A 57,671-nucleotide genomic window follows, 5' to 3' on the forward strand; every position below is an offset into this window, starting at 1 on the left:
TGGCTTAGTGGCTGGTGATATTGTCATGGCTAATGCCAGCATTGATATGCAACCGGGCCAGGCGGTGCGTATTGTTGGCTGGAGGGGCTGAGTATGGCATCTGCCCGCAGCGGCATTACCGGCTGGGCCATTGGCCGGCCGGTGGGTACCCTGGCATTAAGCTCGGTGGTATTAATCATTGGCTTGTTTTTTATTCAGCGTTTAGCCGTCGACTTACTTCCTCATATTGAATACCCGCAAATCCGGGTGTCGGTGAATTACCCGGGGGTGGCACCTGAGGTGATGGAAGAACAGGTTACCCGGGTGCTGGAGCGCAACCTGGCGGCAGTTGAAAACTTAACCCATATTGACAGCCGCGCATCGGAGGGGCGTACTAACGTTAATTTACATTTTGAGTTTGGTACTAATCTGGATATCGCCCTGCAGGATACCTCGCGCTCACTGGAGCGGGCGAAAACCCAGTTGCCACTGGATATTGACCCGCCGCGTTTATATAAATTTGACCCATCTGAAGCCCCGGTATGGCAGGCAGGTTTCAGCTCGGCGGTACGCACCGAAGTGGAGGTGCGTGATTGGATTGAAAACCGCCTTACCCCGCATTTAATTGCTATTGCCGGGGTGTCGTCGGTTGAAGCTGCCGGCGGCTTAGAGCGTGAGCTGGAAATTATTGTTGATCAGCACCGGCTGGCGGCGTATCAGCTGACGCTGGATAATGTGGTGCAGATGCTGGCGCGGGAGAATCTGGATATCGCCGGCGGTTGGGTTACCTCCAGCCGGTTTGATGTGATGGCCAAAACCGAAGGGCGCTTTCGCTCGGTAGCTGAGCTGGAGCAGCTGCTGCTGCCGTTGCCTGACAGCCGACAGCAAGTGCGGCTAAGCGAAGTTGCTCAGGTCAGGGATGGTTACCGGGAGCAGCGGGTATTTTCGCGTTTAAATGGTGTGCCAGCGGTACAGGTGTCTATTTTTAAATTGCCGCAGGCCAATACCGTCGAGGTGGTGGAGCAACTGCAGCAGGTGCTGGCCAATTTGCAGCGCAGTCAATTTATTCCGGCAGACATTGAACTACAGGCCATTGATAACCCGGCCTATTTTATCCGTGGTGCTATTGCCAGTGTCAGCAGTGCGGCCTTGCTGGGCGGTGCGCTGGCAATGCTGATGGTACTACTGTTTTTAGGTAGTATCCGCAAAAGTTTTGTGATTGGTTTATCCATACCGATAGCGCTGATGGCGACCTTTGCGATGATGGGCCAGGGTGGCTTAACCATTAATATCATCAGCCTGGGTGGGCTGGCGCTGGGTATTGGTTTGCTGTTAGACAACGCCATAGTCATGCTGGAAAATATTTTCCGCCATGTTGAGCAAGACAATACCTCGCCAGAACAAGCTGCCCGCAAGGGCGCGGCCGAAGTGGCCTCTGCTATTGCTGCCGGAACCCTGACAAATTTGGCCGCTGTAGTGCCTTTTTTACTGATCAGTGGCATGGCAGCGCTGATCTTCCGTGAAATGATCCTGACGATTTCCTTCGCTATTCTGGCAACCTTGGTCGCTGCGCTAACCCTGGTACCGATGCTGGCCGCCTTGCTGGGTAAAGTTCGTTGGCAAAGTGGCCTCTATTATAGCTGGCCAGTCAGGCGTTTTAACCGGCTGATTGATGCCTTGCGCCGCGGTTATGCGGCAATAGTGCCAACCCTGTTACAGGGGCGCTGGTGGGTATTGCTAGTAGTAAGCTTGTTGTTTTACGCCAGCCTGAAGTTGTCAGAGCAACTGGGTGCTGAGTTCTTGCCGCCGGTGGATGATGGTTCAGTCAGTGTGCGGATGGTATTGCCACCTGGTACGCCGCCTCAGGAAACGGATGCTGCAGCGCGCAAAGTAGAGCAGGCTATATTGCAACTGCCATACGTGCAGTCACGTTTTATTTTAGTCGGTGGCCATCTAAGCGGTGGTGTAATTAACGAACGTCCCGGTGTGGCGAATTTCAGGTTGCAACTGGCGCCGGCCAGCGAACGGCCTGACATGACGGCTGGGCAGTGGGTTACTCAGGCACAGCGGGTTTTAAGAGCATTAGATATTCCCGGCGCCAGGATCAGCGTGCGCCCACCCAGTATTCGCGGCTTGCGTTTCGGCAGAGGCGGAGCCGATTTTTCGGTGTCTATCGTTGGGGAAGATCTGGCGTTATTGCAGCAACTGAGCGTGGATGTGGCCAATCGCTTGCAGGGTATACCAGGCCTGCAGGGTATTGAAACCGCCAGGGAAGAGCAAAGCCCGTTGCTGCAGGTGAGGGTAGACCGGGAGCGGGCGGCTGACTTTGGTCTTAGGGTATCCGATGTCGGCAGAGCGATTCGTCAGGCGGTTAATGGTGCGGTGCCTACCCGCTATATCGATGGTACCCAGGAATATGATGTGCGGGTGCGCTTACCCCGTGCGCAGGTGCAGGATGCAGAGCAGCTGGGCAACTTGCTGTTGTTTCGCCAGGATGGCCAGACCGTGCTGCTGCGCGACCTGGCTTATTTTGAGCTGAGCGAAGGGCCAGCCCATATTGAACGGGAAAACCAGAGCCGGATTATACGGCTGACCGGTGATATTAATACCGCCGAATCGGATGTGGCCACTGTGATCAGTCAGGTGGAGCAACGGTTAGCCGATTTAGCACTACCACCGCAATTCAGCCTGGTGTTAGGTGGCCAATGGCAAACCATGCAAGAGAGTCAGACAGAGCTGTATACCGTGATAGCCCTGGCTATTTTTCTGGTATTTGTGGTGCTGGCGGTGCAATACGAAAAGCTAAGTAATCCGCTGGTAATTATTTTAACCGCGCCGCTGGCACTGATTGGTGTAGTAATAGCGTTGTGGCTGACCAATAGCTTGTTGTCGGCACCGGTGCTGATTGGCGTGGTACTGCTTATTGGCATAGTGGTAAACAATGCCATTTTACTGGTGGAGTATATTGAAATTGAGCGCCGGGCAGGGGTAGCCGTTGAGGTCGCTATTGCTCATGCCGCCAGCCTGCGGTTGCGTCCCATTTTAATGACTACCCTGACCACGGTAATGGGTATGCTACCACTGGCGCTGGGCTTGGGCGAAGGCGCTGAAATTATGCGGCCGCTGGCTATCTCTGTGGTCGGAGGCCTGCTCGGTTCTACGCTGTTAACGCTACTGGTAGTGCCCGCTTTGTATTCAATTATCAGCCAGTACGCCGATAGCTTGAGTCGGCGGCTAACCGGCAAGATAAATACGATCGCTAAGTAGCAGTTCTTCAGAGGCCCGCCTGGATATGTGATATTGTTCTTTTTTATGAAACATATGGTTATTTCAAAAACGATAGCTATCTTTAGTTAAAGATTAACATAAGGATGGTTAATAGTATGCGACGTAACTCACCGGTTACCAATAATGAACGGACATTTGGCCAGGACGTAAAGTTAATTTCCACTACCGATTTAAACAGTAATATTTTGCACTGCAACGATGCTTTTATTGAGATCAGTGGCTTTAAAAAAGAAGAGCTGATTGGTCAGCCGCATAATATTGTGCGCCACCCTGATATGCCGCCACTGGCGTATCAGATAATGTGGCAACATTTAAAAGCCGGCAAGCCCTGGATGGGGCTGGTAAAAAACCGCAGTAAAAATGGTGATTACTATTGGGTTGATGCCTATATTACGCCGGTAACCGAGCATGGCAAAGTGGTCGGGTATGAATCGGTGCGCTCTTGTCCGGAGCGGGTAGACATTAAGCGTGCTGAAAAGCTGTATCAGGCAATAAATGCCGGCAAGGTTAAAAAGCAGCACTGGCAATTAACTGCACACAACTGGTTTTTGCTGGCGGGCCTTATTTTGTCTGGCTTACTGTACACTTTTACGTCGGCTAACTGGGTTATGTTGGGGCTGCTGGTTACCCTGCTGGGTTATGTGGTGATCAGCAATATGAGTCGCGGGCGGGCGTTAAACGGTGTGAAAGAGTTGTTGAGCACTGCTTTTAAACATGAACTGGCGGTGATGACATTTACCGATGATCAACCAGAGATTGGTGAGCTCAAGGTTGCTATTAAGAGCTCAAAAGCGCACCTTGGCGCAATCTTAACCCGGATTGAAGATTCGGCTATTAATGTCGCGCGCCAGGCCAAGCAGGGGCTGGCCCAAGCTGAAGCCACCTCAACAAAAATTAAGCAGCAGCAAACCGAAACCGAACAAGCTGCCACTGCCATGCATCAGATGACCGCCACTATTGCTGATGTGTCATCTCATGTGCAGGAAACTGCCGAGCGGGCAGAGCAATCAAACGAGCTGGCAGGGCGTAGCCGGCAAACCGCTGCCACCACCCGTAAATCGATTGAAACGCTGCGCGATACAGTCAGTAATATCAGCCATTCGGTTACCGAAGTGGCCGAACAAACCCAGAAAATTGCCAAAGTCGCGCAAATTATTGCCCAGATTGCCGAGCAAACCAACCTGCTGGCGCTAAATGCCGCTATTGAAGCGGCACGTGCTGGCGAGCAAGGCCGCGGTTTTGCGGTGGTGGCTGATGAGGTACGCAATCTGGCCAGCCGCACGCAGGATTCCACCAAGGAGATTCATGGCATTATTACCGAGCTGACGGCCCGAGCCAATACCGCGGTAGAGGTGGCGCAACAAGGTCGGGATGGCGCTGAGGCCGGGCTGCAACAGGTCAAGGATACTGAGCAAATGCTTAATGGCATTTCAGATGCAGTGGGCGCTATTGCGGCCATGTCTATCCAAATGGCCGCTGCGGTGGAAGAGCAGGCGCATGTCGCTGAAGATGTGAACCGTCAGGTAGAGAATATTTCATCATTGGCACATAGCAGCCTGGCAGAAGCCGACAGTTCAGCCAGCACCACCCGTAAGTTGCAGGAAATTGCTGGTGAACTGCATGAGCTGGTGGTGCGGTTTAAGCGCTAGCGCTTAAAGTTAATTCAGCCGAGTGTGGCTTAGGTTTATCTAAGCCACTTTAAACTGACTGGCCAGTTGCTGTAGCTCGGTGCCCAGCCTGCTTAAATCGTTACTGGCAGCCGCGGTTTCTTCACTGGCGGTGGCTGATTGCTCGGCTACATCCCGAATACTGAAAATACTGCGGTTAATCTCTTCGGCCACGGTACTTTGCTCCAGCGCTGCGGCAGCAATTTGCTGGTTCATTTGCTGAATGCTGGTTACTGCAGTATTGATGGCCTGAATAGCATCGCCGGCATCATCAGCACTTTCCAGGGTATTATCGGCCAGACCTGAACTTTTATGCATATTACTGACTGAGGCTTCGGCTTTTTGCTGCAGGTTAGTGATGAGCTGTTCAATCTGACCGGTAGACTCCTGAGTACGAAACGCCAGCGCCCGCACTTCTTCAGCCACCACCGAGAAACCGCGGCCCGCTTCACCCGCCCGGGCAGCTTCAATAGCGGCATTTAGCGCCAGCAGGTTGGTTTGATCAGCAATGCTTTTAATCACATCTAACACCGAGCCAATATTGTTAGTTTGCTCTTTCAGCTCGCCAATAGCCGCTGCTGACGTGCTGACTTCATGGGCCAGCGCCTTAATCTGACCAATGGTTTTCTGCACGATTTGCTGCCCCAGCGTTGCCTGTCCTGACGATTCTGTTGCCGCAGTTGAGGCATCTTCGGCACTTCTGGCTACTTCCTGTACCGTCGCAGCCATTTCATTCATCGCGGTGGCCACTTGTTCGGTTTCTTGTTTTTGCTGATTGACGCCGGCGGCATTTTGCTCGGATATCGCCGCCATTTCTTCGGTTGCGGTTGCCAGTTGGGCAATACCCGCAGTCAGGTTGTTGATCAATGCCCGTAAGCTGATACTCATTTTTTGCATCGCCTGCATTAACTGGCCCGGTTCATCATGGCGATCGGTTGGTAAGTCTTCAGTAATATCACCCGCGGCAATTTTCTCTGCCACTTGTACTACCTGCTGCAGTGGGGTTACCACCATCTGAGTAATAATAATTGCTGCAGTAATGCCAAGTAATACTGCAATGATGGCCGCAATAATAATCAGCCTCTCCAGGTGATTACTTTCCTGTTCCATAATTACTAACTGATTTTCCACGGAACGGCTGCCTGCATCGTCGGCAGCTCTGGCTACGGCGACTATCTGCTGTTCTATTGCTTGCAGTTCGGTTTGGGCGGTTTGCAGGTCCAAACTTGCCAGTTGGCTGAGTAATTGTTGGTACAGGGTAATGTTATCGAGCATTTGCTGCATCAAATGCATACTTTCCGGGTGAGTGAACATACTCAGGCTATGCTCTCCCAAACGTTTCGCCCGAGAGCTCAGTTCGGTTGCTTGCAGGATATACTGGCGATCGTTGCGCAATAAAAAATTTTTTTCTTGTTGCCGTGCTTCACTGATTAACAGATTGGTTTCGCGTACATCGTTAACCACACTAAAACGGCTAGTCATGCTGTTAAGGGCGTTGTAACTCATTACAGAGCTGATAATTAAAATGATTAATACCAAGGCAAAGCCGGTAAATAATTTCGCCCGGACACTAAGGTTTTGGGTAAAGGTAGAAATAGCAGACATGATGTAGGCCTCTCGTTATTAGGGTTTGGTAGTTGCAGAGCATGCTCCTCTGAATCAATCAGTAGCAGATCACTAATTAAACTTGTGGTTTAAGCTTAAGTGCTAAGGTGGTTAATGCAAGTTTTTAGCGGTGAAGTGGTTTTAAGCAGCGCGGCAGAAGAAAGGCCAGCAAACGCTGGCCTTGGTTTAGACGGAACACAGAATGCAGCTACACGCTGATATTAATATTCTGCCCGATATTGCCTACTGGTGAGGCGGCAGAGGTTTGCTCGACCGTTTGCATGGCACTTTGTACTAACATTGTAGTCATCTGTGCTTGCTGGTTTTGCTGCTTCTTTGCCATAACGGCGCCCAGTATTTCAAAGCTCTGTGCAGTTGCCAGAGCACCAACGGATTGACTCATAGTACCTCCTATTAACAATACGTCAGCACGTTATCGGCCGCAGTTTGCAAAACTTTAGGTATTTTTTTGCCGCTGTTATTTTTAAATCGTAGAAAAATGAATGCCGCCCGTTGCAGCGGGCGGCATTCCAACTTAGCGCGGAGTGACTCATTTCTCCAAAGCGTTAAGAAGCCTGTATCAGCGCAGTTTGTTGCGCTTTAATCTGGGAGTGCGATAACACCGGGGTTAGCTCTGTGCCAGGCGCTGGCGCGGGTTTAAATGAACGCACCGGCCGGGTAGGACCTTTTTTAACCAAGCCTTTGTACATTGGCTCAGCTTTTACTGTTGGTTTGCCCAGGCGCTGGGCCAGCGCTTGCTGTAAATCTGCGGCGGTGTAGCCCGCCTTAATTTTAATTCGTAAGTAAGGCACGCCAGCGGCTTCCAACGCACCACTGACAAACCAGTCTGGTGCAGCTTTGTGGCCGTCTTTGTTGCTGTTGTTCACTAAATCCAGCACCGCAATAACCCGCAGATCATCTGCTGAGCACAGCACAAAATCCAGATACTTGGCATTTAATTTTACCAGGGTACTGCGGCGGGCTTTTTCATTAGCATTTTCTTTTACTTCGATAAGATCGGCAAGTTTAATCCGGTTTAAAATTTTATATTCACCGGCCACCGCTTTCTCCAGTAAGTTTTGAAACGAACGTTCAACCGGACTAAATAAGCTGCTGCGTCTTTGCACCTGAAACGGATTGCTGTTATCGATAAAGCGACTGGCTACCATAGCTACCAGCACCACCAGTGCTACCAGCAACACCATAATAAATTCCATGCCCACCTCCGACGATAATTTGACATACGCAGTTATACTTAAATCTTAAAGCACAAGTCGTGCCAGAAATTTGAAGTGTTTAGCTATCTGGCTATTGTTTTTGGTGATGCTAAGCATTTTAGCCATTAATGGCATTTATAGTTGGAAAGGGCTTATAGTTAGGTAACGAAAAGCAACAGCAATAAAGGGTCTGGATATGTCTGACACTACTACCCGGGCGGGTTTAACCATAACCGGCCAGCTTAACAGCGACTATGAGCAAATTTTAACGGCCGATGCCTGCGCTTTTGTTACTGAACTGGTACGCGAATTCCGGCCACGTTTAACGGCGCTGCTGGCCAACAGGATTAGCCGCCAGCAGCAGTTCGATAACGGCGCGTTACCGGATTTTTTGCCAGAAACAGCAGCTATCCGAGGCTCTGACTGGCAGGTTGCGGCTATTCCTGCAGACTTGCAGGATAGAAGAGTAGAAATTACCGGCCCGGTTGATCGGAAAATGATTATTAATGCCCTAAATGCTGATGTAAAAGTGTTTATGGCCGACTTCGAAGACTCGCAGGCACCCAGCTGGGCCGGAGTGATGGAAGGGCAGATTAACTTACGCGATGCTAACCTGGGTACTATCAGCTATACCGATCCGCAAAGTGGCAAGCACTATGCGTTAAAGGACAAGCCGGCGTTACTGATCGCCCGGGTGCGTGGTTTGCACTTGTGGGAAAAGCATTTATTGGTCGATGGCGCTCAGGTACCGGGCTCTCTGGTCGATTTTGCGCTGTATTTTTACCACAACTGGCAAACCCGCTTAAACAATGGCTCTGGTGTCTATTATTACCTGCCAAAACTGCAAAGCCACACCGAAGCCAAATGGTGGGATGAGGTATTCAGCTTTACCGAGCAGAAATTTAAGGTAGCAGCAGGCACTATCCGCGCCACGGTGCTGATTGAAACCCTGCCGGCCGTGTTTGAAATGGATGAAATTCTGTATAGCTTAAAAGATCATATAGTGGCGCTGAATTGCGGCCGTTGGGATTATATTTTCAGCTATATCAAAACCTTAAATAACCACGCAGATCGGGTGTTGCCAGACCGGCAGGTAGTCACCATGACCAAGCCGTTTTTAAATGCTTATTCGCGCTTACTGATTAAAACCTGTCATAAGCGCGGCGCGCTGGCGATGGGCGGCATGGCGGCCTTTATTCCGGCCAAAGATGCCGCGGAGAATGCAAAAATACTGGCGCGGGTTACTGCAGATAAAGAGCTGGAAGCCAGCAATGGCCATGATGGCACCTGGGTAGCCCACCCCGGCCTGGCTGCCACTGCCAATGGTGTGTTTGCCAAGTATTTAGCCGGTGACAAGGTTAATCAGCTGGATGTTAGCCGCGAGCAAGACGCGGAGATAACCGCGGCTGAGCTGTTAGCCCCTTGTGAGGGCGAGCGCACTGAAGACGGTATGCGAACTAATATAAGAGTGGCGCTGCAATATATTGCCGCCTGGATCAGCGGTAAAGGCTGTGTGCCTATCTACGGCTTAATGGAAGATGCGGCCACGGCAGAAATTTCACGCACGTCGATTTGGCAGTGGATTAAGCATGGAAAAAGTTTAAGCAACGGTAAGTTAATTACCAAGGCCCTGTTTGCCGACTTTTTAGAGGAAGAGGCAAAAGTAGTGTTGCAGGAAGTAGGGGCGGAAACCTGGCAAAGTCAAAACTTTGACCGGGCCAAGCAACTGCTGCTGGACATTACTACAGCTGATGAACTGGTCGAGTTTTTAACTTTGCCGGCATATCAGCTGCTTGATTAACCTGAGTAAACCAAATCAAAGGCGCTGCCATTGCTGACAGCGCCTTTTTTGTTTTCGTTAAACCGATACTAGAAAGAGAACGGCTGGAACCCCGTTTTGGTCGACACAGAGTGTCTGAGTGAGTGCGCAAGCGCGAGCGAGTTGCTGTGGCGAGCCAAGGCGGGTGTTGCAGTTGTTCTCTCTCTCTGCATGCCGGATACAACACTCTTCCTCACTCGCCGGGGCAACTCGCCCGTTGCCTGCGGCAGGGGCTCAGACACTCCCCGGCTCCTTCAAAAGAGGTTCTATCCTCTATTCTTTAAGCCAGTTAGTTTAACTCATCTGCTGTTTCAACAATCAGCCGTCTGAACCAGATATGGCTGGCATCCTGGTGTAGTAGCGGGCTCCAGATCATTTTCAGTTCAATCGACGGAATCGCAAAGGGCGGGTCCATAATGGCCATGGTCGGGTCGTTTTCATACAGCTTAGCGGCGCGGCTGGGCAGGGTGGCAATTAAATCTATGCCTACCGCTAGGTGCATCGCCACATGGTAGTTGCGGGTAAATACCGAGATATTGCGCTGCTTGCCGAGCTTAGCTAAGGCTTCGTCGACCCAGCCGAGTTTTTGCACATCTTTCGGATCCATGCCGACACCGACGCCAAAGCCGGTTTTACTGACCCAGATATGCTGCGCTTTTAAATAACTGTCTAAATTAAAGTGTTTAACGACCGGGTTACTGGCGTTAATCAGGCAGGAAAAACTGTCGCGCCACACCGTTTTCTGGTGAAACGACTGCGGCAGCTGATCAAAACGGTTAATGGCCATATCTACCTTGCCGTTTTCGACATCATGAAAAGTGACATCAGACGGCGTCATAATATCCAGGCTGGTCAGGGGGGCTTGCACACGCATCTTCTTTAATAATGCAGGTATCAGCGTTGAAGCGGCGTAATCGCTGGCCATAATGCGAAATACCCGCTGGCTGTTAAGGGGGTCAAAATCTTTATTTGGTTGCAGCGTTTCCTCCAGCGTTAACAGCACGCCACGTACTATCGGCGCCAGCTCACGGGCGCGCTCGGTCGGTACCATACCATCCGAGGTACGCACTAAAATCGGGTCATTTAATAAATCGCGCAGCCGTTTTAAGCCATTGCTCATCGCCGGCTGAGTTATGCTGAGCTGGTTAGCTGCCCGGGTGACGTTTTTTTCGCGCAGCAACACATCCAGATAAACCAGCAGGTTTAAATCCATCTTATTAATATTCATCTGTAAAATGCCTCTGGCGTTAACTATCACTGGTTTGAATCATAACATCGGCCAGCCCAGGGTCGTCAATAGCCAAGTTGCATTCACTGAAGAAATGATGGGCATCATTAAAATCAGCTATATGAATTGTGGTTTTGTTATCTATAGTGAATACCAACAACACGCACAACAGTTTTAGCAAGAGGAAACGGCCATGACAGCTTATCAAGATGATATCAAACACTTCGACCAGGTATGTAAAGACGCCGGTTCAGCCTGGGCTGCTATTAGCCCGGAATATGCGGCGCGGATGAAACTGCAAAATCGCTTTAAAACCGGGCTGGATATTGCCCAGTACACCGCCGACATTATGCGGGCTGACATGGCGGCTTATGATGCTGACAGCAGTCAGTACACCCAATCGCTGGGTTGCTGGCATGGTTTTATCGGCCAGCAAAAACTGATCGCTATTAAGAAACATTTCGGCACTACCAAGAAAAAATACCTGTATTTGTCGGGTTGGATGATTGCCGCCCTGCGCTCTGAGTTCGGGCCGCTGCCTGATCAGTCAATGCATGAGAAAACCTCAGTGCCAGCTTTAATAGAGGAGCTGTACACCTTTTTACGTCAGGCCGATGCCCGCGAACTGGGTGGCTTGTTCAGTCAGTTAGATGACGCCACCGATGCTGCGAAAAAAGCTGAAATTCAGGCGAAAATCGATAACTTTGACACCCACGTGGTGCCGATTATTGCTGATATTGACGCGGGTTTTGGTAATGCCGAAGCCACATACCTGCTGGCCAAGAAGATGATTGAAGCCGGTGCCTGTGCTATTCAGATTGAAAACCAGGTGTCGGATGAAAAACAATGTGGTCACCAGGATGGCAAGGTTACCGTGCCGCATGCTGATTTTCTGGCAAAAATTAACGCCGTGCGTTACGCCTTTTTAGAACTGGGCATCGATAACGGTATTATTGTGGCGCGCACCGACTCACTGGGTGCTGGCTTAACCAAGCAAATCGCGGTAACTAATGAGCCGGGTGATTTAGGTGATTTGTATAACAGTTTCCTGGATGGTGATGTCATCAGTGGCGCCGACGATATTGCCAATGGCGATGTGGTAGTGAAAGCCAATGGCAAGCTGTTAAAACCGAAACGCTTAGCCAGTGGCTTGTTCCAGTTTAAAGCCGGCAGTGGTGTGGATCGGGTGGTACTGGATTGTATTACCTCACTGCAAAACGGTGCTGACTTATTGTGGATTGAAACCGAAAAACCGCACGTTGGCCAGATTGCGGAGATGGTTAACCGTATTCGCGAAGTGGTGCCCAATGCTAAGCTGGTGTACAACAACAGCCCGTCCTTTAACTGGACGCTGAATTTCCGTCAGCAGGTATTCGATGCCTGGCAGCAGGCCGGTAAAGATGTTAGCAGTTTCGACCGTGCTGCGCTGATGAGTGCAGATTACGACAGCACCGAGCTGGCGCAGGAAGCGGATGAACGCATTCGTACCTTCCAGGCAGATGCCGCAAGGGATGCCGGTATTTTCCACCACCTGATCACCTTGCCAACTTACCATACGGCCGCGCTGTCAACCGACAATCTGGCAAAAGAGTACTTTGGTGAGGCGGGTATGCTGGGCTATGTGGCCGGAGTGCAACGGAAAGAAATCCGTCAGGGTATTGCCTGTGTTAAACACCAGAATATGTCAGGCTCTGACATTGGTGATGATCACAAAGAGTACTTCTCTGGTGAGGCGGCATTAAAAGCCGGTGGTAAGCACAATACTATGAATCAGTTTTAAGACTTAACCTAAGGTTATGTTTTGCTACGTGGTCAGTGGATTGACCCCAGGCAGCCGCAAGGCTGCCTTTTTTATTCAATTAATGCGTTTTAGCATGTTATGTTGTGTAGCATTAATCAACATAAGCATTGGCAACAGAATCTGACGATGAGTAACACTTTCTTCTTTGGCGATTGGCAGGTTGACCCTGCCGCTAATACGGTGCGCAAAGGTAAGCAGCTACAACAGCTTGAACCTAAAGCCATGGATGTGTTGCTACTACTGTGCCGCCATGCCGGTGAGGTGCTCAGCAGCGATGATATTGTCAGCCATTGCTGGCCCGGTACTGCCACTGGCGATAACCCGCTGCATAAAACCATTACCCAACTGCGCAAAGCGCTGGGCGATAACGCCACGCAGCCAACATATATTGAAACCATTCGTAAGCGTGGCTACCGTACTTTGGCTGAGGTGCGTTTTCCCTCAGGGCAAGAACAAAGTGCCACGCCGCAAAGCTGGCAGCAAGGCTCACCGTTTCCGGGCTTGCAGGCCTATGACGCCCGCTATGCCAGCGTTTTTTTTGGCCGCGGTGCGCAAATTGATACCCTGCTAAGCCGAATTGCCCAGCAAATTAAATTCGGCCGCGATTTTTGTTTGTTACTGGGCCCGAGCGGCAGCGGCAAGTCATCGTTAATTAATGCCGGGGTTATGCCTAATCTGATGCAGGCCGGCGGCTTTAATGGCGTTGAAGTGCTGTCTTTTAGCAGCCTGGACTTAGCCGATGTCAGTAAAGGCCAGTTGTATCACAGCTTAGCCAGTACCTTACTGGACTGGGAGCTGGGGCCGGAGCAAACCCCGGTGTTTAGTGGTGATAGTGCCGCCAGCCTGGCTGATAAACTGCAACAGCAACCCGAGGCGCTGCTGCAGCAGTGCCGTCAACTACTAGCCAATGGCCGCCAGTACAGCCGGCGTTTCGCGCTCTTTGTCGACCGTTTAGAGGTATTGTTATCCTCGCCAATTTTCAGCGAGCAAGAGCGCAGCGGCTTTGTTGCCCTGTTGGAGCAATTTGCCAGTAGCGGTACAGTGCTGGTGCTCAGTGCTTGTCGCAACGAATTTTATCCCAACTTAGTCGCCTACCCCAGCTTAATGGCGGGTAAAGCTAAGGGCGCTCATTTTGACCTGGCCGCACCAGGGCGTGCCGATTTGCTGCAAATGATCCGCTTACCCGCCCTGGCCGCCGGGCTGAGTTTTGAAACTGATCCTGCGACTGCCATGCCACTGGATGAAATACTCTGCAGCGAAGCGGCCAGTAACCCCGATGCGCTGCCAATGCTGCAATATACTTTGCAGCAATTGTATTTACAGCGCAGTAGCGACAATCAGCTGCTGCTATCGGTCTATAAAGCGTTGGGCGGTATAGAGGGCGCCATTGGTAAAAACGCTGAACAGGCAATTAAAAACCTAAGCAAAGCCGAGCAGGATAGCCTGCCACGGGTGTTGTCGCTACTGGTAACCTTACGCGAAGACGAGCAAAGCATTACCAGTCGCAGCGCCCGTTTAGCGCAACTGCAAACAGATGCTGAGCGCACTTTGGTGAATACCATGGTTGAGCAGCGCTTATTTGTGTCGCACCTGCAACAAGGCGAGCCCTGCTTTAGCATAGCGCACGAGGCATTGTTACGGCGTTGGCCACGCGCCACCGCCTGGATCAGCGAACATTTTGATAGCTTAAGCGTAAAAAGCCGTATCGTGCATTTAAGCCAGCGCTGGCGCAGCGAAAAACAAAACAGTGCCTATTTGCTGGCCGAAGGCAAACCGTTGCAAGAAGCTTTACTGTTAAAGCAAAACCGCTTATTTCAGCTTGATAATGAAGAAACTGAATTTATTCAGGCATCTCAAAACAAAGCCCGGTTAAAACGCTGGACCCGCCGCGGCACCATCGCCATGCTCTGCCTGCTCACCTTTAGCGCCGTAGCAATGGGGATCCGCAGTTTTAACGCCGAGCAACAAGCGCAGCAAAAACGCCTGGCAGCAGAAAACCTGTTGGGATTTATGGTCGGGGAGTTTGCCGATAAGCTGCGCAGCATTGGCCGCATGGATTTACTCGACGGTATCAGCAACAAAGCCCTGGAATACTTTACCGATTATTCTACCGATGATACCAGTTTAAGCACCGCAGCCAGGCTGCAGCATGGCCAAACCTTAGAAGCCATGGGCGAGGTGGCCTACTCGCGCGGTAAAACCGACGAAGCCAGTGCTGCCCTGCAAGCCGCCAGAGTGCAGTTAGAAGCGGTGCTTAAGCAGCAACCAGATAATCTAGAACTGTTAAAAACCCTCGGCGCTAATGCCTTTTGGCTTGGCCAAATTCAGTATGACGCCAGCAACTGGCAAGCCACCCAGCCGGAATTTGAGCGCTATTACCAGTATAGCGAGCGAATGTATCAGTTAGCGCCGGATAACCTCGATGCCATTATGGAGCTGTCTTACGCCACCAACTCGCTGGGATCATTGGCGATGAAGCAGCAGATGTTTGATAAGGCGAAGCAGAATTTTGCAGAGTCATTGCGGCTTAAATTACTGGCACTATATCAGAAGCCCGACAGTAGCCAGTTAATAGCAGACGTCGCTGATACTCGATCGTGGCTTGCCAGTGCCGTGCTGTCGCAAGGTGATCTTTCCTCCGCTATTACTATACATGAGGAATTACAACTGCAGCTTGAAGGATTTAAATCGACTTCAGAGCCCTATTTATTGGATATTTTGACGAGTAGTTATCAGTTGCTGGCCGATTTATTAGATTATCAAGGAAGAACTGCAGAAGCACTGAGCAAAGCTAAGCTTGGTTTTAGCGCTATATCAAAGGCTTTGGCACAAGACCCTGATAACAGTACCTGGAAGCGCCGCAGACATTACTATTACTTTCAAAACTTTAAGTTTCAGACAGGCCAGGATTTAGTGGAAATTGAGCGTAATTTTGCATTTAATCAAGCCGCATTAAACTTAGACCGCGAAACAATGACCCAGATTAATATTAAGGAAATTGAAGTAAGGCTTTGGCGAACAGCTGCGCAGCAGTTACAAAACTTAAACCTGTTTGCTAACAGTAAAGTTTTTGCAGATCTTGCTTATCATGCCTCTGATGAACTAACGGCGCAGTATTCAAAAAATATGAGTTATATCGCTTTCTTAACAGATAGCCAGCTGCTACAAGCTAAAACTTTAGTTGCTGAAAGTCAGGATGAGGCCGCGACATCATTGTGCGAGCAAGTTCAGCGGCGTTTAGCAGATGTTGTGCAAACGAACAAGGATGCTCGATACGTTAGCGCCTACGCAAAGTCGCTTGATTGTCTTGGCATACTGGCAAGCCAACCCGAACTTATCGCACTGTTGGAAAAAAATAATATTGTGAATTATCACTTTTAACCCCAACCATAAGGAAATACGTTATGCCTTTAACTCAAGCGGCCAGTTTAATTCAGGTTGTTGTCAATCTGGAAAATGGCGAACCGGTATTTAGTTACCAAACTACCGCTGGCCAACCTTTAGCCAACGGTGATGTTACGGTAACAGAAGCCGGTACTATTACTTACCAGCTGGTAGATAATACCGGCAAAGGCCTGAAGTTTATTGGTGTTGGTTTTATAACACCCTTTGACGGTATTATTGATGCTATTACGGTAAGCAGCGATGGTCAGTTAGTGCAGATGTTGGATATGGACCGTAGTGCCGGTACCACTAAATTCCAATTTGTACTTACCAATAGCAGCAATACTCTGATGCTGTTGAGTCCAGATCCGCAAGTTAAAAACGAGCCCAACGGCTGATTGCACCCACTAAGGCTGTTTCATTATCTCCCAAAAGCCCCGAAAGGGGCTTTTTTAATTGTTTAAAATCAATAAATTAAATAGGAAGGTTGTCAGAAGGTTATCGCGGTAGGTAAAGGTTAAAGTTGGCAGCAATTAAGCCAACTAAGTAAGACTCGCCGATGAAAACTGCACATAACAAAAACCAGCTGCCAGCATTGGCCATGAACGACAACGGCCTGTGGCCTGATGATAACGATATGGCAAGCGCTCTGGATGTAGCTAGTTTTATCCAGTATCTGGCCGAGGCAGTGCTGATTGTCAGCCCGGATGGGGTTATTGAATGCGCCAACGCCAAAGCCGCTTTGTTACTTAATTGCATTAGTACGCCGCTTATTGGCCGGCGCTGGCCTGAGTTTTTGCTTAGTCGTTGTCAGCAACAGTATGACGGTCTGGTAAAAATGGTAGCAAAGCGGGTACTTTCATTGCAGACGGGCCCGTCGGAATTTGCTTTACGTTGTGTCGATGGCAAGATTAAAGACATCGAGCTTACCGTGTCGTTTTTACCAGAGCCCGAAGCGAGGTTGGTATTGGTACTGCGCGATTTAACGCGTTACAAGGCAGAATGTGAGCACTTAAAGCTGCAGGCTACGACCGATGCGTTAACCGGCCTGGCCAACCGTCGTGGTTTTGACGAGCAACTGCAGCAGCAATGGCAGTTGTGTACCGATGCACGCCGGCCGCTTAGTGTGGTGATTATCGATATCGATTTTTTTAAGCAGTTTAATGACAGTTACGGCCATATTCAGGGCGATGCCTGCCTGCGTAAGGTAGCCGGGGCTATAGTGCAGGCAATGCCGGTAGAGGCCAAACTGGCCGCACGTTATGGTGGTGAGGAATTTGCGCTGATTTTGCCTAACCACAATGAAATACGCGCGTTAAAAGTGGCGCGCGACGTGCAGCAGATAGTGCGACAATTACAGTTTACCGACGCCGGTTTGCCGGCGGCGGTGAATGTGTCAGTCAGCCAGGGAGTGTCAACCGAAATAGGTGGCCAGTACCGCACCAGCCAGGCGTTGCTGTGCGCAGCAGATACCGCCTTGTATCGGGCTAAATCGGATGGCCGCGACTGTATTAATACCAGTAGTTAACGGCGTTATTTACGACCCTGCTTTAAGGATCAGGGTTTCGCTGCCAAAGCTCAGGGTATCGCCGGCATTCATTTGCTTGCGCTTCTGGGTTTCGACCACACCATTTACCTTCACCAGGCCAGCGTCAACTGCGGCTTTGGCTGCGCCACCACTACTGCATAAACCTTCAAATTTTAAAATTTTATACAGTTCTACCGGTTGCTTGCTAAGGATCACTTCACGTTTGTTGCTGCTCATAACTTGTCGCCTTTAATGATGTTCTTAAGCGGGTTCGCTTAAGTTTAAATGGGGTTTACCCAGCAGATAGGCGCGGCGAAACTCGCTGAAATACTGCGCCAGCAGTCTGGCGGCCTCGGTTTCGTTGGCCAGTGCTAACACTTCAATCGCCACTTCTGCAGTACACAGCTGATGCAAGTGGGCCGCTTCGCGCAGCGCATAACGCGACGCTTGCTCGGGCTGAATGCCCAGTACCGGCATCGCGGCCAGATAGGGGCTTTTAAACATTTTTTTGGCTTCACGCCAGGTGCCATCCAGCATCACAAATAGCGGGATTTTGCCGGTGGTGGCCAGGCTAAGTGCGGCGGCATCTGGCAAGCAGCGCTCAGGTGCTGCGTATTGCTGCGGAAACACCAGCACTGGTGCATAGCGGTTATCATTTAACAGCGCCAGTAACGCTGGATCGGGCCGGGTGCGGTCCCAGACAAAAGCATGGTTATCGGCTATTACATCGCAAATCAGCCGGCCGGTATTGCTGGGTTTGTAGCACTCACCGGTATACATAATAAAACAAAAGGCGCAGTTGCCGGCAGCAACAGGTTTGGCGGCACAAATACAAGCGTTGGCGGGCAGCAGACATTGCTCACAGCGTACCACTTTACTGCCGCGGGCATTGAATACCCGCTGCGACTTGGCCAGTTCATGTTGGCGCAATAGTAATACAGAATTCTCGGTCAAAAGTGCGTTCGCTGGCAGCCAAAGGAGTAATTGTAAGGCTTTTATGCTAGGCTGGGCAGCCTTTTTCGTGATTTTTTGCGGATAACCAAACTGTATTGAAAACCTTATCGTGTCAATAGCCCTGCGCCCCTCAGAAATTACTTTGCCAGCAGTTAACAACGGCTGGCTTACGGTACTGCAGTTTTTATGCGGTCAGTTTCCTTTTATCAGCGAAGCGGTTTGGCGCGAGCGTATAGCCGCCGGTAAGGTACACTGGTTTAACGGCGACGCTATCACACCTGATACGCCATTTTCGCCTAGTAAACGGCTGTGCTATTACCGCGAAGTGGTGGCCGAGCCACGGATCCCCTTTGCCCACCGAATCCTTTATCAGGATGCGCATCTTATTGTTGCCGATAAGCCGCATTTTTTGCCGGTAACCCCGGGCGGTGACTATGTTAATGAGTGTCTGCTCGCAAGGTTGCAGCGTGATACCGGTATTACTGATATTGCGCCGCTGCACCGCTTAGACCGCGATACCGCAGGGCTGGTGTTGTTCTCAGTGAACCCGGTTAGCCGGCCAGCGTACTATCAGCTGTTTAGCCAGGGCCAAATTAGCAAACAATATCAGGCGGTGGCCCGTTTAACGGCGGCAGCTGAAAAGGCTGAACTGCCGCAGCTCTGGCATATCGCCAACCGGATTGAGAAAAGCAGCCCGCGTTTTACTAATGCCATAGTGGCGGGCGAGGTCAATGCCATTTCGGATATTTGCCTGATAGCTAAAAACGATAACTTAGGGCTATTTCAGCTTACCCCGCATAGTGGTAAAACCCATCAGCTGCGTTTGCATATGCTAAGCCTGGGCATGCCAATTCTGCATGATACCTACTATCCGGTGTTGCAGCCAAAGCAGTTGCCACAGTTGGCAAGGCCGCTGCAGCTGTTAGCACAACAGCTAAACTTTACCGATCCGTTAAGCCAGCGCCAGCATCAGTTTTGCAGTAAGCAGTTACTGGCGGCCTGGCCAGGGTAGCGGGCTGTATTAACCCGCTTGCTGGTGTTGTTGCAGCAGTTTGTCCAGCTGATTGGCAAAAGCCTGGCGATCGCTCTGGTTCAGTGGTGGCGGGCCGCCGGTATGCACGCCACTACCACGCAGGGTGTCCATAAAATCGCGCATGGTCAGTTTCTGCTTGATGGTATCGGTGCTATATAACTCGCCGCGCGGGTTTAACGCCCGGCCGCCTTTGGCCAGCACTTCAGCGGCTAATGGAATATCGGCCGTTATCACTAAATCGCCGGGGGCGCAGCGGCGGACAATTTCGTTGTCGGCTTCGTCAAAGCCGTGGGCAACCTGCAGACTACTAAGATAAGGCGAGGGCGGTACCCGGATTTGCTGGTTAGCAACCAAAATGGTGCTGATTTGCCGTTTTATCGCCGCCCGGAACAAAATGTCTTTGATCACCACCGGACAGGCATCGGCATCTACCCAGATTTTCATTGCAATACTCTCTTATTCGTTCAGTCTGGTTTTCCGCCAGACTTGGTTTCAGCTACCAATGGCAATATCAGCCTGAACTCGGTGCCTTTGCCGCTCTGAGTTTCCATATCAATACTGCCGGCCAGTACCTGGGTGACCAGATTGTAGCACAGGTGCAGCCCCAGCCCTTTGCTCTGACTGGCGCGGCGGGTCGTTACAAAGGGGTTAAAGACAATGTCTTTAACACTGGTATCAATGCCTTTACCGTTGTCGGCTACTTTAATCATCAGTTGTTGCTGATTGCATTTTACTGCCAGCCTTATTTCGCCACTATCGTCCGGTTCAAAGGCGTGCAATAAAGCATTCTCCAACAAATGGCTTAACACTGTGCTCAGCGCACTGGCCCGCAATTGCAGCTTAAGCTCATCCGGGCAATCCAGAATAATGCCAATAGCGGCATTAGGTGGATTAAGCCGGGCAATTAAATGTTGCAGCCAGGGTTTCAGCGTTACGCTGACGGTATCGGTTACCGTTTCATTTACCGCCAGTTGTTTAAACTGGGTGACGAGATCCGCCGCCCGTTGCAAGTTGTAGTTAATCAGTTGCAGGTGTTGCTCACTATCGCTGACAAATTGGCTAAAGGCTTTAGTGCTTAAGGTTTTATTGTCAAAGTGCTGTTTTAACTCGCTTACCTTGCCAGCAAGTGCGCTGCTGGCTGTAATGCTAACGCCAACCGGCGTATTGATCTCATGCGCTACTCCGGCTACTGTTTGGCCAAGTGCTGCCATTTTTTCGTTTTCTAACAAGCTTTGCTGGGCCAGTTTTAGTTGTTGACTGCGCTCTTCCACCAGCCGCGCCAATTGCTGCGCCTGCAGCTTCGACACCCGTGTGCGAAAGCGCACTAACAGGTAGACGGCCAGCACCAGGCCCAGGGTAACCAGCACTACAAACCACCATTGCTGCCAAAATGCGGGTTTTACCGTAAGTTGCAAGGTGTTTTGTTGCTCACTCCACTGGCCGCTGCGATTGGTCGCCTGAATTTGTAGCTGGTAGCGGCCAGGCCATAAATTGGTATAACTGGCCAGCCGTTGCGATGCATCAGAATATTGCCAGTCTTGCTCAAAACCCAATAAGCGATGGCGATATTGCAGTTTTTGCGGCGCGGATAAATCCATTGCGCTGAATTCAACACTAAAGCTACGTTCATCGGCTTGCAGGGTTAAAGTTGGCTGCTCGGGGGCTATTTGCCGGTTGCGGCCTTTTACTCTGAGCTCGGTTAATAACACTCTGGGCTGGTATTGCCAGGAGTTGAACAACGCGGGGTCAATGATTAGTAAACCGTTGCTGCCACCAAATAACAGCAAACCCTGGCGGGTTTTGGCAAAGGCGCGATACCAGGGGCTGCCGATATCGACACCGTCGGCAGGCGTAAGCTCATACAGCTGGTTATTGGCCGGATTAAAATGGAACTTGGAGGTCCAGATATTGCCCTGGTTATCCTCCAGCAAATTGGCACCAAAATCTTCATTCAGAGTGCTATTAGCAAAACTGACTTTGCTGAAGGTTCCATCGGTTGGCGATTCGCCAGGGTGATAGCGATACAAACCCGCCGGGGTGTCCAGCCACAGCCGGTTCTGGCTATCGTGCAGCAAACCCAGAATAGTGCTGGCTTCGACAGCCAGCACGGCTTCTGCCGTGGGCAGTGTAGCCTGGGTGCCCGGCGCTATCACAAATAACCCACTGGCACCGGTACCCAGCCAGATGTTGCGTTCAGCATCTTCCACCATAGTATTAATGTAGTCTTGTAGTGGTTCACCATTGTGTTGCCTGATCCGGACAAAACGCTGTTGTTCAGCTTGCCACAAGGCTACGCCGGTACTACTACCCAGCCACAGCCGTTGCTGGCTGTCGATAAAAAAACTACGGACATTCGTGCGCCAGATCCCCTGTTCCGGGCCCAGCAGACTAAAGCTGCCGTTATCAGGCTGGAAGCGGTATACCTGACCAGGATTGACCCCCACCCAGACAGTACCATCGGCTTGCTCTGCCATAGCGGTTATCCAGCCATGTTGCAGCTTGCCGGGCATATCAGTTTGTGGCAGATGACGCGCCACTATACCAGCAGCCGGGTCAATAACCTCAATGCCATTGCCGCGACTTCCCAGCCAAATCCGGCCATTAGCCAGCTCCAGCACGCTGCTGATATTGTCGCTGGCAATGCTGCTGCTTTTGGTCAGACTCTGGCGTAAGGTACTGACCCCAGCCTGACCATCAAAGCGCTGTAAGCCACCACCATAACCACCAAGCCATATTTTGCCGGCAGTGTCTTTGAGCAGGGTACGCACATCCTGATTGGCCAGGCTAAAAGGATTAGAAATATCGTGCTGATACTGGCCCAGTAAGTTTTTATCGGTTACCGCCAGCCGGCTGATGCCATTAAAGCCAGCCAGCCAGACTTCCTGGCTATTAATTTGCAAAATATCATATACCGGCCCTGGTACCTGGCCGGCTTGTGGCAGAACAGTCAGGCTATGATCGGCATTAATAACATAAGCGCCGGCCCTGTCTGTTCCCAGCCAGATTTCAGATGCCACTCTGGCCAGGGTTAATACCTGGCCCAAATCACCTGACGGGCTGGTCACCGCTTTCGGGGTGGCACTGCCCGGCGTTAACAGATATAACCCGCTGCGGCTACCAATCCATAAATTTGCGGCATCGTCAGTCAGTAATGCCCTGATATCCTGCAGCTCGGTATGAGACGGAATAAATTGCAGCAGCTGGCCTTGCTGGTCCAGTAAGGCTAACCCCTGATTGCCAGCCAGCCAGATGTTGCCCGCGGCATCTTCGGTAACGGCCTGAACCTGATAAGCGAAGTCCGTGCTGATGCCGGGTGCGGTGATTTTAGGCTGATAAAAACTGTCTGTGACACTGTCATAGCGCTGAATACCACCTGGCGCCGTTGCCAGCCATAAAGTGCCGTCGCTGGCCTGAAATAAATAACGAACAAAATTGCCGGCAATAGCCGTGTTGCTGATAGTACTGCTTTGCTGTTCATGACTGGCGGGGGGCAGATTTTGCTGGCTTGGTTGTAAATAGCGCCGAAAACGATAACCGTCGTAGCGTACCAGGCCGCCGGCACTGCCAACCCATATACGGCCATATTTATCCTGGGCCAGTTTGGTCACAATATTATCGGGAATATGCTGCCGACTGGCGACGCTGACAAAAAACTCACTGGCGGGCGGAAAATACTGGCTGGCAGAGGCGTAAACCTGTGCTGGAAACAGTAAAGTGGTAACCAGGGCTGACAGCGCGGTCAGCGCAAGGCGGCTCAGTAAGCTAAACGACAAGTTATACTGCTCACGGTCAAATCGTAGTAGGTTAAATTTACGTCTGTTTTTATTAAAAATCAATTAATTAACTGTAGTTTTAGCTGGCTGATTAAATCAGTGGCTGTTAACCAGGATTGCCGCTGCTGCTGCAACAGGGAGGCCGCAGCGTTTAGGTGCAGCCAGGCCGCAAGCTGGCAGGCCGCACTGCCATCAAGACCCTGCGCCAGCAGGGCCGCAATGATACCGGTGAGCACATCGCCCATACCGCCGCTGGCCAGCGCCGGGTTGGCGGCTGCCAGCAGGCTTACTTCGCCGTTTTGATCACAAATCAGGGTGCCAGCGCCTTTAAGTAACACCACCCCGCCATAACGCTGTTGCAACCGACTGACGGCAGCCAGCCGGTCTTGCTGAATATCAGCGGTGCTGCAGTTCAGTAAGCGGGCTGCTTCACCCGGGTGTGGCGTTAGCAGCCAGTTTTGCCTTTTTAATCGGGTTTGCTGTGCCTCAGGCAGGCTGGCAATAAAATTCAGCGCATCGGCATCCAATACCAATGGCTTGTTACTGGCCAGAGCCTGGGCCATTAAGGCCTGGCCCCAGCTTTGCTTGCCTAGTCCGGGGCCAATAGCGATAACGCTGGCACGTTGCAGCAGGGTGGTGCAGTCGTTGCTGCTTACCATTACTTCCGGCTGGCGGCCTAACATGGCGCTGCTATGCTCGCTACGGCTATATAAACTTACCAGGCCAGCTCCGCAGTTAACCGCAGCCTGGGCTGCCAGTATAGCGGCGCCGCCAAAGCCATAATCACCACCTATTACCAGCACATGGCCAAACAGACCTTTATGGCTGTTAGCCGGGCGTACCGGCAATAGCGTGCTGATAGCTGCAGCGGCCAGACTGCTGCACGCGGGGCTCTGCGCTGCCAGCTCTGTGGCCAGTTGTAGTGGGCTTACCCAGAGCTTACCACTATGGTCCAGGCCATCTTGCATCAGTAAACCGGCTTTCAGGCCAATAAAACTAAGGGTACAACTGGCTTTTACCGCCAGTGGCAGGGCAGCACCGCTATCTGCTGCCAGGCCGCTTGGAATATCCACAGCCAGTACCGGCTTGCCGCTTCGGTTAATCTGCTGAATAAGTTCAGAGGTGGTTTTATCCAGTGGCCGGTTCAGGCCAACGCCAAATAACGCATCTATTAATAATTCAGCCGCGGCAAACGCACTGACCACCGGAACACTGGCCGCAGCCGCCGCATTGGCTGCCTGGCGGGCAGCACTGCCAAGAGCAGTATGATCGCCGTGCAGATACAACCGCACGTCGTAGCCGTTGCTGCGGGCCAGCGCGGCCAGCAAATAGCCATCGCCACCGTTATTGCCATTACCGGCATACACCAGAATAGTACAAGGGGGCGGCCACAGCTGCTGCAGCAGCGCGAGCAAGGCTTCGGCTGCCCGCTGCATCAATATAAAGCCGCCATTGTGGCCAAGCCCGGCTATGGCCTGCTGTTCCAGCTGACGAATAGTTGCTGCCCGGTATAACGGCTGCTGGCAGGCTTTATCTATCGGATAAAGATCGGCTGTGGTGGCGCTGGCTGGCATGGGCTTCTCATTTTTGGCAACTGGCGACTATTGGTTGCTATTAGCATAGCGCAGACAAAAGCGTAGCTTGTCAGGGTAAGGAAAAATATCGTCGACAATGCCGTCGCGGATCGCCTGTTGTTTAGCACGCCAGTAGCTGGCATCCAGCAATTCAGGGTGTTTACTGAACAGCAACTGGCGAATTTGCGGCTGCGGCGTAACAAAGGTGGCAATTTGCTCAGGAAAGACATCGCCAGGCGCAGCGTAACAGTTGGCCTCGGCGTTAATGGCATCTTCAAAGTTATCGGTTTTGGGGAAGGCGCGGAAATTAACATCCAGTAAATACTGCACTTCGTCGTAGTCATAAAACACTACCCGCTTATGCCGGGTAACCCCAAAGTTTTTCAGCAGCATATCGCCGGGAAAGATATTGGCAGCAATCATTTCTTTAATAGCATTGCCGTAGTCGTTCATGATGACGGCTTTATCGTCGTCGCTGGCTTGTTCCAGATAAATATTCAGCGGCACCATCCGCCGTTCAATATACAAATGCTTGATAATGACTAAGTCGTCTTCAAATTGCAGCGATCCCTGGATGCTTTGCTCCAACTCTGCCAGCAGCTCAGGAGTGAAACGCGAGCGGGGCAGTGCCACATCTGAATATTCCAGGGTATCGGCCATCCGGCCGACCCGGTCGTGTTTTTTCACCAGCAAATAACGTGCTTTAACAGTGGCCCGGTCAAACTCTTTGCTGGGGGCGAATTTATCGCGAATAACCTTAAACACATAAGGAAACGAGGGCAGGGTAAATACCATCATCACCATGCCGCGAATGCCTGGTGCAGCCACAAACTGATCATGACTTTTGGTTAAATGGCTAAGTAACTCGCGGTAAAACTCGGTTTTGCCCTGTTTATGCAAACCAATGCTGGCATACAGCTCGGCCAGGGTTTTATGCGGCAGTAACTCGCGTAAAAAATGCACCAGCGCTGAAGGTACCGGGCACTGCACCATAAAATAGGCGCGGGAAAAACCGAAAATAATACTCATATGTTGTGGATCGGTTAGCAGGGTGTCGAGGTATAAACCGGCACCTTGCTGATGCAGCAGCGGAATAATAAAAGGTTGCTGACCGTCAGGTGTCACCACACGGCCCACAATATAGGCTGCTTTATTGCGGAAAAATACCGATTTAAGCATATCAAAGCGAATTTGATGCACCGGATAGCGGCCATGCGCTGATTGCGTAATAAAGCTTTTTACGATGTAACGAATGTCCCGTTCCAGATTAATAAAGGGCGTGCTAAAAGCAAAGTCGGCGACTATCTGGCGGATGCTTTGTTTCAGGCCATCCTGCGCCGGGAAATAACTCTGGTATACCGACGATATAGGTGCCGGCAAATGTTGCAGGTTTAAGGTCGATTCAACAAAAATATTCTGGTTGTGATAGTACTTGCGGGCAAATAAGCGGCAGAACACCGAGTTATAAAAGGTTTCTGCCAGCTCAGCCTGAGGGTGAAACAACAAGTACTGTAAATACTGTTGTTTTACCTGTTGCCACAATGGCTCGTTCAAACAATCTGACGGCATCGCCTGTTTCAGCGCCGTTACCGTTTCGGCTACCCGCTGATCGTAGAACGAGATCCGCTCTGAGCTATCTTGCTGATATGCTCGCCAGTCGGCGAGCTCAAACCGTTGTTTCGCTTTAGCCGTTACTTTTTGAAATAGTTGAAAGTGCTTGCGAAAGCCTTGCAGAATGATCTCAGCGATTTGTTGGGCTTTAGCCATAGACCTTATTCTTGTTATGGTGTTATACAGCCAATATCATAGCATGTAACGTTGGCGTCCTCAGCCACTGCTTCCCGGGCAATATACACTGTCCAGTATTCAACATGCGGGCTTGACCATTGGTAGTGAAAACCCACGCCAAGATGTAACTGCTGCTGGTAAAAAGGCAGCTCGCCAAGTAAGTGGCTGCGATGTGCTGTAGAGGATTTAAACGCCTGCCAAACCTCCTCTGCCGTGCTGTACCCACCCGCCACAGCTTCAACCTGGTTACCAATAGCGCCACTGTAGAAAGGCGGCAGATTGTAGCCCAACATTCTTAAGCGCTGATTTGCGCCCAAACCGCCAACATAGTGATTTACCATGCCTTTTTGCGCCATAACTTTAGCTTTGTCTGCTGCAGCCTGCGTCAGCAATGGATGGCAGCTAAGTTGGATTCGTTGCTGCAAAGGATCTTGTATTATAAGCAGTGCCAGCTGCTGGGCTGCCTCATTCAGGCCACAATCTGTCATGGTAATGGGCTTACTTGCAATGCCCTCATTCCCCGTGTTGTTAAGCTGCGGTGGCTTGGTATCGGCAGGGGTTGGGGCGGCGAAAGCTGTAGCTGAAAAAAACATCAATATAATTATAAAAATCAGCAATATAACAAGCCTATGGTCTTATGTTGACTTTACGTTAAACCCACGATGAACTAATGTCAATACTAAAGCAGGTCGCTGCCGCTACCTGCTTTAGTCAATCATTTAGTGACTGATAACACTAATGCCCGTTGCTGCTGGCGGCTGCACATCATCACCATAGCCAAATACCACGGCCAGCACCAGCACCACAGCTGCTGCCAGCATCAGTTTTAAAATCAGTGGCAGGCAGAAACGGAACCAGTGACCATAAGGAATGCCGGCAATACCGATAATACCCATTAAAATGGCGTTGGTAGGAATAATCATATTAGAGAAGCCATCACCAAACTGGTAAGCCAGTACGGCGACCTGACGCGGAATTTCTAATAAATCCGCCAGTGGCACCATTAATGGCATGGTAACAAAGGCCTGGCCACTGCCGGACGGAATAAAGAAATTCAGCAAGGTTTGAATAATCAACATGCCCACTACCGCGATTTCAGCACCAACGTAGGATAACGGCAGCGACATGCCATGTACCAGGCTATGTAAAATCTGGCCGTCTTCCATTACCAGTGAAATACCACGTGCCACCCCGATTAAAATAGCGGTGGTGGTCAGCTCCATGGCGCCATCGATGAACTTTTTAGCGGCCACATCCACTTCCAGCCGGCTGATAATGACTGTCAGTAAGCCCCAGGCGATAAAGCAAGCGCCCAGTTGATACAGGTACCAGCCATGGATGCGAATACCATAAGCAACCATAGCGATAGTGGCCAGGAAACTGCCTAAAATCAGTTTATGTTTCAGTGCCAGCTTGGGGTAATCAACGGCATTGCTATCACCCAGCGGGCAGGGTAAATCGGCCACCATGGAATTTGCCGGGTCGGCCAGTACTTTTTTCGAATAGCTCCAGACATGATGAAAACCAATTAATACAAAGGGCAGGAAGATTGCCGCCCGTAGCGGCCAGCCCGACAATATCGGTAATTCGGCTATTTGCTGGGCAATCACCAGGGTAAAAGGGTTAACCGCTGAAATACCATAACCGATACCATAGCCTGCCACCGTCATGCCGACGGCGGTCATCGCATCCAGCCGCATCGCCTTACACAGCGCTACCAGAATTAACACAAAGGGAATGTATTCACCCGCCGTACCAATAAAGCTGGAGGCCATGGCAAAGCAGAACACCACCATAAAAATCAGAATTTGCGGCTTTTCGCCGAAGCGTTCCAGCATCCGGCCAATTAGCGCATCTACCGTACCGGTGGCACGGGCAATAGATAATACCCCACCTAAAATCATTACAAAGAATATTACGTCCTGAGCACTGGCAAAGGCGCGCGGTATGGCAGTGAGTAACTGCCAGGGCGTCATATAATTTTTATCTTCTATCAAGGTAAACGTACCCGGCACCACGGCCTGGCGGCCAGAGTCGAGGGTTTGCATTTCAAATGCACCCTGCGGCACTATCCAGGTGGCGATCATCGCGATGACCATCATGGCAAATAGCAGGGTAAGGGTATGCGGTACTTTAAACTTTCCCATGAATTAACGTTCCCATAAATAAAACATTGGTTAACAAATGTGCGGTTTACGCAGCGTTATTTTGATAAAAGCACTGGAGTCTACCCCAAGCGTGGCTGCACCACAAATCCGACGTTACGGTTGTTGTAAAGATGATTGAGACTTGCCTGCAGCCCAGCCTTTGTATAGGCTGGCGCCTTTAACTGTTATTGCTGATTATGGAGCCTGCCTTGGCTTTGTTTCCCCTGACGATTTTAGTAAGTGCGGCGTTATTGTTTCTGGTACAGCCAATGCTGGCCAAGCAGTTACTGCCGTATTTTGGTGGTGGCGCCGCAGTGTGGACAGCCTGTATGCTGTTTTTTCAAAGCCTGCTGCTGGCCGGCTACGGTTATGCCCACCTGCTTAGCCGTTACCTGGCGCCCAAGCAGCAACGGCTGGTGCATAGCTGCTTATTGCTGCTGGCGTTGGCCAGTTTACCGTTGTTGTGGCAGGCTAAGCTTAACCCGCAGGTGCTGGCCTCGCCGCTGGCAGCGATTTTACTGTTATTAACGCTGACGGTTGGCCTGCCTTATTTACTGCTGTCGGCTACCGGGCCCTTATTGCAACACTGGTTTGCCGGTCGCTTTCCACTGCGCTCGCCTTATCGTTTATATGCATTGTCTAACTTAGGCTCGCTCGGTGGCTTGCTGGCTTATCCGTTTGTGCTGGAACCCTTGTTTAGCCTCAGCCAGCAACGCCAGTACTGGGTAATGGGTTTTGTGCTGTTTGCGCTGTGCTGTCTGGCGTTGATGTGGCGCGAGCTGGGCCAGTTATCGCCCGCTATCCGGGCGGTCAGTGCCCGCCTGAATAAACGCTATGCCCTGCGTTGGCTGGCATTGTCGGCCTGTGGTGTGGTGTTACTGTTAGCGGTGACCCAGCAGTTAACCCAGAATGTGCCGCCTGTGCCGTTTTTATGGGTGCTGCCGCTGTGTTTGTATTTAGCCAGTTATATAGTGGTATTTAATAAACCGGCCTGGTATCAGCGCGGCCTGTGGCTTTATCTGTTCTGCCTGAGTATGGTATTTGCGTTGCTGCTGTTTTATCTGGGCCGCCAGTTTGATTTAATCTCGCAACTGCTGCTGTACCTGACCATCTTACTCAGCGGTTGTATGCTGTGCCATGGCGAACTCGCCCGCTTAAAACCGGCGCCGCAGTACTTAACCGGTTTTTACTTGTTGCTGGCAGCCGGTGGTGTGCTGGGCAGTGCCGCGGTTAACTTAGTGGCGCCACTGCTGTTTAGCCAGTACTGGGAGTTTTTACTGGTTATGCTGGCTATTTATCTGCTGTTGCTGTGGCCGGAAGAAACGAGTAAACCGCGTTGGCAGCAGGGGTTATGGCTAAGCGGCGCTGCGGTATTTGCGTTAAGTGTGCTTGGCCTGGAATGGCAGCTGGGCCAGCATAATGTATACAGCGAGCGTAATTTTTATGGCAGCCTGCTGGTGCGGGATCTCACGGTTATTGATGAAGCAGGCAACGGCCAGCTGCAACGCCAGTTGATCGATGGCACCACCAGCCATGGTGCGCAGTATCTGGCGCCGCCATTGGCGGCCACGGCGCAAAGTTATTACCGGCCGGGTACCGGTGCGGCGTTAGCCATGCAGCATTTTTTACCGTCGGCCTTGTCACGCAATATTAACCAGTTACAGCAACGTAAGTTTGGCTTAGTGGGGCTGGGCGCTGGCGCACTGGCGGTATACGGCAAACCGGGTGACACTATGCTGTTTTATGAGTTAAACCCGGCGGTGATAAAAGTAGCAACCGAGTATTTCAGTTATTTGCGTGACAGCGCCGCCTCCATTGAGATTATTGCCGGTGATGCCCGGCTGACGCTAACAGAGCAGTTATCGACACAACAGCAAAGTGGTCAGTTTGATGTACTGGTGCTGGATGCTTTTAGCAGCGACAGTATTCCGCAGCATTTACTGACAATAGAAGCCATGCAGCTCTACTGGCAGCACTTACAAAGCGACGGCGTGTTGGCGGTGCATGTGTCGAATAATTATCTGGATTTAACCAGCTTGCTGCGTAATCAGGCGGCGAGTATGGGCCAACAGGCCTATTTTATCGCCACCCAGGCAGCAGGCATTAACCCGGCGGCAGAGTGGGTGCTAATTACCAGCAACCAGCGCTTTATGCAGCAGCCCATTATCCAGCAGGCACTCAGCCCCTGGCCAACGCCGCTGAATTCCGATGTAAGCTGGACAGATCAGCGCAGTAATTTATTGCAGGTATTGAAGTAGCAAGGGCAGTTTGGTGTTGGCTTAACGGCGGCAGAGTGGCTGGTGATACTTACTTCACCGGCTTCAAGGATCACCTCCCTGTGCCCCTTCAGCCTGCGCAGCATCCATGCTGCTGTTCCGTAAGCACACCAGTCACCCTGCGCCTGCGTCCGAGAAAAAATGGGTCAGAGTGATTTACTGATTAGGAACGGCTTTTCCTCATTTCGCAAAGGGGGAGATATGTGAGCCAGTTGTCGTGCAGCTATTCTCCAATCAGGATCTTGGTGACTTTATCTATTAATTTTTGCAAAACGACTTCATCATGACTGGCTAATTCCCGCGACGCCAGAATGGCATAAGTAAATTCAGTACCCGCCCCTAATTCGGTTGATGGATTTTTACATTCCGCTGCGTTGTCACGAATAAATATCATCTGGTTCTTAATCGATGCCAGTACGTCGGCAGAGGTGTGTTGAGGCGCCTGATTGTTGATAAAATACACAACATTGTTTGCCGCTATATGTAGCGCTTGGTAATCCATATTAGGGACGTTATAACTTACGCAGGACATCCAATAAACCACCTTCTTTTAGCAGCCGATCTGACACTTGGATTTCCTGGTAGTTTTCCCTAAATTTAATACTGTCGCGGCTTGAATTTATTAGAGTAAAACCTTTGTCACGATCGTCGCCAACCGACATCACCCGACGTACCGTCAATTCTTCACCAGCAACTATTTCTGTTACAGAGTTTTTCCCTGACGCTTCTCCACCCTCTGCTGCAGACTTCCATAAACGATTCTCGATAGTGTTAACCAACCAAGCCGCTGCAGTCCGGGGAAACTCGGTTTGATATAACAATAGTCCGGGTTCATCTTGTCTGTTTTCATATGGCGAAGGTGATTTTTTAATGAAAACCAGTTCATTATCAGAAGCAACAATAAAAAGTTTTTCATCGTCAAACAGCAGATAATCCATGCTGGCTTTCACTTGATAGCCGCTAGGTAAATTGTCAGTATGAAGTAACATAACTCAGCCTCTGATGGGTTTTGCAGGTAATATGGCTACGGATGAACCAAGCTCATTTACGGTTAATGGATCACGTTCAAAGGTAAATGTTTCTGCGACTCCGAATTGTTGAGGAACATCTTTACTATAACGATTCTTACTATTAACTTTCGTCAAGCCATTGCCTGAGTATAAAGGAGACTAACTGACACCTAATTGGTCAAATAGCGGAAGCAATACTTTTTCTACCCGTTCATCTGTTATTTGGAATTCTTGTGGCCAGGAAGCTAAAATATGCGACTTGCGGGATTTATTTACAATTTTAAAGCCAGGTTTTCCGTGCCTACCGGCATTCATACTTCTACCAATAATAATCTCTTCGCTGTCGAAGGTTACTATGCACTGATGCTGATCTTTAGGTAAACCACCTTCTGAGGGCAGCTTCCAAAATCCGTTTAAAATTCTGTCTTTAATCCAAGCGGCCGCTGCTAGCGGTAATTCAGTTTGATATTCAGTATTTCTGATTTTGCCACGGGTAATTTCGTAAATTACGACTAAATCTGCGTTGCAGTAATATCTCACTTCCTTGGTGCCTGCTTCATCGAGTAATTCACTATCCAGCATATTAAAAGATGCGATTGTAGATGCATTGTTGAGGAGGGCTATTTTTTTCATTGAGTTCATCATTTTCCTGAAAGCCTGAAAGCCTGAAAGCCTGATAGCTTTAACTGTCTTTCGAGATTCCAGGAAAAATAAGGTGTTACTTCCCCTTTTCGCTCCAAGCAGAAGCGTGACTCCCTGAATTCAATGTGAAGCGTCGTAAGAGCAAAATATTACAGTCGGCGCAGCACATCCAGTAAGCCCCCCTCCTTCAACAGCCGATCGGAAAACTCTATTTCCTGAAAGTCTTCGTCAAAATTCACACTTTTACGGCTGGAGTTGATTAGGATAAAGCCCTTATCGCGATCATCACCAACCGCCATAGTACGCCGCAGGGTTAATGTTTCGCCTGCGACTTGTTCTCTAACCGAGTTTTTCCCCGATGGCTCGCCACCTTCTGCCGCAGAGCGCCATAATCTGCTTTCTATCGTATCAACAATCCAGGCAGCAGCGGCTTTAGGGAATTCTGTTTGAAAGACCAGGAGCCCAGGCTCATCTTCATGATTAGGGTATGGTGAAGGTGTCTTTATAATAAAAACCACATCACTTGAAGAGGCAGCAATAAAGAGTCGTTGTTTCTCATAAAGCACGTAGTTCAACTCAGCGATGACTTTATAATCTGTTGGTAAGTTACTTGTTTGTAATAACATTTCTTAGCCTTTAATAGGTTTTGCTGGAAAAATTGCAACAGATGGACCAAGATTTTCAATTGTCAACGGATCTCGCTCGAACGTAAATGTTTCAGCAACACCATATTGTTGTGGAGTATCACTAGAATATCTGTTGTTGTGATTCACTTTTGTAAGGCCATTACCTGAGAATAACGGATTCGCCCCGAACTCAGCCTGTACTTTATGTCTAAGTAGGATTTTTTCCTTGGTTTTTTCATCAGCCCCAATAATTTCAAGATGTTTTTTAATTAACTTGGGGTCATGCTGACTTCGCCCTGTAGCTGCGTAGTCCGCCATAAATGCTTGGTATTCAGCTGAAAATTCTTTGTTTAGTACTTCTGTTACGTCAGAGTAATTACCCATTTCTTCAGGCGCTAGCTCCTTGTTACAAAACGTCGTCATATTGTCGAAGGTAGGCACAAAGCTCTGCCTTTCTGCTTGAGGCGGCAGATTGTGCGTATCAATAATAACAAGACTAAATTCACCGTCTGGAGAATAATTTTCGATACCAAAAATACACGCCAGTATCTCCGGATCAGTGTCAGCAGCTTCCGCCATGTCAAAAGTGGTGGCCCAATATGGGGCTCTTCCTGACGTCCTTCTAAAGCCGAGAGTTGAATCCATGGCTTTATCTGCATTATTAAATATCAGGCGCACCTGGAAACGGTCGTCAGCTATATCACCCGCCTCTGCCATCGCCAGTAATTCAGCATCCGAATATTTTGGCTGATAACCAGTCTGTTCAATTTGTTTACGCCGAGCTGCCAGGATTTGCTGAGCATGCTCAAGGTTCTCTGGTTCTACCTTTTTAGACGGTGCAGCTTTGGTGGCGGGTGTGCTTGAGACCTCATGCACCGCTGCTTTGGCTGTTACGGGCTGGGCTGCTGAGGTGCTGCCGCCTTTGGGCTTACTGGCTTTACCGGTGGTAGAGGGGGCGGCTGCTACACTGCCGCCGGCCGTGGGGGTACTCCCTGCCATTACGTAAGGCCCAGTGTGTTCTGGTGGCTTGGCCCAGCCATCGGTCAGGCGCCAGGCTCGCAGTTCGTCGCGCTGAAATAAGTTAATCAGCTCATTAACTAAGCGGTCGGTATTCAGGCCGGATAAATCGGTTACCCAGGGTTTGGCGTAGCGGTACAGGTCACGCATTATGCTGTCGCGCTGCCAGGAGGGTTCAATATCATATAGAAAATAACGGCCGTAAATATTGTCGGCGGTATTTTGTACCCAGGCACTGTCGGGCATATCGGCATAGGTCATCGGGTTTTTACTGACAAAAAACAACTCGCCCCATCTGCCATAAAACAATCTGCCGTCAAACAACAGTGGCTTTAAATCTGCAGGGATTTCCGCTTCCATCAACATCCATATCACCTGTATTAATTTACTGCCAGCACAGCAATAATTAACGATTATTTAAATAATTGTGCATTTTGTTTTCTTGGGTGGGAGTTGTCAACCGCAAATGGTGAATGCAGATAAAAAAAGCCAGCGCTATTGCACTGGCTTGTCAGTGAGATGATGTTTAGCAAGTGGCGGCAGAGGTCAAGTGTAAGGGCTGGGTAGCTGGAAATACTTACTTCACCGGCTTCAAGGATCACATCCCTGTGCATGCTCCTTATAGCTAGGGGCAGCCTGCGCAGCATCCATGCTGCTGTTACGTAAGCACACCAGCTACCCTGCCTTGCAGATCTGTGATCCTGCCAGGAGGCGTTGCTTGCTATGACTCGTCGTCTTCTACCATGGTCATCAGCGAGGTATTACCGCCCGAGGCCGTGGTATCAATACTGATAGTCTTTTCCGTAATTAACCGCTTAATCAGCGTATCGTAGTACTCGGCGCTGATCACCGGCAGTATCGCCCCGTGGCGCTTGGCCAGTTGCTGGCTAAAATACCCTAAACGTGAGGAGCGGGCGGCTACCACGGCACCGGCTAAGTGCGGATGGGCCAGAATCGCCTGCAGCTGATCAGGCTTCGCCACCTGAAACACGCCTTTTGCTACGCCAGTGGCAATAAACTTATCGCGAAATGCCAGTGCTTCCTCATAGAACAATTCTGATGCTACCGTAATCACGGTATTACCGGCAGCCAGCGCGGTAATAATCGAAATAGTCCAGAAGTTAAATGAGGTGCTCTTATCGGCATAGCACACTACACAGCCGCGTGGCTCATAGTGCAGGGTATTCGACTCACCGGTTGGTCCGGGCAGCACAGTGGGCTTGCGCATATGCTTTTCCAGCCGGTTCAGCTGGGCCCGGGCATCGGCCAGGGTAGAGCCTAAATCGTCGGCCAGTTCGTCAATAATATCGACCGTAGCAATTTTTGCCAGCAACTGGCGCACAGCCGAGATGCGGTCATTTAATTTTGTGGCACGCCAGGTTTTCTCGTCCCGCAAGGAATTTGCCATTAGCTGCTGTACCTGAGCCTCGGCGTCAGCAGTATGGTGCAAGTTCAGCTCGTCCGGGGTCAGGTTGGTCATTTGCACGTTTTCAGGTGAGGCTTGCTCTTTAACCAGCCGCAGTAAATAGTTTGGGCCACCGGCTTTGGGGCCGGTGCCTGATAAGCCGCGGCCACCAAAGGGCTGCACACCAACAATAGCCCCTATCATATTGCGGTTAACATAAACGTTGCCGGCCCGCGACATTTTGGCCAGGTACTCGCAGCGCTCTTCAATCCGCGAATGAATACCCATGGTTAAGCCAAAGCCGGTACCATTGATCTGGTCAATAACCTTATCCAGTTCTTTGGCTTTAAAGCGGATGATATGCACACATGGGCCAAATACTTCACGCTTTAATACCGATAAATCTGTAATTTCATACAGCCGCGGTGCAAAGAAATAGGCACCGTTTTCACTGTTATCCGGAATGGCGCACTGGTAGTGCAGGGTGGCTTTGTCTTGTAAATATTCGACATGCTCGTTGAGGTTTTTCAGTGCTTTGGCATCAATTACCGGGCCAATATCGGTGCTTAGCAAAGCAGGATCGCCCACGTGCAATTCTGCTAACGCGCCTTTAAGCATGGTAATAATGCCATCGGCCACATCTTCCTGCAAAAACAGTACCCGCAGGGCTGAGCAGCGCTGGCCGGCGCTTTGAAAGCCAGAGCTTATCACGTCATCTACTACCTGCTCGGGCAGGGCAGTGGAATCGACTATCATACAGTTCTGGCCACCGGTTTCGGCAATCAATGGCACCTGAATATCGTTACGGTTAGCCAGGGTTTGTGAAATAAGGGTGCCGGTTTCAGTTGAACCGGTAAACATCACCGCCTGAATGCGCGGGTCTGGTACTATGGTTTTACCCACTTCACTGCCGCGGGCAATCACGGCCTGTACTACGTGCTCAGGCAGGCCAACAATATGCATCAGTTCAATAGTGCGCAGCGCAATCAGACTGGTCTGCTCGGCCGGCTTGGCAATAACGGTATTGCCGGTAACAATAGCCGCCGCTACCTGGCCTAAGAAAATGGCCAGTGGGAAGTTCCAGGGGCTGATACACAAAATCACGCCGCGTGGCTCAAAGCGCTCATCTTTGGCCAGGTCTTCAGCCCGCGCCGCGTAATAGCGACAAAAATCGACGGCTTCACGTACTTCGTCTATGCCATCCTGCGCTACTTTGCCGGCTTCTTTGATACAAATGGCCACCAGTTCGTCGTGGTGCCGCTCTAAAATATCAGCAATGCGTCGCAGCAGATTAGCGCGCTGGCTAATCGGCGTTTGCGACCAGCTTTTAAACGCTTCATCGGCATTGCTTAGCAGTTGCTGCATCTGTTCGCTGTTGTGCAACTTAACATGGCCAATAATTTGCTGATGATTGGCCGGGTTTTTCACCGCAATAGCGTCTGCTGGTAGCTGATCGGCACTGAGCAGGTTTTCGCTGAACCATTTGTCGAGGTTGGCTTTAAATGGCAGCAGGGTATTAATGTCGGTTAAATCCAGGCCACGCGAGTTGGCCCGTTCAGCGCCGAACAAATCTATCGGCATTTTAATCTGGGTATTGTATTTGTTACGCAGGCCCTGCAAGGTTTCTACCGGATCGGGCAGCAGCGCTTCTACCGGCTGAGTGGTATCAACAATGGCATTAACAAAAGACGAGTTGGCGCCGTTTTCCAGCAAACGCCTTACTAAGTAAGCCAGCAGGTTTTCATGTTCGCCCACCGGAGCATATACCCGGCACTGAATTTTTTCTTCGCGCACAATCTGGTCGAACAGCGATTCGCCCATGCCATGCAGGCGCTGAAATTCAAAACCAGTGTTATCGCCCTTAGCCACTTCTAAAATAGTGGCCGCAGTGTAGGCATTGTGGGTGGCGAATTGCGGGTAAAGACAATCACGTGCCTCCAGCAATTTAATGGCACAGGCTTTATACGATACATCGGTAGAGGCCTTGCGGGTAAATACCGGATAATGGTCGAGGCCATCTTGCTGGGTGGTTTTAATTTCAGTATCCCAGTAGGCGCCTTTTACCAGCCGCACCATCATTTTGCGGCCGACCTTGCGGGCCAGCTGGGTTAGCCATTCGATCACGAAAATAGCGCGTTTCTGGTAGGCCTGCACCGCTAAACCAAAACCATTCCAGTCGCCTAAATCGGGGTCACTGAAAATCGCTTCAATAATATCCAGCGAGATATCTAAACGGTCGGCTTCTTCTGCATCGATGGTAAAACCAATATCGTAGCTTTTGGCAATCAAGATCAGCTCTTTTACCTTTGGCAGCAGTTCGCTCATTACCCGCTCGCGGTGGCTGAACTCGTAACGCGGATGAATAGCCGACAATTTAACCGAGATACCCGGGCTTTTTACCGGGCCGCGGCCTTTACCCGCTTTACCAATGGCATGAATGGCTTGTAAATAGCTTTGGTAGTAACGCTCGGCATCGGCCATAGTGCGAGCGCCTTCACCCAGCATATCGTAAGAATAGACATAGCCTTTTTTCTCGGTATCAGCGGCGCGTTCAATGGCATCGTCAATGGTGGTGCCCATCACAAATTGTTTGCCCATAATTTTCATGGCAAAGTTTACCGACTTGCGAATCACCGGCTCGCCGAGGCGGCCGAGGGTTTTTTTCAGAATGCCAAACTGGTGGGCTTTGTTCTGATCAGAGTAATTGACCATTTTACCGGTAACTAACAGGCCCCAGGATGACGCATTAACAAACAGCGAGTCGCTGCTGCCTAAATGCGAGCTCCAGTCACCATTGGCCAGCTTGTCGCGGATCAGGGCGTCCTGGGTTTTTTTATCAGGCACCCGTAACAGGGCTTCGGCCAGACACATCAGTACCACACCCTCTTCGCTGGACAGCGAAAACTCATTTAACAGTGCATCAATGCCACCCTGGCCATCCTGATCTTTACGGATATTCAGCACAATTTGCCGAGCCCGCTCCCAGGCGCGGCTGCGTGCTTTCATGCCCACTTCAGCCAGTGGTAGCAGCAGGTCAATAATCTGATTTTCATCAATCCGGTAATAGTCGCGGATCTTCTGTCTGATAGGACATTCGGTAGTCAAATTACCCGTAAATAACATAATTTACCCTTAACAAAATGGAGGCTGGTGCAAGCTGCACCTACCGTCTGGGGTGGCACTGATTCAAGCGTGCATACTAATCAAAATGTAGCAGAATGTGCTGGCTTAATTGCAGTATTTTTCCCTAGTTTACAGGGTTTAAAAGCATTTTTGCCGTATAAAATACTGCCGTTTTTGCCAAAATGCCGGCCTGGCAAGCAGTCCGTCAGCGTGCTGGCTGATCGAATTACATCTGTAAACAGTAATAAGCCAGACAGTGTTATATGCTGCAAGTTCAGCTAAACGGTAAAAAGCAGGGCAGGGCGACTACCCTGCCTGTATAAACTGTGGTTATATTTACTGCCAGTTAGTATCCAGCATTAGCTGCTCTTGGGCAGCGTCGAGCAACGGGCCTTCAATGAGTTGGTCTAACAAAGGATCCAGTTTTGCGGCTGAGCTCGCTAACTGGTAAACATGGTTTTTTTGTAACGTTAATGGCTCACGGTAACTGGCTACCAGTTGCCAGTTACCTTCAAGACGACAAGCAATATTTTCACTTTGAGCTGCGGGTTCGCGCAATATGAAATGGCGGCAAAATTGCTGTTGTTTGTTTTTAAATGTGAGTTGTGGAAATAAATGGTAATCTTTACCGGCACTGTATTGCTGGCCACTGGCTGCGTTCTCCAGCAGGGCAAATACGGCGGGCCAGGGTGTTGCCAGCGGTTGCCTGACCAGAGGTAAAAACTGTCCCAGCAAAAAGCCGGCTAGCAGGGCCACACTGGCAGCCAGGGCCAGTTGTTGCTGAGCAATCTGTTGCAAGCGTTGCCAGGCGCTAACCGCAAGCTTGCTTACCGGCGCAGGTTCCAGAAGTTTTTGCAAATTAGCTGACAACGGCACTTGCTCAATGGCTGAGCTGTAGCGGCTGACTAAGGCCGCTGTAGCTGCCAATTGCGCCAGCCTGTCGGATAATAGGGGGTCAATGGCCAGCTGCTGGCGAACCAGCTGCATTTGCGATTCTGGCAATTCATTATCTAAAAATGCCGATAATTGCTCATCTGTAATCATGCTAGTCGCCCTTTCTGTTCCAATAACAACATTTGTTTGGTCAGTTGCACTCTGGCCCGGCCCAGGCGGCTCATTACTGTGCCCGTGGGTATTTGCAGGATATCTGCTACTTCCTGATAAGACATACCCCGAACGGCTATCAGCGCTAAAATCTGCCGTTGCTCGGGCTCAAGTTCAGCCAGCGCCAGCTGCACCTGTTTCAGGGTTTCATCTAGTTGCATCGTGGCTTCACTATCAATAGCCGCCGTTGCCTGATGCAGCTCGTTGTCAACAGCATTGTTACGGACTTGTCTGGCACGATATTCATCAATCCACATGTTAGAACAAACCCGAAACGCCCATTTTAATACCGGCACCTCTGCCGGTACCGGTTTACGTAATATTTTCTCTAATACGCTTTGCACCAGATCGTCAGCATCAGCTATAGAACCGGTAAGCGAATAACAGTAGCGGCGTAAATCTGGCAATATTTCGCCAAGTACTTTTCGATTCAAATGTATTGGCTCCTAAAGTAGTAACGTCGCAGTGGCTTTTTTATTCCATGCTGTGGGAATTTTTTTTAACCTGATACGTTATAGTACACAATAACGTTTTTAATCGCAGGATAGGTTGCATGTTTAAATCGGCAATAGCGTTAATGATATTGTTGTTTTGTCGTGATGCAGTTGCGCAAGCTGCACCGCCAAACCGGCCTGATCGCCCTGAGCCGCCAGCGCGGCCAGTAATTGAGCGCCAGGCCGAGCGGCAATTAGAACGGCTGGAACGACAGTTAGACGCTATAGACCGCCACACGCCGGCTGCTGCCGATGCCGGTTTGCAGCGGGCGCAGCAAAATATTGCACGTGGTTTGCAACAGGCGGATCTGGCCCTGGCCCAGGCAGGCTCTTTGCGTCGCAAGGTGCTTAGCCGCACTGGTGAACCGTTATTTGTCGAAGTAGAAGTAGAACAGGGCTGGCGGGCGATAGAGCGTGAATGGGTTATGTTGCTATCTGCTGAGGAGCTAAGCCAGCTGACCACTCAGTTTCCGGCAGTGTTGAATTATCTGGCAGAGCAACAGTCGTTACCAACGCTTAATTTAACGTTATTGCGGTTAGTGTTGCCAGAGCAACTTAACAGCTACCAGGCGTTACAGCAGTTGTTACCTGAAGCATTGGCATTAACGGTAGATCGCAATCATCTATATCAGCCGCAGGCTCAACTGGCAGCGGCAGCTCAGGGTGGCAGGGCAATGCCAGCAATGGCAGGATCCTGTACGTACCCAACCCGGGTGGGTGTTATCGACTCTGCAGTAGACGTGACGCATCCGGTATTTGCCCAGCTCGCTACACCTGTGGTAACAAAGCATTTTATTAATGAGCAGTTACCGTTTTCGGCTGCACATGGCACGGCGGTGGTATCCCGTTTATTGGGCCTGCCTCAAGCAGCTGTGGCCAGCGCCAGCGATTCAATGGTTATTTTGGCTGCGGCTGCATTTTATCAGGCTGAACAGCATGATGCCGGTGCGTTAATTGCAATATTACAAGCATTGGAATGGTTAGCAGCTAATGATGTGCAGATCATCAACATGAGCTTAACCGGCCCCGCTAACCGGGTATTGGCGCGCGGGGTAACGCAAACCCAGGCCGCCGGTATTAGCCTGGTTGCAGCAGCCGGCAATGCTGGTCCGGCTGCAGAGCCGCTGTATCCGGCCGCCTATCCTGCGGTCGTTGCGGTAACGGCAGTGGATAACGATAACCAGATTTATCGCTGGGCCAACCGTGGTGACTATATCGATTTCGCGGCGCTGGGGGTTAAGGTTGATGTGGCGCAGCCGGCCAATAGTTATGCCAGCTTGTCGGGTACCTCTATGGCGGCGCCGGTTGTAACTAAGCTGCTGGCCTGCGAACTGGCTAAGGCAGCTGGTAATCTGAGTCAGGCACTAACTGTGCTGCAGCAAAGTGCGCTGGATTTAGGCAACCCAGGCAAAGACCCGGTATTTGGCTATGGCTTATTAAAAGTTCAGCCGTAAACTCAGGCTGTGGCTGGCTTCCTGATAATTGGCATCATCCAGGTTAGAGCTATAGTTAACCCACTCTGTGCCTAACAGCAGGCTGAGCTGCGGGCTGAAAATAAATTGCAGGCTGGCGTCTAGGCCAACATGGTTATCTGTTCGGGTGCTGGCAGGGGGGGCCAGATAATCGGGGTAGCTGCGCTGTTCAACCCGGCCACCCAACCTTAGTTTATGTTCAGTTGAGTTAAAAATGATTGGCTCAGCTAACTGCAACCGTATTCGGTTTGCGTTGTAACTATAGCGTAAACCCTGGCTATCTTCACTGGTGTGGGTGTAGCTTAACGCCACGAAACGCCGCCTGTTGGCAGCAAACCAATATACATCGAACTGCAACGCCAGGTTATCTGCGTTTCGCTCAGCAAGCTGCTGAAACGTTTTGTCGGTAACGCTTACGCCGGCCCTGACATAGAACTGCTGCCGCAATACCTTACTGGCATACAGGCCAAATTGCTGCTGACTCAAAAACGCCTGGCCAGCAAGGTGTGCATTGCTGTGCTGGTAATTTATGCCCAGCGTAACTGGGCTAAAAGCGTAGCTGGTGTCCAGATAGACACTGCGCAATTGCAGGTTGTAGTCGTCCAGAGTTTGAAAACGCCGGTTGTTATAACTGCCGCCAATATCCACGTAGGCATTGCGGCTGGGCTGCCACTGTAAATTGAGCTGAGTTGCAAACGTCATAGCCTGATCACTTTGCTCAGAAATCTGCTCCAGCTCAATCACGCTTAAGTTATTGCTGCTAAGTACTCCTGCTTCCAACTTGCCATCCCACTGTACTGAGGCGGAGGTAAAGATACTGAAAAGTGCTGCGTAGTTCAATATCAACAATCGGACATAGACCATGCTTTAAACCTGAGCTTTAGTTTCAATATAAGCAGCAGGTTATCTGATATCAGATAATTTTTCAGCTGTAATTCTGCTTATCTTTCCAGACTGCCAGAGGAAGCATACTGACCTGTCAGATAAAAAAATTAATTAATTTGGAATAATTTTGCTGCTGATACGTTAGTGCTATAAGGCAGGCACTATATCGGTACGAAGACTAATGGGTGCCTGATTTGATTATTGGTAGAAATTTTCTAGAGGAAGAGATCATGCATCAGTTTAAAATTGTCAAACTACTAACAGCGCTAAGTTTGCTGGGCTTAACTGCTTGTGGTGGCAGTGAGCAGGAGCAGCCACAGAATACCTTATTTAGTTTAGGGGTTAGTGATGCACCAGTAACAGAGGCTGCGGCGGTGGTGGTATGTTTCTCAGGCATTCAGCTGGTGGGTAATAATCAGCCGCCGCAAAGTTTCACCTTAGGGTCTGGCAATTTTACCGCGGAAACGAATGATCTTTGTCGTAATGCTGCCGGTAATGTGATCCCGAATACTCGAGGTATTGATTTACTGCAACTGCAGGGAGCAACGGCAGAGGCACTGATTACCAATGCGACCGTAGCCCCGGGCAGCTATGGACAGCTGCGGTTGGACATTGCTGAGGGGAGTTATCTGGAGCGACTGGACGGCAGCCGGCATCGCATTCAGGTGCCATCTAATCAGCTGCGTTTAAATGGCCCAGTGCTGTCAGGCGGCGGTAACTTTAGTTACACCCTGGAGTTTGATTTACGTAAGGCGCTGGTCGACCCGGTAGGTATTCCGGGATACTTTGTTAAGCCAACGGGCTTACGGCTGGTAGATAATAGTGAAATTGGCCATTTGGAAGGACTGGTCGCAGAGGGGTTTCTGCTAGACAACCAGTGTACTGTTAACCCCGCTGATGAGCGCGCTGCGGTAGCGGCTGTATATATGTATGAGGGGGCGGATTTACCCTTGGCTGAATTATCAGACAACGGTGGTACTAACACTTATCAACCTTACGCCAGTACAGCAGTATTTTTTAATAATGATGCCACTGAGTATCAATACGCCATCGGTTTCGTTGATGCTGGCAGCTACACTGTTGCTATTACCTGTGAGGCGAATGATGATCCTGAAAATCCGGATGATATCAGCTTTATTAAGGCAGAGAATGTGACCATAGAAGCCAGACAGCAGCCGCATAAACTTGATTTTGAATAATAAAGCCTCTTAAAACTGCGGCCCTGAGGGGCCGTTTTTTTATCGGCGTAAAAGTCAGGCAGTCATAGCTTTATGAATCCGGCGTCTGCGGTCTTCAGTGCAGGGGGCTGTCAGCAAAATCTGATGAAGCCGCTGTATTTTGTTAACATAAGTGTCGGGTATTTTTACAATCCACGAGGGCCAACTGCCAGCTGACGTTTTAAACCTTTGAAATATAGTTGCTGTATATTCTGGCACTTTTATTGCGTTATTCCTGCTGCGTAACCACTTGCTACTGGTTTTTATCCAGTTCAGCAATAAAAAAGGATAACTCAAATGAAAACTTTAACCGCGTTGCTAGCAGGAGCAGCATTGTGTTTATCAGGCTTTGCTCACTCGGGCATTATTTATGATGAAGGTGTAGACGGTAATATTGAACAATATGGCACGATAAACCTGGAATTAGGTTCAAATACGATTATTGGTGACAGTTGTTTCAGCGCCGAATGCAACGAATTTAACTGGTACATTTCTTTGCCTGACAATACCTATCTTGCTGCCGCTACCTATTTTTGGAGCAGCCCGGTATTAGATACCGATGGCTTTATCACTGACTTCTGGAACGGTCGCTATGTTGTGTTCGATGGCATTACTATCATAGACGTTGTTGGCACGCAAAGCTGGCTGGACGGTGGCGTGGGATTTTCGGTTACTTTTGATGAGTTTGATTTGCTTGCCGGCGCCTCACCGTGGGGAGAGAACAGACTATTGTTCGGCTATGATTCAATAAGGAATGGCAGGGGCGGTTTATGGGATTTTACTGCAACCTTTACCGTGAATCAGTTAACGCCAACATTAGTGCCGTTGCCCTCTACCCTTGCTGTGTTTGGTTTGGGGCTGTTTGGCCTGGCTTGGCGGCGGCCTGATTGACTCCTCGCCAATGTATGGCTCGGCCCCTGATGTAATGGGTTATGCCTTGCAAAAGCTAGGCGTGCCCCATTTCTTTGCTATTAACTATAGATATAGTTGCCCGGTCTCAAATGAAACATTTGATTAAATTCGGTTGTAACCAATTGCGCTATGGTCTGCAGGTCTAGCGCTTCCTCAGAAATAGCATTCCTGAACTGCTCTTGTTTTATGCGGCTATTCGCTATGCCCGCAAAGGCTTTTCGCAATGCCACTGCCGACTTTCTATAGCCCGGAGGTTTACAGGGCGTTAATATTACACACAAGATAGCCGCCGAAAACAGAAAGTCGCCGGTATTTGGCTTAGTGTTGTGTTGTATCCCTCTTTGTACGGTGAATATGTCTATCAAGGTCACCAGATCATCAATGGATTCTCCTAAATAGAGATGGTCTTCTAGTCCCTTCGCAAAGTCTCTACTGGTCATGGTTTTTCCTCTGCTCGTTGATTATTTTGATTACCGTCCCTGCTGAGTTAAAGAAGACTAATATATGGGCATTATCGCTGTTGTAATTCCAGGTATTGGTTTCTGCGTCCTGATCAGACGGTAAGCCCCATAATTGGATCACCTCTGTGTCACGCATGCCCAGACTAATTGGCGCGCGCAGTAACACAACAGTTTCGAGAGCGATACTTTCTTTTTTCGAAAATGCTCTTGGGTTTAGCTCTAACAGGAAAAAAAGCAACAAACATGCAAAACCTGCCGCAATTAATCCATACATAATGGCATTTGCGGCGATAAGTGAGCTGTTTTTATGCCAACTTAACATCAATTTGTCGTTAGTTACCTTGGTGCTTGCAATCGAAAAAGCTTGCCATGTCGCGATGACAATAACTGCAAAATAAATTGCAATAGCAGCGAGCAGAAAGTCAATATCAGCAGTTGGAACTTTAGTGACTAAATAGCTTGTGAACACTGCAAGTATTGGCACAACAATTCCGAGTACCTGAATAGAGAAGTTGGTGGGCAATTTAAATAGATCCCGGTCAAAATCATGCTCAGTTTCACCTGCACCGTCTTTATTATAAAAATAACGTGTGCAAAAGAAGATTAGCACCGCAAGGATGATTGCTACAGAAATGGGTATGATAACCGCCAAAGAGTAATAGCTCTCTAACATGAAAGTGCTATGCCGTAGTGCTTTTTTATTCAATTATAGTAGTCTAGTGAAGTAAATCTGCAAATCCACAGCCGGGGGACAGGCACGCTCAGGCTCCTGCAAAAGACGTTTTGTCTCCTGTCCGTTAAGTTACCGGTTGGTAAAATCACCAGCTGAAACTATATGAAATTTAATTTCGCACTCACTTAATATCGCAGGTGCAGCAAACAAATTAATTAGGGTGCGTCCCAATTAATTAAACAAATTAATTAGGGTGCGTCCCAATTAATTAGGGTGAAATAAATTAATTAGAAATTAATTAGGGTGCGTCCCTGAAATTAATTAGGGTGCGTCCCTGAATGACTAATTAGGGTGCGTCCCTGAATGACAGGGTGCGTCCCTGAATGACTGTTCAGTATTGGGTGTGCCGCCCGGTCCCTTAGTGCCCTTCAAACGAGATAAAATCCAGGGTAATCTCGCAGGTTAATAGTTTGGATATAGGGCAGTTTACTTTCGCTTCCAGCGCTGCTTTTTCAAAATCGGCGCTATTCATACCCGGCACTTTGGCCTCTAATCCTATTGCCGATTTGGTGATAATAAAGCCATCACCTTCTTTTTCCAGGCTGATTTCTACCTTACACTCCAGGGTACCGCCGGTGAAGCCTTGCTTGGCTAATCCAAAAGCCAGTGCCATAGTAAAACAAGATGCGTGCGCGGCAGCAATTTGTTCCTCCGGGTTAGTGCCTGCTTTATCCTCAAAGCGGGTATTGAAGCCATAAGGTTGGTCTTGCAAAGCGCCAGATTGGGTAGACACCTGGCCGTTGCCCTCTTTACCCAGGCCTTGATATTTTGCCATTGCCCATTTGATTATTGCCATTTTATGCTCCTAAATTGCTAACGTGAGTTGTCGGTACCGAGGCAGTACAAGCAATAGCCGTTCCAGCTTTGCCAAGCCGCGCCCGCTGTGGCTTTAGCCAGCAAGGCGCTGGCCTGGTCCGGTAATGACTTCATAGTACGGCGTAAAAATTGTAAAATTTGCACAGGAGCGGTAAATGTATATTGGTATATTTTTAATCATTTGTGCGGCGGCTTTTATGTACAGAGTGGCCCAATATGAAAAACGTCGGGGTTGGCTGTGGGGTAGCGTAACAGCCATGATTATTCTGCTGCTGTCGCAGGTGATTTTATCAACCTATCTGCCAGCATTAGTTGGGGTAATAGTGGCATACATGTTAATGATGGCAGCGAATATTTATCAGCCAGTAAAAAAAGGGCCAATTTAATCACGTCAGTGGAGCTCCCAACTATGCGCGACAGCTTAAGACAAAAAATTATTACCGTTTGTGACAAAAAAATGCTCGCTAAAGGCGAGACAGTGGGCGTGTCGTTTTACGCCTTTTTCGCCAATAAAAATGATGATCCAGACTTATTAATGGAAGCGGCAAGCTGGTGGATCCAAACCCACCGGCTGGACCATTTTGAAAAAGCGCTGAAAATAAAGCAGCTGGTTACCGCAGGGCTTTAAGGTGTTTTGCTTGTTGCCGCAGACCGCCGTTGATTAAAGTTATATTTTAAGGACTAAGGTGTCAGCGACTTTATCCTGAATAGCTTGCCGGTTTGGGTCCCAGTATATTTGAATAAACCCCAGCAGCCCGGTGGCAATGCCTGCGCTGTAGCCACCCTGGCGACCAAATGCCTGCCACAGCGAGAGGGGAGTATTATTTAGCTGCACCACTTTTATCGCCATAGCGGCTTTGCCAAGCGTTTGGCCACCGTTCCAACTGATAAACAGGGTGAAATAAAACACCGCCCAGCCAAAACCAATACCTAAGTCGGTTAACATACCTTGCAGCCATTTCAGCACACTGTGCTCCGATTGCGCTAACGGTTGCCACCAGCTGCTGTTTGCCCCGGGCTGAGTGGTCGCCTGAATTAACGCCTCTGTAGCCTGCTGCGCGGCTTGTTGGCGGTGCTGCTTAATGTTACTCATCACTCTGTTGTGTGCAGCTTTCTGTTCAGCCTCAGTTAGTATTGAGTCTTCAAGTAACTCTTTAACTATGCCGTCAATTTCGTTGTCGGTGAGCTTACTGCCACGTAATTGCTCGCTGATATTGTCTAACTGCCTATCAGCGCATTCGGCATTGCAATCTGTCTTGGTAAGCGTAATGGCGCTGGCGGTAATTAATAAACTCGCTTTCACTTTGTAGTCGCTGCGCTTGTCGGTTTTCTCCGGCATGAATGGCAGTAACAGCATTGACAATAACGCGAAGGCGATGACAATATTTCTGCGTTTGTTGTGCTGTTGCAGATGGCAGCGAAAAGCCAGATAAGCCGCCACCGGCAGCAGAAATAACAAGCTAGCTGAGGTAAATAAAGCGATTAGCAGCAGATCCAGCGCTATTGCCACGCCACGGCGCCATGGCTTTGCCAGGGCGCGACCTACCAGCGCACTGGCTACGGTAAAATCATGTGGAGTAACCACCTGACGTACTTGCTGCACTGACAGCTGCTGGCCAGCAAGATCAACATATACCCCCGGCGTCACTTCGGTAATGCTGGCATTATCGTCAAACTGGTGCAAACTCATAAAAGTGTGGCTCTACCATGTAAAAGCTCAATTTACGCTAAACAGGCGCAAAAGCTATTGTAATATGTGTCTTTACACTTGAGAGCTGAGTAAGTAAGTGGGGGCACCGAGGCGGCGTAAAAACCTCAGTGGCATAACTGTCGTTCTCACCACGAAAGGCGGGCGACGACACGCGCTTGCTTAAGGTACAGTGAAAACGACCAGCCATTGCGTTCACACAGCCGTTGCACAATGCCCAACCCCAGACCGTAGCCATGAGACGATGCGTTGTTCGCGGTGCGCCGCTCATCAGCAGCATGGCTCAGCTGATTGGTGACTAACAGCTCGTGCGCTTTGATGCAAATGGTGATGGGGCCGTGCCCGTCAAGGGTGTGCTCGAACGCATTTCGTACCAGATTATTAACCGCGATAGCAAAAGCCTGCGGATGGCCGCAGATTTCGGGTGCTGCCAGTTCTTCAATATCGACATCAACTAACTTGCGGCTGAGCAGGTAGCGTTGCTGTTCTATTGCCTTGCTCACCAGTGGCAGCACTGAAAACTGCTCGCTATACAAGCCATCGTCGGCTTCGCGGGCGAGGCACAAGAACATTTCAATCGTGGTTTTGATATCGAGTGTGGCACGCCTGATGCGATCTAGCGCCTTCATATCAGCCGCGGCCAGTGCGCTGTGCTCCAGCAGCTCAAGCGCACCTGTTATTACCGTGACCGGCGTGCGCAGCTCATGGCTGGCTGAATCGGTAAAGTAGCGTTCTCTGGCAATAAAGGCACTGATCCGTTCAAGCGTCTTTTCAATGGTCTGCGCCAGCATACCCACTTCATCATCGCCAAAGCGGCCAGACTCTATGCGTTTATAATCATCCATCGACAGATGTTCCAGATCGATGGCCGCAACCACGTTGGCAAGTTGCGCAACAGGGGCGATAGCCCGGCGCATCACCAGCACGCCCAGCCCGAAGCCAACAGCCCCCAGGGTTCCCACCACAGCGCTAATCACCAGCAGCCACCACCAATCCTCTACTGATGCCGCCTCAATGCCGGCAACGTCGAACACCACAAAGGCGCGACGCGGCTGGTTGCCGGCGGCTGGCTGTTCATGGTCGATAAATAGCACTGCGACATGCAACTCTTCTTTTTCAAATTCGTACAATCCTGCTTGGGGGTTGCTCTGCGCCCATTGCCGGAGTGATGCCGGCAGGCTATCAAGCTCGTCGTAGCCACGAAGGTTCACCGGCATAACGGGATAACTGTCGGCGGCCAGCTGCAGCTGATTGATCAACACCCGGTCTTCGCTCAATTTGATGGCAGCGAAGAAGGCGAAGCCCCAGAGCACGCTCAGTACGGCAACACATAGCGCAAAGGCCAGTGCGACACGCTTACGCAAACTGTGCCGGAACATGCTTAGTTATCCTCTGCAATGCGGTAGCCGATGCGATGCACCGTATGGATTAGCGCTTTGGCAAAGGGCTTGTCGATAGCCTGGCGCAACTTGTACAGGTGCGAGCGCAGCGCATCACCATCGGGAGGCTCGTCAGCCCATAATAGGGTTTCCAGCTCATCACGCGCCACCACAGACGGCGCTTGTTCCATCAGGCGTTGCAGCAGTCTGATACCGGCAGGGCTGAGATCGATGCGCGTTCCGGCACGCTGTACTTGCAGCGTAGATTTGTTCAGCGTCAAATCAGCAACGGTTAACACTTTGTCGGTTCTGCCGTAGCTCCGTTTATATAGCGCCTGCAGTCGTGCATGCAGCTCTTGCAATGCAAATGGCTTAACCAAATAGTCATCGGCTCCCGCCGCAAACCCGTTAAGTTTATCGGCAAGCGTGTCTCTGGCGGTTAATATCAGCACCGGTGTGGCAATATCGGCATCGGCTCGCAGCTTTTGGCAGAAACTCAGGCCATCCATGCCTGGTAGCATCAGATCAAGCACAATAATGTCGAACCTATTGGTCAACGCCAACTGCAATGCCCTGATGCCGTCGTAGGCAAAATCCATGATGTAACTATACTTTTCAAGATAGGCGGCAATGTTGTCGCAAATGTCACGGTTGTCTTCAACAATTAATACTCTAATTGGTGTCGCTCCATATACGTTTACCATCTGCCGCCACTCCTTACCCGCTTTGGTCCGTGTTTGCCGGCTCTTGCCCAATGCTACCAGCTGTAATCCAGCCGCAAACCAATCAGCGGCTCTGTTTCACCACTGTCTGCTACCAGCACTCCGCGGCGGTAGTCAAACTCGTTTTCATCGCCCGACGACGCTGCCGTTACATTGATCACATCAAGAAAGGCAGTTACATCTATCGGACCGAAGGCGCGTCTATAGTCAACCCGGGCATTCAACAAGCCGGAACCACTGGTGCGCCCGACATTACGCTCAGTGATCTCTTTTGAATAGCGTAGCGGTTGTCCGGGGCCCAATACGTCGGAGTGAATAATAAAGTTATCATCTGGTCTGCCAGAAAGATATTTGTAACGCCCGGCGACCTTCCAGCGGTCGCTGATTTCCCAGGTCAGGCCCAGGGTGGCAACATGCTTGCGGCTAAAGTCAGCGGCTAACTTACCGCGGCCGTCTTTCCTGTCAACTTTCGCATCGTTGTAAGAGTAGGTTGCGCTGGCATACAAACCTTCGCGAATGGTACCGTTAATCACAATATCAACACCATAAGAGCTGCCATCACCACTATTGGCAAAGGTACCGCTGGTGCGATCAAGGTCTACCACCAGGTTGTCGAGCTTTTGATAATAGGCTTCGGTTAACACCGACCAATCTCCACCCAGAAAGTATTTAAAACCAACACTGCTGTGGCTGATTTTTTCGTTCTTAAGATCATTAGACTCGTTAGCAGCAAGCTCTAAAAACCGAGGCGACTGATGAAACAGTCCTGCGGTGGCAAAATATCTAATCGTTCTAACCGGCTGCCAGTTAACGCTGAACCTGGGCGAGGCAAAGCTTTCATTGGCAAAGCCGTCCCGCTCCAGCCTTAAGCCGGTGCCAAAATCCCAATCACCTTGTTGAAAAATCTGCTCAACGTAGCCAGCATAGCTGGTTTCTTTGCGACGTGTTGCCGAGTTAATGTTGCCGGGCTCAAGCACAATAAACCGCTGCTCTGGATCTGCTCTGAAATCATCGGCGTCGTAAGTAAAGCGGATCCAGTCACCATTCAGCACAGTGTTGTAGTCCAGTTCAAGTTGGGTTAGCCGCACTCCGGCGCTGAATATACCCCATTGGTTCAGCGTCTCAAAATCGCTGCGCCAGCCAATCTCGGTTTCAGCCTCACCAATGGTAATAATGTTTTCCCGCACCGGAAAACTGGACGCCGGTGAGCCCTCCGGTACCAGATCCGGAAAGGCTTCACCTTCTGAGCTCACCTTGTCGCTTGTCCGATAATAAAGCTTATTGGTCCAGACTGCCGTTTCCCCGATTAATGAGCGCAATGTCAGGCCATACAAATCACTATCCTGTTCAGCATATTGCAGCGCAACATCTTCGAAATTGGGCGATTCAAACACGTGTGTTACGTCGCGGCTGTAGTCTTCGTGGGTATCTATCAGCAGAATTTCCAGGGTGTGGTTCTGGTTAAGGGGTATCACCGACTTAACGATGATATCTCTTAGCACTGGCTCGCCAATGTCCAGCTCTTCAATAGTTTCAAACAACTTGCCGAAATCCAGCCGGCGGGCAGAAATAAGCATTGTTGCATCTTCGGTGATACCGGCAGGGCCGTCATAACCCACTTCATAGCCGGCAAGGTCGAGGCGCAGACTGGCTGAAGGGCTTGGGTTGCCACCGGCGACATCCAGTTTTAGTAGCGAAGCCGCGCGGCCACCATAAGCCGCTCCCCAGCCACCGGGTGAAAACTCGGCACCGCTGATCACATTAGGGGCGAAAATCGAGAAACGGCCACCACCGCCAACATCTTCTTCTTCACCCAATGTGGCATCAAAGTGCACGGCCTTATCAAACGGAAAGTCGTCAACGAATATCAAATTATCTCGCGGGCCACGGCCGCGAACACTAAAGCTGGCGAATTCACTGGCAGAGGCCAGGCCGGGTAAACCGTCCAGGGAGAGCAGTGGGTCTGCGCCACCGCCGACAGCGCTTCTGAGCGCTTCTCTGTCGAGATAGGTGCTGGAACCAGACCCAAATGTATCAGATTGCCGTCCCCGAACCAGTACCTTTTCAATATCCACTTCGCTGAGTTTAAATTCAATTCTGATATTTTTACGGGTAATCACCCTTAGGCTTGGCTCAGACACGGTAGCGAAGCCGCTTTTCGTCAGGTTCACCGAGTACAGGCCGGGGTCGAGCTGCTCAACAACAATACGGCCTTGCTCGTCAGTTTCTAGCGTCTGGCTGGAATTGGTTTGTCGTTTCCTGAGCGTGATCTGCACAGCGGGTAGTGGCCGGTCAGTTTGCTGATTTAAAACAACGATAGTCAGCGCACCGGGGGCTTCTGCGGCACTGGCATAAATTGGCAAGCCAAACAGTGGCAAGCCAAGCAACAGCGTCCACAGTTTCAACCACCAAACCTTTGTTAATTGCCTGCTTATATTCATATCCTTATTTCTCCCACTTTCAGCCATTTTTATTTGATGCATCGCTGCTAGGTTAGCAAAGCCAATGTGACTAAAACGTCGCTGAAATGCGGAAGCTATCCACATTGTTTTTTTGTTGCATACGGTATGCTGTTAAACTACGCTGCGCTTTACCTTCACTGGAAGCTTATCCGTTTAAGGCTGTTATGGATCCCCCCTGTCTGTTAACAACGAGCAGTATGGGTTCGTCAGCCTGATGCCACTAAAGCGGAAGCTAAACAGGACATTGATACTATTATGATCAAGACAATTTGCCTGCCCGCCTTAATGGCGTTTTTATTACTAATAAGCGTGCCTGTTAGTTCAGAGCCCTTACCGCACTCAGAATCAGTAGTGGCGTTGACGATTAAAAACCTGTCAGCCAATGTTGATAATCGAATTTCTAACATGAAGCTGCTGGCCAATACCATTGCCAACGATGCCCATATTCACGCATGGCGGGAGAATGGTTTTACACCAGGCGAAGAGCCGGTGCTGATAAGTAAACTGGGTTATTTAGTACAACAATATGAGCTTACCAGCGCCTCTTTTGCTGATACAAAAAGCCATAAATATTGGAATCATGAAGGCTTTTTACGTGTGCTGGTTCCCGAGGTAGATACCTGGTATTTCGCTTATTTGCAAAGCGGCAAGCAAGATCAGATAAGCGTGTATCATGACAAAAACAAAAACCGCGTCGATCTGTATATTAATTACCGACAAGCGAATGGCTATGGTTTATCGGGTATTGCAACGTCGTTTGATGGTGTTGTTCGTATGTTGCAAGACTCGCCGTTAAGCCAACAGGGTGAGTTGTTTATCGTCGATCACAAGGGCGTAATTCAGGTACACCCTGATCCTGACGTGGCGGGCAAATTTAGCTTAGAGCAACGTTATTCAAAAGAAACCTCGCAGCACCTTCTCAAGCCACAAGCGTTTAATCATACCACCACGGTTGGCGCACAACAGCAGTATTTAGTATCCAGTTATATCCCAAGTATGGGGTGGTATCTCGTCGCGCAACTTACTGGTGAATTATATTGAACCGCTGTGCCTGGGCCCCAAGGATGCTAAAGGACAGGCACAAAGGTGTTTTTGTTGCGTTGAAAAAGGGTATTCACTGAACCGGAGTTTATGTGATGCAGCTACTGATAGTAACCGATATCTTCGGTGTGTGTAACGGCCTTAGCCGCTTGTTGCAGGATTTAGCCGCCGTTGCCAGCCGGGTACAGCTTGTCGATCCTTATCATGGACAGGCACAGTATTATTCGGATGAACCGCAGGCCTATGCCGCCTATAGCGCACAATGCGGCCACGATGCTTATGTACTAAAAGTGCAACAGGCGCTGCAAAACGCGGCCCAGCCGTTTGATTTGGCCATTGGCTTTAGTGCCGGTGCCAGCGCCTTATGGCGTGCTGTGGCGCAAGCTAATGTTGGCATGGCAAAGCAAGCGCTACTGTTTTATCCGGGGCAAATTTATCAGCATTTAGCGCTGAAACCGCAAGTACCCACGCGGATTATCTTTGGCCACAGCGAGCCACATTTTGCAATTAGTGATATCTGCACTCAATTACAACAACAGCCGGGTGTGACAGCCGTTAGTACAATGTACGCACATGGCTTTATGAATCCGGCGTCAACAGCTTTTAATGAGGCAGGTTACCAGCAGCAGCTAAGCAAGTTGCTTGGGCTTTTGGCTTAACGCTGTTTCCCAGCTTGTCTTTGTTACTGCAGCTAAAGCGGCTAAAGAAGTGTGAAAAGGGGAGCGGTTTTAATACTGATCACATTCTTCCAATCGTTGTTCTGATAGCATTTACGGGTTGGGTTGGCTTAGGAGTTGTTGCAGCGGCTCTGCCAAATGCTGCAGGTGTGAGCCAAGTATATGACAAACCGCCATGCTGTTTAAGGCGGCGGCATACCAACTGCCTTCTGACCAATCGGTTGCGGTCGCCAGATAGGCGGTAGCAGAGGGCTCATCTTCCAACACGATATCGGCCCGTTTTTGCTGCAACAAGCCAAAAGCTTGCTCAAGACTTGCCACCTCCAGCCGCTTTCCTGCAAAGTGCGTCTGCTCTGCCATCTTAAAGCCACGGATATGCACCACGATAAGGCGGGGGTTGTTTTGCCAGTTTTCCAGGGTTTTGCTTGAAAGCGCGTAGGCTTTTAGTGTGAAATCACCAAGAGGCACTGGGATCATCAGAATATCCGGGTATGCATTTTGAAGATCACAAAGGCGAAACAGATCGGCATCGAGCGCCTGTGAGCGGACTAAGCGTAATCGTCGCTCAGATGGCAGGGGCAAGAAAATCGGTTGATACCCCAGCTGCTGATAGGCCAGCTGCAAACGTTGCTCTATCAGAGAGCTTAGTTCAGATGGGCTTTGCGTGCTGCCAATACTGATTTCAGGCAAGCTGTCGGCCAAGGCATTGCTCACGATCAGCAAACCGCCAAGAGTTAGACACCTTATCCAGGGATGGCCACTTATTAACAAAAGCATCGAACCCCTGTGCTGTGTAGACGTCCCTCCCAGTATAGGTTGCGATTACACTGCCGCCCAGAGCGAACAGGCTCTTTTTTGTTGCTTTAGCCGCTCAAGCCAGGCCAGCTATAGGGCCTGGAATTCTGGAAGGTATACACAAACTGGCCGGGGATAAAGTCGATTCCGGCGAAGGTGACTGGTAGGTTGATATCACCTAAATCGCGTTGTAAGTTTTCATTGGGTGAATACCCAGCGCTTAGTGTATTAACGGGGAAACAACTCTGCGCAATTGGTTATCGGTTTAAGCTCAGTTAATTGCTCCAGAAACACGACATGAACCTGATTAATTAACCATTTATCGTTTTCACTACGGTAAGCCAGGTTAAACTGCAGTGGTTGTTGCTCACTGTCCTGGCCTGCTAAGGCCAGGCAGCCGGTATTGCCAGTGATAAGCTCTGCATGCTGTAACTGTTCTGCCATCATGTTTTTAAACAGTAATTGCTGCGTGACCGAAGAATCATTAAATGACTTAGGTAACAGGCTGGAGCTAAAGTAAGCCGGTGCCAGTTGTTCGACGTTTTCCGCATTAATCTGGCTACTGTAATCAGTGTAAGTTTGATACAAAGAAACCGGCTTTGTCGCTGCGCAGCCGAGTAACGCCAATATGGCTGCAACGCTAACGATATATTTCATCGCTAATTCCCTATAGATGACTGTGATTCCATGGGTTAGATTACTTTGAAAAAAACCTAAAATGAAGAGCTGGTTACAGCAGGGCTTTAGTCGCCACCAAAACCCCATTATTATCGGCATACACAAACTGACCGGGGATAAAATCGACTCCGGCAAACGTCACTGTTAGGTTGATATCCCCTAAATCGCGCTTGTCGGTTTTCATCGGGTGAATACCCAGTGCCTGCACACCGAGCAGGGTTTGGCGTATTTCGTCAATATCCCGAATACAGCCGTTGATAATAATACCTTCCCAGCCATTACTTGCGGCTTGCTCGGCCAGCATATCGCCCAGCAGCGCATGGCGCTTTGAGCCGCCGCCATCGACTACCAGTACCTTGCCCTGGCCGGGGGTGGCCACCAGCTGTTTTACTTTGGAGTTATCTTCAAAGCATTTTACCGTAACAATTTGCCCGCCAAAGGCCGCATTGCCACCGTAGTTTTGAAAAATGGGTTCAGCGACGCGAATGCTGTCAGCATGGGCGTCGCAGAGATCGGGCAGGGTGAAGTGGGGCATTTGTAAACTCCTTCTTAACATCAGTCTTTTGCCGTCATGCTTTAGAGCATGGCTCGAACCGGTTTGCCTGCTTTTTTGAACCTGCAACAGGAAATGATAAAGCGAGATTAGGTTTACTCTAAGCTAACCGTTGAAGCCCTGGACGGGCGGATAAATTCGTCAGGAACGAATTTAAACAGCCCTGCTGGCCCGAAGGGTGAACTTCATGGATGAAGTTCATAAACGAGCCCCCAGGGATGGGTTTACGGCGTGTCAGCGTGGGTAAGCCGGTTCGAGCATTTCTCCGTATCCAATGCTAAGTCAAAGTAACAGGCTTTTACACCTGCAAATAATCCAACATCCCTTCAGCGGCTTTGCGGCCCTGGGCAATGGCGGTTACTACTAAGTCAGAGCCCAGCACCATATCGCCACCGGCAAAGATTTTCTGCTGGTTGGTTTGCAGTGCATAGGGACTTTGCTCAGACGCTACTACCCGGCCTTTAGCGTCCAGCGCTACGCCCATATCAATTAACCACTGTGGCGGGCTGGGTTGAAAGCCAAAGGCGATAACTACCGCATCGGCTGGCAATATTTGCTCTGAGCCTGGCACTGGCTCTGCGCTGCGCCGACCTTTGGCATCGGGTTTGCCCATTTCGGTGGTAATGACCTTAACGCCACACACCTGACCGGCACTGTTCACCTCTATGCCTAACGGCT

The 57,671-nt window shown here is 50.1% G+C and carries 49 protein-coding genes (2 of these 49 cut by a window edge); 17 read left to right on the plus strand and 32 right to left on the minus strand.

All coding sequences use genetic code 11. The features are described 5' to 3' along the window. The 3 genes from WG68_RS14175 to WG68_RS14185 all read left to right on the plus strand — a co-directional run. A protein-coding gene (locus tag WG68_RS14175) for an efflux RND transporter periplasmic adaptor subunit (protein ID WP_052749118.1) crosses the window boundary here: on the plus strand, nt 1–91 show its end. The gene continues 953 nt to the left of window position 1, outside the view; the window shows 91 of its 1,044 coding nt (coding positions 954–1,044); its start codon lies off the left edge, out of view; the stop codon is at nt 89–91. Between the two features lie 2 nt (nt 92–93). After that, complete coding sequence (locus WG68_RS14180) at nt 94–3,246, plus strand: efflux RND transporter permease subunit (RefSeq protein ID WP_046558364.1); 3,153 nt, start codon at nt 94–96, stop codon at nt 3,244–3,246. Between the two features lie 116 nt (nt 3,247–3,362). Beyond that, on the plus strand, nt 3,363–4,916 hold the full coding sequence (locus tag WG68_RS14185; protein ID WP_046558365.1) for a methyl-accepting chemotaxis protein: 1,554 nt from the start codon (nt 3,363–3,365) through the stop codon (nt 4,914–4,916). 39 nt (nt 4,917–4,955) lie between these two features. Here the strand turns inward: WG68_RS14185 and WG68_RS14190 are convergent, their stop codons facing one another. The 3 genes from WG68_RS14190 to WG68_RS14200 all read right to left on the minus strand — a co-directional run bounded on the left by WG68_RS14190 (nt 4,956) and on the right by WG68_RS14200 (nt 7,756). After that, nucleotides 4,956–6,539 carry a methyl-accepting chemotaxis protein gene (locus WG68_RS14190; RefSeq protein ID WP_046558366.1) on the minus strand — a complete coding sequence of 528 codons (1,584 nt, stop codon included), beginning with the start codon at nt 6,537–6,539 and terminating at the stop codon, nt 4,956–4,958. A gap of 208 nt (nt 6,540–6,747) precedes the next feature. Further along, nucleotides 6,748–6,942, minus strand: coding sequence for a hypothetical protein (locus WG68_RS14195; protein WP_046558367.1), 195 nt, complete (start codon nt 6,940–6,942; stop codon nt 6,748–6,750). Nucleotides 6,943–7,105: 163 nt separating this feature from the next. Next, nucleotides 7,106–7,756 carry a DUF2726 domain-containing protein gene (locus tag WG68_RS14200; RefSeq protein ID WP_046558368.1) on the minus strand — a complete coding sequence of 217 codons (651 nt, stop codon included), beginning with the start codon at nt 7,754–7,756 and terminating at the stop codon, nt 7,106–7,108. A 196-nt stretch (nt 7,757–7,952) separates the two neighbouring features. Between WG68_RS14200 and aceB the strand changes: the two genes are divergently transcribed. Continuing rightward, the gene (aceB, locus tag WG68_RS14205) at nt 7,953–9,557 is read left to right on the plus strand and encodes a malate synthase A (RefSeq protein ID WP_046558369.1); all 1,605 of its coding nucleotides are present in this window, start codon (nt 7,953–7,955) and stop codon (nt 9,555–9,557) included. Between the two features lie 307 nt (nt 9,558–9,864). Here the strand turns inward: aceB and WG68_RS14210 are convergent, their stop codons facing one another. After that, nucleotides 9,865–10,803 (minus strand): LysR family transcriptional regulator, encoded by a 939-nt coding sequence (locus WG68_RS14210; RefSeq protein ID WP_046558370.1) that lies wholly within the window; start codon nt 10,801–10,803, stop codon nt 9,865–9,867. A 193-nt stretch (nt 10,804–10,996) separates the two neighbouring features. Here WG68_RS14210 and WG68_RS14215 point away from each other — a divergent pair, with 193 nt between their 5' ends. The 4 genes from WG68_RS14215 to WG68_RS14230 all read left to right on the plus strand — a co-directional run bounded on the left by WG68_RS14215 (nt 10,997) and on the right by WG68_RS14230 (nt 17,516). Continuing rightward, nucleotides 10,997–12,583: an isocitrate lyase gene (locus tag WG68_RS14215; protein WP_046558371.1), complete on the plus strand. Its 1,587-nt coding sequence runs from the start codon at nt 10,997–10,999 to the stop codon at nt 12,581–12,583. Nucleotides 12,584–12,730: 147 nt separating this feature from the next. Continuing rightward, nucleotides 12,731–15,985 (plus strand): nSTAND1 domain-containing NTPase, encoded by a 3,255-nt coding sequence (locus WG68_RS14220; protein ID WP_046558372.1) that lies wholly within the window; start codon nt 12,731–12,733, stop codon nt 15,983–15,985. A 23-nt stretch (nt 15,986–16,008) separates the two neighbouring features. Next, on the plus strand, nt 16,009–16,386 hold the full coding sequence (locus WG68_RS14225; protein WP_046558373.1) for a DP-EP family protein: 378 nt from the start codon (nt 16,009–16,011) through the stop codon (nt 16,384–16,386). A gap of 161 nt (nt 16,387–16,547) precedes the next feature. Next, nucleotides 16,548–17,516, plus strand: coding sequence for a sensor domain-containing diguanylate cyclase (locus WG68_RS14230; protein WP_052749119.1), 969 nt, complete (start codon nt 16,548–16,550; stop codon nt 17,514–17,516). Nucleotides 17,517–17,525: 9 nt separating this feature from the next. Here WG68_RS14230 and WG68_RS14235 read toward each other — a convergent pair whose 3' ends face one another. After that, complete coding sequence (locus tag WG68_RS14235; RefSeq protein WP_046558374.1) at nt 17,526–17,753, minus strand: RNA-binding S4 domain-containing protein; 228 nt, start codon at nt 17,751–17,753, stop codon at nt 17,526–17,528. Nucleotides 17,754–17,777: 24 nt separating this feature from the next. Then, nucleotides 17,778–18,470, minus strand: a complete 693-nt coding sequence (locus tag WG68_RS14240; protein ID WP_046558437.1) for a tRNA-uridine aminocarboxypropyltransferase — start codon at nt 18,468–18,470, stop codon at nt 17,778–17,780. A gap of 142 nt (nt 18,471–18,612) precedes the next feature. On the opposite strand from WG68_RS14240, the gene WG68_RS14245 reads away from it, so the two are divergent. Further along, a complete protein-coding gene (locus tag WG68_RS14245; protein ID WP_235357743.1) occupies nt 18,613–19,482 on the plus strand; it encodes a pseudouridine synthase in 870 nt (289 codons plus the stop codon). 9 nt (nt 19,483–19,491) lie between these two features. On the opposite strand, the gene WG68_RS14250 is transcribed toward WG68_RS14245, so the two are convergent. From WG68_RS14250 to WG68_RS14275, 6 genes are all read right to left on the minus strand, one after another. Next, nucleotides 19,492–19,947, minus strand: a complete 456-nt coding sequence (locus WG68_RS14250) for a YaiI/YqxD family protein (protein WP_046558376.1) — start codon at nt 19,945–19,947, stop codon at nt 19,492–19,494. Between the two features lie 20 nt (nt 19,948–19,967). Continuing rightward, on the minus strand, nt 19,968–23,276 hold the full coding sequence (locus WG68_RS14255) for a sensor histidine kinase (protein ID WP_161796373.1): 3,309 nt from the start codon (nt 23,274–23,276) through the stop codon (nt 19,968–19,970). A gap of 59 nt (nt 23,277–23,335) precedes the next feature. Beyond that, nucleotides 23,336–24,850, minus strand: a complete 1,515-nt coding sequence (locus tag WG68_RS14260) for a bifunctional ADP-dependent NAD(P)H-hydrate dehydratase/NAD(P)H-hydrate epimerase (protein ID WP_046558378.1) — start codon at nt 24,848–24,850, stop codon at nt 23,336–23,338. A gap of 27 nt (nt 24,851–24,877) precedes the next feature. Next, nucleotides 24,878–26,617 carry a bifunctional isocitrate dehydrogenase kinase/phosphatase gene (aceK, locus tag WG68_RS14265; protein ID WP_046558379.1) on the minus strand — a complete coding sequence of 580 codons (1,740 nt, stop codon included), beginning with the start codon at nt 26,615–26,617 and terminating at the stop codon, nt 24,878–24,880. A 14-nt stretch (nt 26,618–26,631) separates the two neighbouring features. After that, the gene (locus WG68_RS14270; protein WP_235357744.1) at nt 26,632–27,126 is read right to left on the minus strand and encodes a CAP domain-containing protein; all 495 of its coding nucleotides are present in this window, start codon (nt 27,124–27,126) and stop codon (nt 26,632–26,634) included. A gap of 231 nt (nt 27,127–27,357) precedes the next feature. Beyond that, nucleotides 27,358–28,785, minus strand: coding sequence for a YfcC family protein (locus tag WG68_RS14275; RefSeq protein ID WP_046558380.1), 1,428 nt, complete (start codon nt 28,783–28,785; stop codon nt 27,358–27,360). Between the two features lie 209 nt (nt 28,786–28,994). Here WG68_RS14275 and WG68_RS14280 point away from each other — a divergent pair, with 209 nt between their 5' ends. Beyond that, entirely contained in the window at nt 28,995–31,043 is a 2,049-nt protein-coding gene (locus WG68_RS14280) for a spermidine synthase (RefSeq protein ID WP_235357745.1), read from the plus strand. A 241-nt stretch (nt 31,044–31,284) separates the two neighbouring features. Here the strand turns inward: WG68_RS14280 and WG68_RS14285 are convergent, their stop codons facing one another. The 8 genes from WG68_RS14285 to WG68_RS14325 form a co-directional block, all read right to left on the minus strand. Beyond that, nucleotides 31,285–31,593, minus strand: coding sequence for a hypothetical protein (locus tag WG68_RS14285; RefSeq protein WP_152663121.1), 309 nt, complete (start codon nt 31,591–31,593; stop codon nt 31,285–31,287). Then, complete coding sequence (locus WG68_RS14290; RefSeq protein ID WP_046558383.1) at nt 31,574–32,050, minus strand: hypothetical protein; 477 nt, start codon at nt 32,048–32,050, stop codon at nt 31,574–31,576. The genes WG68_RS14285 and WG68_RS14290 overlap by 20 nt, the downstream gene beginning before the upstream one ends. A gap of 180 nt (nt 32,051–32,230) precedes the next feature. Then, nucleotides 32,231–32,704 (minus strand): hypothetical protein, encoded by a 474-nt coding sequence (locus WG68_RS14295; RefSeq protein ID WP_046558384.1) that lies wholly within the window; start codon nt 32,702–32,704, stop codon nt 32,231–32,233. A gap of 158 nt (nt 32,705–32,862) precedes the next feature. Continuing rightward, nucleotides 32,863–33,339 carry a hypothetical protein gene (locus WG68_RS14300; protein ID WP_046558385.1) on the minus strand — a complete coding sequence of 159 codons (477 nt, stop codon included), beginning with the start codon at nt 33,337–33,339 and terminating at the stop codon, nt 32,863–32,865. 3 nt (nt 33,340–33,342) lie between these two features. Then, the gene (locus WG68_RS19210; RefSeq protein ID WP_052749120.1) at nt 33,343–34,722 is read right to left on the minus strand and encodes a hypothetical protein; all 1,380 of its coding nucleotides are present in this window, start codon (nt 34,720–34,722) and stop codon (nt 33,343–33,345) included. A gap of 355 nt (nt 34,723–35,077) precedes the next feature. Then, the gene (gene putA, locus WG68_RS14310) at nt 35,078–38,884 is read right to left on the minus strand and encodes a bifunctional proline dehydrogenase/L-glutamate gamma-semialdehyde dehydrogenase PutA (protein WP_046558386.1); all 3,807 of its coding nucleotides are present in this window, start codon (nt 38,882–38,884) and stop codon (nt 35,078–35,080) included. A 336-nt stretch (nt 38,885–39,220) separates the two neighbouring features. Next, the gene (locus WG68_RS14320) at nt 39,221–39,928 is read right to left on the minus strand and encodes a hypothetical protein (protein WP_046558388.1); all 708 of its coding nucleotides are present in this window, start codon (nt 39,926–39,928) and stop codon (nt 39,221–39,223) included. Further along, nucleotides 39,925–40,422, minus strand: coding sequence for an RNA polymerase sigma factor (locus WG68_RS14325; RefSeq protein ID WP_046558389.1), 498 nt, complete (start codon nt 40,420–40,422; stop codon nt 39,925–39,927). Before WG68_RS14325 ends, WG68_RS14320 begins: the two co-directional genes overlap by 4 nt. Nucleotides 40,423–40,541: 119 nt before the next feature. On the opposite strand from WG68_RS14325, the gene WG68_RS14330 reads away from it, so the two are divergent. Then, nucleotides 40,542–41,936, plus strand: a complete 1,395-nt coding sequence (locus WG68_RS14330) for a S8 family serine peptidase (protein ID WP_052749121.1) — start codon at nt 40,542–40,544, stop codon at nt 41,934–41,936. Here WG68_RS14330 and WG68_RS14335 read toward each other — a convergent pair. Continuing rightward, nucleotides 41,919–42,818 (minus strand): porin family protein, encoded by a 900-nt coding sequence (locus WG68_RS14335; protein ID WP_046558390.1) that lies wholly within the window; start codon nt 42,816–42,818, stop codon nt 41,919–41,921. The two genes, WG68_RS14330 and WG68_RS14335, sit on opposite strands and share 18 nt — an antisense overlap. Nucleotides 42,819–43,069: 251 nt before the next feature. On the opposite strand from WG68_RS14335, the gene WG68_RS14340 reads away from it, so the two are divergent. Beyond that, nucleotides 43,070–44,038, plus strand: coding sequence for a DUF4382 domain-containing protein (locus tag WG68_RS14340; protein ID WP_046558391.1), 969 nt, complete (start codon nt 43,070–43,072; stop codon nt 44,036–44,038). A 315-nt stretch (nt 44,039–44,353) separates the two neighbouring features. Continuing rightward, entirely contained in the window at nt 44,354–44,947 is a 594-nt protein-coding gene (locus WG68_RS14350; RefSeq protein WP_046558393.1) for a PEP-CTERM sorting domain-containing protein, read from the plus strand. Between the two features lie 80 nt (nt 44,948–45,027). Here the strand turns inward: WG68_RS14350 and WG68_RS19675 are convergent, their stop codons facing one another. The 3 genes from WG68_RS19675 to WG68_RS14365 all read right to left on the minus strand — a co-directional run bounded on the left by WG68_RS19675 (nt 45,028) and on the right by WG68_RS14365 (nt 46,958). Then, on the minus strand, nt 45,028–45,408 hold the full coding sequence (locus WG68_RS19675; RefSeq protein ID WP_046558394.1) for a hypothetical protein: 381 nt from the start codon (nt 45,406–45,408) through the stop codon (nt 45,028–45,030). After that, a complete protein-coding gene (locus tag WG68_RS14360; protein ID WP_046558395.1) occupies nt 45,398–46,102 on the minus strand; it encodes a hypothetical protein in 705 nt (234 codons plus the stop codon). Before WG68_RS14360 ends, WG68_RS19675 begins: the two co-directional genes overlap by 11 nt. Nucleotides 46,103–46,520: 418 nt before the next feature. Next, on the minus strand, nt 46,521–46,958 hold the full coding sequence (locus tag WG68_RS14365; protein ID WP_046558396.1) for an OsmC family protein: 438 nt from the start codon (nt 46,956–46,958) through the stop codon (nt 46,521–46,523). A 175-nt stretch (nt 46,959–47,133) separates the two neighbouring features. On the opposite strand from WG68_RS14365, the gene WG68_RS14370 reads away from it, so the two are divergent. Further along, entirely contained in the window at nt 47,134–47,364 is a 231-nt protein-coding gene (locus tag WG68_RS14370; protein ID WP_046558397.1) for a hypothetical protein, read from the plus strand. A gap of 23 nt (nt 47,365–47,387) precedes the next feature. Then, a complete protein-coding gene (locus WG68_RS14375) occupies nt 47,388–47,606 on the plus strand; it encodes a DUF6500 family protein (RefSeq protein WP_046558398.1) in 219 nt (72 codons plus the stop codon). A 39-nt stretch (nt 47,607–47,645) separates the two neighbouring features. Here WG68_RS14375 and WG68_RS14380 read toward each other — a convergent pair whose 3' ends face one another. The 4 genes from WG68_RS14380 to WG68_RS14395 all read right to left on the minus strand — a co-directional run bounded on the left by WG68_RS14380 (nt 47,646) and on the right by WG68_RS14395 (nt 53,192). Beyond that, the gene (locus WG68_RS14380; RefSeq protein WP_046558399.1) at nt 47,646–48,668 is read right to left on the minus strand and encodes an RDD family protein; all 1,023 of its coding nucleotides are present in this window, start codon (nt 48,666–48,668) and stop codon (nt 47,646–47,648) included. 146 nt (nt 48,669–48,814) lie between these two features. Next, complete coding sequence (locus tag WG68_RS14385) at nt 48,815–50,065, minus strand: sensor histidine kinase (RefSeq protein WP_046558400.1); 1,251 nt, start codon at nt 50,063–50,065, stop codon at nt 48,815–48,817. Nucleotides 50,066–50,067: 2 nt separating this feature from the next. Then, nucleotides 50,068–50,769, minus strand: a complete 702-nt coding sequence (locus WG68_RS14390; protein ID WP_152663122.1) for a response regulator transcription factor — start codon at nt 50,767–50,769, stop codon at nt 50,068–50,070. 53 nt (nt 50,770–50,822) lie between these two features. Beyond that, a complete protein-coding gene (locus WG68_RS14395; RefSeq protein ID WP_200897604.1) occupies nt 50,823–53,192 on the minus strand; it encodes a TonB-dependent receptor in 2,370 nt (789 codons plus the stop codon). A gap of 312 nt (nt 53,193–53,504) precedes the next feature. Between WG68_RS14395 and WG68_RS14400 the strand changes: the two genes are divergently transcribed. Beyond that, nucleotides 53,505–54,290 carry a cache domain-containing protein gene (locus tag WG68_RS14400; protein WP_046558401.1) on the plus strand — a complete coding sequence of 262 codons (786 nt, stop codon included), beginning with the start codon at nt 53,505–53,507 and terminating at the stop codon, nt 54,288–54,290. Between the two features lie 95 nt (nt 54,291–54,385). Beyond that, nucleotides 54,386–54,949, plus strand: a complete 564-nt coding sequence (locus WG68_RS14405; protein WP_046558402.1) for a dienelactone hydrolase family protein — start codon at nt 54,386–54,388, stop codon at nt 54,947–54,949. Between the two features lie 111 nt (nt 54,950–55,060). On the opposite strand, the gene WG68_RS14410 is transcribed toward WG68_RS14405, so the two are convergent. The 4 genes from WG68_RS14410 to WG68_RS14425 all read right to left on the minus strand — a co-directional run. After that, entirely contained in the window at nt 55,061–55,744 is a 684-nt protein-coding gene (locus tag WG68_RS14410) for a hypothetical protein (protein WP_152663124.1), read from the minus strand. 246 nt (nt 55,745–55,990) lie between these two features. Further along, a complete protein-coding gene (locus tag WG68_RS14415) occupies nt 55,991–56,419 on the minus strand; it encodes a hypothetical protein (RefSeq protein ID WP_046558404.1) in 429 nt (142 codons plus the stop codon). A gap of 73 nt (nt 56,420–56,492) precedes the next feature. Further along, complete coding sequence (gene rraA / locus WG68_RS14420) at nt 56,493–56,975, minus strand: ribonuclease E activity regulator RraA (RefSeq protein WP_046558405.1); 483 nt, start codon at nt 56,973–56,975, stop codon at nt 56,493–56,495. Nucleotides 56,976–57,291: 316 nt separating this feature from the next. Further along, nucleotides 57,292–57,671 carry the 3' portion of an FAD-dependent oxidoreductase gene (locus WG68_RS14425; protein ID WP_046558406.1) on the minus strand. It continues 1,033 nt past the right edge of the window, so only the last 380 of its 1,413 coding nucleotides appear in the window; the start codon falls outside the window, past its right edge; the stop codon is at nt 57,292–57,294.

The sequence above is a fragment of the Arsukibacterium ikkense genome (genome assembly GCF_000987775.1).
GTDB classification, from domain to species: domain Bacteria; phylum Pseudomonadota; class Gammaproteobacteria; order Enterobacterales; family Alteromonadaceae; genus Alishewanella; species Alishewanella ikkense.

Coding starts and splice junctions, on each gene's coding strand:
- WG68_RS14180 (WP_046558364.1), top strand. CDS start 94: ATGGCATCTGCCCGCAGCGGCATTACCGGCTGGGCCATTGGCCGGCCG.
- WG68_RS14185 (WP_046558365.1), top strand. CDS start 3,363: ATGCGACGTAACTCACCGGTTACCAATAATGAACGGACATTTGGCCAG.
- WG68_RS14190 (WP_046558366.1), bottom strand. CDS start 6,539: ATGTCTGCTATTTCTACCTTTACCCAAAACCTTAGTGTCCGGGCGAAA.
- WG68_RS14195 (WP_046558367.1), bottom strand. CDS start 6,942: ATGAGTCAATCCGTTGGTGCTCTGGCAACTGCACAGAGCTTTGAAATA.
- WG68_RS14200 (WP_046558368.1), bottom strand. CDS start 7,756: ATGGAATTTATTATGGTGTTGCTGGTAGCACTGGTGGTGCTGGTAGCT.
- aceB (WP_046558369.1), top strand. CDS start 7,953: ATGTCTGACACTACTACCCGGGCGGGTTTAACCATAACCGGCCAGCTT.
- WG68_RS14210 (WP_046558370.1), bottom strand. CDS start 10,803: ATGAATATTAATAAGATGGATTTAAACCTGCTGGTTTATCTGGATGTG.
- WG68_RS14215 (WP_046558371.1), top strand. CDS start 10,997: ATGACAGCTTATCAAGATGATATCAAACACTTCGACCAGGTATGTAAA.
- WG68_RS14220 (WP_046558372.1), top strand. CDS start 12,731: ATGAGTAACACTTTCTTCTTTGGCGATTGGCAGGTTGACCCTGCCGCT.
- WG68_RS14225 (WP_046558373.1), top strand. CDS start 16,009: ATGCCTTTAACTCAAGCGGCCAGTTTAATTCAGGTTGTTGTCAATCTG.
- WG68_RS14230 (WP_052749119.1), top strand. CDS start 16,548: ATGAAAACTGCACATAACAAAAACCAGCTGCCAGCATTGGCCATGAAC.
- WG68_RS14235 (WP_046558374.1), bottom strand. CDS start 17,753: ATGAGCAGCAACAAACGTGAAGTGATCCTTAGCAAGCAACCGGTAGAA.
- WG68_RS14250 (WP_046558376.1), bottom strand. CDS start 19,947: ATGAAAATCTGGGTAGATGCCGATGCCTGTCCGGTGGTGATCAAAGAC.
- WG68_RS14260 (WP_046558378.1), bottom strand. CDS start 24,850: ATGCCAGCCAGCGCCACCACAGCCGATCTTTATCCGATAGATAAAGCC.
- aceK (WP_046558379.1), bottom strand. CDS start 26,617: ATGGCTAAAGCCCAACAAATCGCTGAGATCATTCTGCAAGGCTTTCGC.
- WG68_RS14270 (WP_235357744.1), bottom strand. CDS start 27,126: ATGACAGATTGTGGCCTGAATGAGGCAGCCCAGCAGCTGGCACTGCTT.
- WG68_RS14275 (WP_046558380.1), bottom strand. CDS start 28,785: ATGGGAAAGTTTAAAGTACCGCATACCCTTACCCTGCTATTTGCCATG.
- WG68_RS14285 (WP_152663121.1), bottom strand. CDS start 31,593: ATGTCCTGCGTAAGTTATAACGTCCCTAATATGGATTACCAAGCGCTA.
- WG68_RS14290 (WP_046558383.1), bottom strand. CDS start 32,050: ATGTTACTTCATACTGACAATTTACCTAGCGGCTATCAAGTGAAAGCC.
- WG68_RS14295 (WP_046558384.1), bottom strand. CDS start 32,704: ATGAAAAAAATAGCCCTCCTCAACAATGCATCTACAATCGCATCTTTT.
- WG68_RS14300 (WP_046558385.1), bottom strand. CDS start 33,339: ATGTTATTACAAACAAGTAACTTACCAACAGATTATAAAGTCATCGCT.
- WG68_RS19210 (WP_052749120.1), bottom strand. CDS start 34,722: ATGTTGATGGAAGCGGAAATCCCTGCAGATTTAAAGCCACTGTTGTTT.
- putA (WP_046558386.1), bottom strand. CDS start 38,884: ATGTTATTTACGGGTAATTTGACTACCGAATGTCCTATCAGACAGAAG.
- WG68_RS14320 (WP_046558388.1), bottom strand. CDS start 39,928: ATGATTACAGATGAGCAATTATCGGCATTTTTAGATAATGAATTGCCA.
- WG68_RS14330 (WP_052749121.1), top strand. CDS start 40,542: ATGTTTAAATCGGCAATAGCGTTAATGATATTGTTGTTTTGTCGTGAT.
- WG68_RS14335 (WP_046558390.1), bottom strand. CDS start 42,818: ATGGTCTATGTCCGATTGTTGATATTGAACTACGCAGCACTTTTCAGT.
- WG68_RS14340 (WP_046558391.1), top strand. CDS start 43,070: ATGCATCAGTTTAAAATTGTCAAACTACTAACAGCGCTAAGTTTGCTG.
- WG68_RS14350 (WP_046558393.1), top strand. CDS start 44,354: ATGAAAACTTTAACCGCGTTGCTAGCAGGAGCAGCATTGTGTTTATCA.
- WG68_RS19675 (WP_046558394.1), bottom strand. CDS start 45,408: ATGACCAGTAGAGACTTTGCGAAGGGACTAGAAGACCATCTCTATTTA.
- WG68_RS14360 (WP_046558395.1), bottom strand. CDS start 46,102: ATGTTAGAGAGCTATTACTCTTTGGCGGTTATCATACCCATTTCTGTA.
- WG68_RS14365 (WP_046558396.1), bottom strand. CDS start 46,958: ATGGCAATAATCAAATGGGCAATGGCAAAATATCAAGGCCTGGGTAAA.
- WG68_RS14370 (WP_046558397.1), top strand. CDS start 47,134: ATGTATATTGGTATATTTTTAATCATTTGTGCGGCGGCTTTTATGTAC.
- WG68_RS14375 (WP_046558398.1), top strand. CDS start 47,388: ATGCGCGACAGCTTAAGACAAAAAATTATTACCGTTTGTGACAAAAAA.
- WG68_RS14380 (WP_046558399.1), bottom strand. CDS start 48,668: ATGAGTTTGCACCAGTTTGACGATAATGCCAGCATTACCGAAGTGACG.
- WG68_RS14385 (WP_046558400.1), bottom strand. CDS start 50,065: ATGTTCCGGCACAGTTTGCGTAAGCGTGTCGCACTGGCCTTTGCGCTA.
- WG68_RS14390 (WP_152663122.1), bottom strand. CDS start 50,769: ATGGTAAACGTATATGGAGCGACACCAATTAGAGTATTAATTGTTGAA.
- WG68_RS14400 (WP_046558401.1), top strand. CDS start 53,505: ATGATCAAGACAATTTGCCTGCCCGCCTTAATGGCGTTTTTATTACTA.
- WG68_RS14405 (WP_046558402.1), top strand. CDS start 54,386: ATGCAGCTACTGATAGTAACCGATATCTTCGGTGTGTGTAACGGCCTT.
- WG68_RS14410 (WP_152663124.1), bottom strand. CDS start 55,744: ATGCTTTTGTTAATAAGTGGCCATCCCTGGATAAGGTGTCTAACTCTT.
- WG68_RS14415 (WP_046558404.1), bottom strand. CDS start 56,419: ATGAAATATATCGTTAGCGTTGCAGCCATATTGGCGTTACTCGGCTGC.
- rraA (WP_046558405.1), bottom strand. CDS start 56,975: ATGCCCCACTTCACCCTGCCCGATCTCTGCGACGCCCATGCTGACAGC.